The organism is Paraburkholderia sp. EG304, assembly GCF_046543485.1.
GTDB lineage: Bacteria > Pseudomonadota > Gammaproteobacteria > Burkholderiales > Burkholderiaceae > Paraburkholderia > Paraburkholderia youngii.
In genome coordinates, this window is record NZ_JBKGUA010000005.1 from 283,998 (window position 1) to 335,266 (window position 51,269).

The 51,269-nt window shown below is 63.9% G+C and carries 45 protein-coding genes, 1 tRNA gene and 1 riboswitch (1 of these 47 only partly in view); of the genes, 26 read left to right on the forward strand and 20 right to left on the reverse strand.

What is annotated here, in order from left to right:
• Positions 1 to 330, reverse strand: the 5' end (the start) of a protein-coding gene (tsaD, locus tag ACLFKU_RS08995; protein ID WP_410848818.1) for a tRNA (adenosine(37)-N6)-threonylcarbamoyltransferase complex transferase subunit TsaD. It extends 699 nt beyond the left edge of the window; 330 of the gene's 1,029 nt are visible here — the first part of the coding sequence; its start codon is at positions 328 to 330; the stop codon falls past the left edge of the window.
• A gap of 145 nt (positions 331 to 475) precedes the next feature.
• On the opposite strand from tsaD, the gene ACLFKU_RS09000 reads away from it, so the two are divergent.
• The 9 genes from ACLFKU_RS09000 (at position 476) to ACLFKU_RS09040 (ending at position 10,077) form a co-directional block, all read left to right on the forward strand.
• On the forward strand, positions 476 to 1,693 hold the full coding sequence (locus ACLFKU_RS09000) for an NAD(P)/FAD-dependent oxidoreductase (protein ID WP_410848819.1): 1,218 nt from the start codon (positions 476 to 478) through the stop codon (positions 1,691 to 1,693).
• A gap of 68 nt (positions 1,694 to 1,761) precedes the next feature.
• The gene (gene rpsU / locus ACLFKU_RS09005) at positions 1,762 to 1,974 is read left to right on the forward strand and encodes a 30S ribosomal protein S21 (protein ID WP_008919901.1); all 213 of its coding nucleotides are present in this window, start codon (positions 1,762 to 1,764) and stop codon (positions 1,972 to 1,974) included.
• A 233-nt stretch (positions 1,975 to 2,207) separates the two neighbouring features.
• On the forward strand, positions 2,208 to 2,654 hold the full coding sequence (locus ACLFKU_RS09010) for a GatB/YqeY domain-containing protein (protein ID WP_176378918.1): 447 nt from the start codon (positions 2,208 to 2,210) through the stop codon (positions 2,652 to 2,654).
• Positions 2,655 to 2,773: 119 nt separating this feature from the next.
• Positions 2,774 to 4,648 carry a DNA primase gene (dnaG, locus tag ACLFKU_RS09015; protein ID WP_410848820.1) on the forward strand — a complete coding sequence of 625 codons (1,875 nt, stop codon included), beginning with the start codon at positions 2,774 to 2,776 and terminating at the stop codon, positions 4,646 to 4,648.
• Between the two features lie 91 nt (positions 4,649 to 4,739).
• Positions 4,740 to 7,130, forward strand: a complete 2,391-nt coding sequence (gene rpoD / locus ACLFKU_RS09020) for an RNA polymerase sigma factor RpoD (RefSeq protein WP_368584108.1) — start codon at positions 4,740 to 4,742, stop codon at positions 7,128 to 7,130.
• A 152-nt stretch (positions 7,131 to 7,282) separates the two neighbouring features.
• A tRNA-Ile gene (locus ACLFKU_RS09025) sits at positions 7,283 to 7,370 on the forward strand.
• Positions 7,371 to 7,511: 141 nt separating this feature from the next.
• A complete protein-coding gene (locus ACLFKU_RS09030; protein WP_368584107.1) occupies positions 7,512 to 7,727 on the forward strand; it encodes a hypothetical protein in 216 nt (71 codons plus the stop codon).
• A gap of 138 nt (positions 7,728 to 7,865) precedes the next feature.
• Positions 7,866 to 8,036: a hypothetical protein gene (locus tag ACLFKU_RS09035; protein ID WP_368584106.1), complete on the forward strand. Its 171-nt coding sequence runs from the start codon at positions 7,866 to 7,868 to the stop codon at positions 8,034 to 8,036.
• Positions 8,037 to 8,934: 898 nt separating this feature from the next.
• The gene (locus ACLFKU_RS09040; RefSeq protein ID WP_410848821.1) at positions 8,935 to 10,077 is read left to right on the forward strand and encodes a porin; all 1,143 of its coding nucleotides are present in this window, start codon (positions 8,935 to 8,937) and stop codon (positions 10,075 to 10,077) included.
• A 150-nt stretch (positions 10,078 to 10,227) separates the two neighbouring features.
• On the opposite strand, the gene ACLFKU_RS09045 is transcribed toward ACLFKU_RS09040, so the two are convergent.
• The gene (locus ACLFKU_RS09045) at positions 10,228 to 11,358 is read right to left on the reverse strand and encodes a porin (RefSeq protein ID WP_410848850.1); all 1,131 of its coding nucleotides are present in this window, start codon (positions 11,356 to 11,358) and stop codon (positions 10,228 to 10,230) included.
• A 283-nt stretch (positions 11,359 to 11,641) separates the two neighbouring features.
• Between ACLFKU_RS09045 and ACLFKU_RS09050 the strand changes: the two genes are divergently transcribed.
• Entirely contained in the window at positions 11,642 to 11,998 is a 357-nt protein-coding gene (locus ACLFKU_RS09050; protein ID WP_410848822.1) for a transposase, read from the forward strand.
• Between the two features lie 18 nt (positions 11,999 to 12,016).
• Here the strand turns inward: ACLFKU_RS09050 and ACLFKU_RS09055 are convergent, their stop codons facing one another.
• Positions 12,017 to 12,757: a Crp/Fnr family transcriptional regulator gene (locus ACLFKU_RS09055; protein WP_368584102.1), complete on the reverse strand. Its 741-nt coding sequence runs from the start codon at positions 12,755 to 12,757 to the stop codon at positions 12,017 to 12,019.
• A 182-nt stretch (positions 12,758 to 12,939) separates the two neighbouring features.
• Here ACLFKU_RS09055 and ACLFKU_RS09060 point away from each other — a divergent pair, with 182 nt between their 5' ends.
• Positions 12,940 to 14,574 (forward strand): acyl-CoA synthetase, encoded by a 1,635-nt coding sequence (locus tag ACLFKU_RS09060; protein WP_410848823.1) that lies wholly within the window; start codon positions 12,940 to 12,942, stop codon positions 14,572 to 14,574.
• Between the two features lie 72 nt (positions 14,575 to 14,646).
• Here ACLFKU_RS09060 and ACLFKU_RS09065 read toward each other — a convergent pair whose 3' ends face one another.
• Positions 14,647 to 15,285, reverse strand: coding sequence for a LysE family translocator (locus ACLFKU_RS09065; RefSeq protein WP_410848824.1), 639 nt, complete (start codon positions 15,283 to 15,285; stop codon positions 14,647 to 14,649).
• 457 nt (positions 15,286 to 15,742) lie between these two features.
• Here ACLFKU_RS09065 and ACLFKU_RS09070 point away from each other — a divergent pair, with 457 nt between their 5' ends.
• The gene (locus tag ACLFKU_RS09070; RefSeq protein WP_410848825.1) at positions 15,743 to 16,009 is read left to right on the forward strand and encodes an H-NS family nucleoid-associated regulatory protein; all 267 of its coding nucleotides are present in this window, start codon (positions 15,743 to 15,745) and stop codon (positions 16,007 to 16,009) included.
• Positions 16,010 to 16,105: 96 nt separating this feature from the next.
• On the opposite strand, the gene pcaG is transcribed toward ACLFKU_RS09070, so the two are convergent.
• Both pcaG and pcaH read right to left on the reverse strand, forming a co-directional pair.
• Positions 16,106 to 16,693, reverse strand: coding sequence for a protocatechuate 3,4-dioxygenase subunit alpha (pcaG, locus tag ACLFKU_RS09075; protein WP_410848826.1), 588 nt, complete (start codon positions 16,691 to 16,693; stop codon positions 16,106 to 16,108).
• Between the two features lie 3 nt (positions 16,694 to 16,696).
• A complete protein-coding gene (gene pcaH, locus ACLFKU_RS09080) occupies positions 16,697 to 17,401 on the reverse strand; it encodes a protocatechuate 3,4-dioxygenase subunit beta (protein WP_368584097.1) in 705 nt (234 codons plus the stop codon).
• A 111-nt stretch (positions 17,402 to 17,512) separates the two neighbouring features.
• On the opposite strand from pcaH, the gene pcaQ reads away from it, so the two are divergent.
• Positions 17,513 to 18,535: a pca operon transcription factor PcaQ gene (gene pcaQ, locus ACLFKU_RS09085; protein WP_368584096.1), complete on the forward strand. Its 1,023-nt coding sequence runs from the start codon at positions 17,513 to 17,515 to the stop codon at positions 18,533 to 18,535.
• Positions 18,536 to 18,807: 272 nt separating this feature from the next.
• A complete protein-coding gene (locus ACLFKU_RS09090) occupies positions 18,808 to 19,935 on the forward strand; it encodes a 4-hydroxyphenylpyruvate dioxygenase family protein (protein ID WP_410848827.1) in 1,128 nt (375 codons plus the stop codon).
• A gap of 56 nt (positions 19,936 to 19,991) precedes the next feature.
• Here ACLFKU_RS09090 and ACLFKU_RS09095 read toward each other — a convergent pair whose 3' ends face one another.
• Positions 19,992 to 20,924: a LysR substrate-binding domain-containing protein gene (locus tag ACLFKU_RS09095; protein WP_410848828.1), complete on the reverse strand. Its 933-nt coding sequence runs from the start codon at positions 20,922 to 20,924 to the stop codon at positions 19,992 to 19,994.
• Between the two features lie 125 nt (positions 20,925 to 21,049).
• On the opposite strand from ACLFKU_RS09095, the gene ACLFKU_RS09100 reads away from it, so the two are divergent.
• Both ACLFKU_RS09100 and ACLFKU_RS09105 read left to right on the forward strand, forming a co-directional pair.
• On the forward strand, positions 21,050 to 22,087 hold the full coding sequence (locus ACLFKU_RS09100; protein WP_410848829.1) for a DUF1338 domain-containing protein: 1,038 nt from the start codon (positions 21,050 to 21,052) through the stop codon (positions 22,085 to 22,087).
• 45 nt (positions 22,088 to 22,132) lie between these two features.
• Positions 22,133 to 25,123 carry an FAD-binding and (Fe-S)-binding domain-containing protein gene (locus tag ACLFKU_RS09105; RefSeq protein WP_410848830.1) on the forward strand — a complete coding sequence of 997 codons (2,991 nt, stop codon included), beginning with the start codon at positions 22,133 to 22,135 and terminating at the stop codon, positions 25,121 to 25,123.
• A gap of 25 nt (positions 25,124 to 25,148) precedes the next feature.
• Here ACLFKU_RS09105 and ACLFKU_RS09110 read toward each other — a convergent pair whose 3' ends face one another.
• Positions 25,149 to 25,784, reverse strand: a complete 636-nt coding sequence (locus tag ACLFKU_RS09110; RefSeq protein WP_410848831.1) for a helix-turn-helix domain-containing protein — start codon at positions 25,782 to 25,784, stop codon at positions 25,149 to 25,151.
• Between the two features lie 182 nt (positions 25,785 to 25,966).
• Positions 25,967 to 26,788 carry an oxaloacetate decarboxylase gene (locus tag ACLFKU_RS09115; RefSeq protein ID WP_410848832.1) on the reverse strand — a complete coding sequence of 274 codons (822 nt, stop codon included), beginning with the start codon at positions 26,786 to 26,788 and terminating at the stop codon, positions 25,967 to 25,969.
• A 232-nt stretch (positions 26,789 to 27,020) separates the two neighbouring features.
• Between ACLFKU_RS09115 and ACLFKU_RS09120 the strand changes: the two genes are divergently transcribed.
• On the forward strand, positions 27,021 to 27,332 hold the full coding sequence (locus ACLFKU_RS09120; protein ID WP_410848833.1) for a hypothetical protein: 312 nt from the start codon (positions 27,021 to 27,023) through the stop codon (positions 27,330 to 27,332).
• Between the two features lie 187 nt (positions 27,333 to 27,519).
• Here the strand turns inward: ACLFKU_RS09120 and ACLFKU_RS09125 are convergent, their stop codons facing one another.
• The 3 genes from ACLFKU_RS09125 to ACLFKU_RS09135 form a co-directional block, all read right to left on the reverse strand.
• A complete protein-coding gene (locus ACLFKU_RS09125; RefSeq protein WP_368584089.1) occupies positions 27,520 to 27,831 on the reverse strand; it encodes a DUF4148 domain-containing protein in 312 nt (103 codons plus the stop codon).
• 191 nt (positions 27,832 to 28,022) lie between these two features.
• Complete coding sequence (locus ACLFKU_RS09130; protein WP_410848834.1) at positions 28,023 to 29,117, reverse strand: aldose epimerase family protein; 1,095 nt, start codon at positions 29,115 to 29,117, stop codon at positions 28,023 to 28,025.
• A 34-nt stretch (positions 29,118 to 29,151) separates the two neighbouring features.
• Complete coding sequence (locus ACLFKU_RS09135; protein WP_018433875.1) at positions 29,152 to 30,372, reverse strand: XylR family transcriptional regulator; 1,221 nt, start codon at positions 30,370 to 30,372, stop codon at positions 29,152 to 29,154.
• A 322-nt stretch (positions 30,373 to 30,694) separates the two neighbouring features.
• Here ACLFKU_RS09135 and xylA point away from each other — a divergent pair, with 322 nt between their 5' ends.
• The 6 genes from xylA (at position 30,695) to ACLFKU_RS09165 (ending at position 39,095) form a co-directional block, all read left to right on the forward strand.
• Positions 30,695 to 32,017: a xylose isomerase gene (xylA, locus tag ACLFKU_RS09140; protein ID WP_368584087.1), complete on the forward strand. Its 1,323-nt coding sequence runs from the start codon at positions 30,695 to 30,697 to the stop codon at positions 32,015 to 32,017.
• A 129-nt stretch (positions 32,018 to 32,146) separates the two neighbouring features.
• Positions 32,147 to 33,175, forward strand: a complete 1,029-nt coding sequence (gene xylF / locus ACLFKU_RS09145; RefSeq protein WP_013093030.1) for a D-xylose ABC transporter substrate-binding protein — start codon at positions 32,147 to 32,149, stop codon at positions 33,173 to 33,175.
• A gap of 95 nt (positions 33,176 to 33,270) precedes the next feature.
• On the forward strand, positions 33,271 to 34,830 hold the full coding sequence (xylG, locus tag ACLFKU_RS09150; protein ID WP_410848835.1) for a D-xylose ABC transporter ATP-binding protein: 1,560 nt from the start codon (positions 33,271 to 33,273) through the stop codon (positions 34,828 to 34,830).
• The gene (locus ACLFKU_RS09155) at positions 34,827 to 36,026 is read left to right on the forward strand and encodes a sugar ABC transporter permease (protein WP_410848836.1); all 1,200 of its coding nucleotides are present in this window, start codon (positions 34,827 to 34,829) and stop codon (positions 36,024 to 36,026) included. Before xylG ends, ACLFKU_RS09155 begins: the two co-directional genes overlap by 4 nt.
• Before the next feature lie 281 nt (positions 36,027 to 36,307).
• Positions 36,308 to 38,578 (forward strand): molybdopterin cofactor-binding domain-containing protein, encoded by a 2,271-nt coding sequence (locus tag ACLFKU_RS09160; protein ID WP_410848837.1) that lies wholly within the window; start codon positions 36,308 to 36,310, stop codon positions 38,576 to 38,578.
• Between the two features lie 55 nt (positions 38,579 to 38,633).
• Positions 38,634 to 39,095: a (2Fe-2S)-binding protein gene (locus ACLFKU_RS09165; RefSeq protein WP_410848838.1), complete on the forward strand. Its 462-nt coding sequence runs from the start codon at positions 38,634 to 38,636 to the stop codon at positions 39,093 to 39,095.
• A gap of 213 nt (positions 39,096 to 39,308) precedes the next feature.
• On the opposite strand, the gene ACLFKU_RS09170 is transcribed toward ACLFKU_RS09165, so the two are convergent.
• From ACLFKU_RS09170 to ACLFKU_RS09200, 7 genes are all read right to left on the reverse strand, one after another.
• The gene (locus ACLFKU_RS09170) at positions 39,309 to 40,877 is read right to left on the reverse strand and encodes an efflux transporter outer membrane subunit (RefSeq protein ID WP_410848839.1); all 1,569 of its coding nucleotides are present in this window, start codon (positions 40,875 to 40,877) and stop codon (positions 39,309 to 39,311) included.
• Positions 40,874 to 41,884, reverse strand: a complete 1,011-nt coding sequence (locus tag ACLFKU_RS09175) for an efflux RND transporter periplasmic adaptor subunit (RefSeq protein WP_368584081.1) — start codon at positions 41,882 to 41,884, stop codon at positions 40,874 to 40,876. The genes ACLFKU_RS09170 and ACLFKU_RS09175 overlap by 4 nt, the downstream gene beginning before the upstream one ends.
• The gene (locus tag ACLFKU_RS09180) at positions 41,881 to 42,090 is read right to left on the reverse strand and encodes a DUF1656 domain-containing protein (protein ID WP_410848840.1); all 210 of its coding nucleotides are present in this window, start codon (positions 42,088 to 42,090) and stop codon (positions 41,881 to 41,883) included. The genes ACLFKU_RS09175 and ACLFKU_RS09180 overlap by 4 nt, the downstream gene beginning before the upstream one ends.
• A gap of 69 nt (positions 42,091 to 42,159) precedes the next feature.
• Entirely contained in the window at positions 42,160 to 44,262 is a 2,103-nt protein-coding gene (locus ACLFKU_RS09185) for an FUSC family protein (RefSeq protein WP_368584080.1), read from the reverse strand.
• A 6-nt stretch (positions 44,263 to 44,268) separates the two neighbouring features.
• A complete protein-coding gene (locus ACLFKU_RS09190; protein WP_410848841.1) occupies positions 44,269 to 44,889 on the reverse strand; it encodes a MarR family winged helix-turn-helix transcriptional regulator in 621 nt (206 codons plus the stop codon).
• Between the two features lie 85 nt (positions 44,890 to 44,974).
• Positions 44,975 to 46,633, reverse strand: coding sequence for an ATP-binding protein (locus tag ACLFKU_RS09195; RefSeq protein WP_410848842.1), 1,659 nt, complete (start codon positions 46,631 to 46,633; stop codon positions 44,975 to 44,977).
• Between the two features lie 3 nt (positions 46,634 to 46,636).
• The gene (locus ACLFKU_RS09200; RefSeq protein ID WP_410848843.1) at positions 46,637 to 48,154 is read right to left on the reverse strand and encodes an ATPase domain-containing protein; all 1,518 of its coding nucleotides are present in this window, start codon (positions 48,152 to 48,154) and stop codon (positions 46,637 to 46,639) included.
• Positions 48,155 to 48,350: 196 nt separating this feature from the next.
• Between ACLFKU_RS09200 and ACLFKU_RS09205 the strand changes: the two genes are divergently transcribed.
• A complete protein-coding gene (locus ACLFKU_RS09205) occupies positions 48,351 to 48,791 on the forward strand; it encodes a hypothetical protein (RefSeq protein WP_368584076.1) in 441 nt (146 codons plus the stop codon).
• A 13-nt stretch (positions 48,792 to 48,804) separates the two neighbouring features.
• Here ACLFKU_RS09205 and ACLFKU_RS09210 read toward each other — a convergent pair whose 3' ends face one another.
• On the reverse strand, positions 48,805 to 49,425 hold the full coding sequence (locus tag ACLFKU_RS09210; protein ID WP_410848844.1) for a histidine phosphatase family protein: 621 nt from the start codon (positions 49,423 to 49,425) through the stop codon (positions 48,805 to 48,807).
• 77 nt (positions 49,426 to 49,502) lie between these two features.
• Positions 49,503 to 49,658: riboswitch (cobalamin riboswitch) on the forward strand.
• Between the two features lie 40 nt (positions 49,659 to 49,698).
• Between ACLFKU_RS09210 and ACLFKU_RS09215 the strand changes: the two genes are divergently transcribed.
• Positions 49,699 to 49,920 (forward strand): CbtB domain-containing protein, encoded by a 222-nt coding sequence (locus tag ACLFKU_RS09215; RefSeq protein WP_013093044.1) that lies wholly within the window; start codon positions 49,699 to 49,701, stop codon positions 49,918 to 49,920.
• Positions 49,921 to 49,931: 11 nt separating this feature from the next.
• Positions 49,932 to 50,672 (forward strand): CbtA family protein, encoded by a 741-nt coding sequence (locus ACLFKU_RS09220; RefSeq protein ID WP_368584073.1) that lies wholly within the window; start codon positions 49,932 to 49,934, stop codon positions 50,670 to 50,672.
• Positions 50,673 to 51,269 lie beyond the last annotated feature (597 nt).

Consider the following 51,269-nt stretch of genomic DNA (forward strand, 5'->3'; position numbering starts at 1 on the left):
GTGAATACCGACGGTCGGCTTGTTCCGCGCCATCGCCAGCGAATTGGCGACGCTCGCGCCGACCAGCAGCGCGCCTGCGAGCCCGGGCCCTTGTGTGTAGGCGATCGCGTCGATGTCGCCGCGCGCGACGCCAGCGCGCTCCATCACCTCTTCGAGCAGCGGCAGCGCGCGGCGGATATGGTCGCGCGATGCAAGCTCCGGCACGACGCCGCCGTACTCCCGATGCATCGCAATCTGTGAATGCAGCGCGTGCGCGAGCAGGCCGCGCTCCGTGTCGTAGAGCGCGAGACCGGTTTCGTCGCAGGAGCTTTCGATGCCGAGAACGAGCATGATGAATCGCTTGGGACGGGCGCGCGCGACGCGCGTCCGAAAGTAAAAGGTAAGCCTGAAAGTATACCAGCGCGCACAAGCGGCCGCTGGCGGCCGGCTGCGCACGGGCATGGGCGCGAGGGCCCGGCAGGTACAATGCGGCCCCATGGAATCCTTCGATATCGCGGTGATCGGCGCGGGCGCGGCCGGCATGATGTGCGCTGCAGTTGCCGGTCAACTTGGTCGGCGTGTGGCGCTGATCGACCACTCGCAGCGTCTCGCGGAAAAAATCCGCATTTCCGGCGGCGGCCGCTGCAACTTCACGAATCTGTATGCGGGGCCGGCCAATTATCTGTCGGCGAATCCGCATTTTTGCCGCTCGGCGCTTGCACGCTATACGCCGCGCGACTTCATGGCGCTGCTGAAGCAGCATCGCGTGACATGGCACGAGAAGCACAAGGGCCAACTGTTTTGCGATCAGTCGAGCGACGCGGTCATCGACGTGCTCAAAAACGAGTGCGACGCCGGTGGCGTTGCATGGCGCACGCCGCTGTCCGTCGAAGAAGTGCGCCAGGACGCAGAAGGGCGGTTCCTGCTTGGCACGACGGCGGGCACGATCGCCGCCCGTGCGCTCGTGATCGCTACGGGCGGTCTGTCGATCCCGAAGATCGGCGCGACCGATTTCGCATACCGAATCGCCAAGCAGTTCGGCCACAAGCTGATCGACACGCGCCCCGCGCTGGTACCGCTGACCTGCGCGCCCGCCGACTGGGAGCCGTTTGCGGCGCTGTCGGGCGTGTCGCTCGAAGTCCAGCTGTCGACCGGCAATAAGAAGACCGGCGCGGAGTTCACCGAAGATCTGCTGCTCACGCACCGCGGCCTGTCGGGTCCGGGGGTGCTGCAGATATCGAGCTACTGGCAGCCCGGCGAGCCGATTCACATCAATCTGCTGCCGGAGCGCGACGCCGCGGTCGCGCTGATCGACGCGAAAAACGGCACTAAGCGGCAGATTGGCAATCTGCTGTCGGAGTGGGTGCCGCAGCGGCTCGCGCACGTGTGGCTCGACACGCACCAGGTGGCCGCCGAGGCCCGCGTCGCCGATTTGCCGGACAAGTCGCTGCGCCGCATCGGTGAGGCGCTGTCGCGCTGGACGCTCACGCCGAACGGCACCGAGGGTTATCGCAAGGCCGAAGTGACGCGCGGCGGCGTCGATACGCGCGGTTTGTCATCGACGACGATGATGAGCGCGCGGGTGCCGGGCCTCTACTTCATCGGCGAGGCGCTCGACGTGACCGGCTGGCTCGGCGGCTACAACTTCCAGTGGGCGTGGGCGTCGGGTGTCGCGGCCGGAGAGGCGGCCGCCCAATATGCCCGGGGGGCTTGACGGCGCAATGGCTTTGTGAGAAAGCTCTGCTATACTCCTGAACCTTTACAAAGTTCCGTTATTGAAAAATGACGACTATCCGCGTAAAAGACAATGAGCCGTTCGAAGTCGCCATGCGCCGTTTCAAGCGCACCATGGAGAAAAACGGCTTACTGACGGAACTTCGCGCTCGCGAGTTTTACGAGAAACCCACAGCCGAACGCAAGCGCAAGAAAGCGGCGGCGGTGAAGCGTCATTTCAAGCGTCTGCGTGGCCAGATGCTGCCAAAAAAGCTCTACTGATTCTGGCGTTGCCCCGCTGTACGCGGCGCGGCAGCATCCCAGCCGATGGCGGCACCACAGTGCCATCACGGCAAACCCGGCCCATCGGGCCAGCCGGCAGGGTCGCATCCACTACGCATATTGCGCCAACCCGCTTGAGGAAGAAGTCCCAAGCGGGTTTTCGTGCTGATGCGGCGGTATCGCCGCCATCGACCGGCCGGTTTTTCAACTTTTCAACGCAATTCAGGTGAGTGATGAGTCTCAAGGACCGGATCAACGACGATATGAAAGCTGCCATGCGGGCGCGCGAGACCGAGCGTCTCGGTACGATCCGCCTGCTGCTCGCCGCGATCAAGCAGCGTGAAGTCGATGAGCGGGTCACGCTCGACGATGCCGGCATAACCGCCGTGGTCGACAAGATGATCAAGCAGCGCAAAGATTCGATCAGCCAGTTCGAGGCCGCCGGACGCACGGATCTCGCGGACAAGGAAAAGGCTGAGCTGGCCATTCTTTCCGCCTATATGCCCGAGCAGATGTCCGAAGCGGAAATCGTTGCCGAAGTGCAGGCGGCGGTCGCGCAGACTGGCGCTGCCGGCCCGCAGGACATGGGCAAGGTGATGGGCGTGCTGAAGCCGAAGCTGGCCGGCCGCGCCGACATGACCGCCGTCTCCGCGCAGGTCAAGGCCGCGCTCGCGAAGTAACCCTGTCGATTTGTCCGGGTCGCGCGCCCCTCCGGAAGGCGAGGCGCGGGGCTTGGCCGCGGTGTCGAGCCCGGACTCCGGGCTTGGATTTTGAAGCTTTCCAGGCAGCGTTATTTACTGTGATCCCACCGTCATTCCTGCAGGACCTGCTCAACCGCGTCGATATCGTCGACGTGGTCGGCCGGTATGTGCAGCTGAAAAAGGGCGGCGCGAACTTCATGGGGCTGTGCCCGTTTCACAACGAGAAGAGTCCCTCGTTTACGGTTAGTCCGACTAAGCAGTTTTATCACTGCTTCGGCTGCGGTGCGCATGGCACGGCCATCGGTTTCCTGATGGAACACGTGGGGGCGTCGTTTCCCGAAGCGGTCAACGAGCTCGCGCAATCGGTCGGTCTCACCATGCCGAACGAGCCTTCGCCCGGATATGGCGGTGGTGGCGGAGCTGGCGGCGGCTACGTGCCGGCGGCGTCGAAGGCTGTCACCACAGCGCTGTCCGATCTCATGCAGATCGCCTGTGACTACTACCGCAAGCAACTGCGCGGTGCGCCGGGCGCGATCCAGTATCTGAAAAAGCGCGGTCTGACCGGCGAAATCGCCGCGCGCTTCGGTCTCGGCTATGCGCCCGAAGGCTGGCAAAACCTCGAGGCGGCGTTCCCGAACTATCGCGACGACGCGCTGGTCGAAGCGGGCCTCGTGATCGTCAGCGAAAAGTCGGACGCGCAGGGTCAGAACCGCCGCTACGACCGCTTCCGCGAGCGGATCATGTTCCCGATCCGCAATGTCAAAGGGCAGGTGATCGGCTTCGGCGGCCGCGTGCTCGACGGCGGCGAGCCGAAATATTTGAATTCGCCCGAAACGCCGCTATTTAACAAGGGCAGCGAGCTGTACGGGCTGTTCGAGGCGCGTCTGGCGATTCGAGAGCAACATTACGTGCTGGTCGTCGAAGGTTATATGGACGTGGTTGCGCTGGCCCAATTGGGCTTCCAGAACGCGGTCGCGACCCTCGGCACCGCTTGCACACCGATTCATGTGCAGAAACTGATGCGCCAGACCGACACGGTCATTTTCAGTTTCGACGGCGACGCGGCCGGCCGGCGTGCAGCGCGCCGTGCGCTCGATGCGTGCCTGCCGCATGCCGCCGACAACCGCACGATCCGTTTCCTGTTCCTACCGAGCGAGCACGATCCCGACAGCTACGTGCGCGAGTTCGGAACCGAGGCTTTCGCCGAGCAGGTCGAACGGGCGATGCCGCTGTCGCAGTTCATGCTCAACGAGGTACTGACCGGCAAGGAGCTCGATCAGCCCGAGGGCAAAGCCCGCGCGCTGTTCGACGCGAAGCCGCTGCTGCAGGCGTTGCCGGCCAACGCGCTGCGAGCGCAGATCATGCATATGTTCGCCGACCGGCTCGATGTGCCGTTCAGCGAAGTCGCGGCGCTTTGCGAAGTCGATGCCCGGATTGCGGCTGCGGCGCGCGAGGCGCCGGCCCGCAAGGACCGCCGCAGCGTGACCGGAATCGAGGAAAAGACGCTGCGCAACCTAGTGATGTATCCGCGCACGGTCGCGATGCTCGACGAAGAGGCCGAAGAGGCGCTGCTCACCGTGACCCGGCACGGCGAACTGTTCGCGGAAGTGACGACGCACGCGCGCGCCCTCGGCGATTCGGCGGCGTTCCAGTTGTTGTCAGATCTCTTGCGAAATGGCGCGAACGCCCCAACTTTCGAGGAAATCTTTCGCAAAATTCTAGACTATGATGAAAACGTCCGGGATTTGCTGCTGAAAGACCCGCAGGACGCGGCCGTCATCGAGGAACGGCGCGAGCAGGAACGAATCGTCGGCGAGGAGTTGAAGGCCGCAATTTTGAAGATGCGATACGACGCTTATTGCGATCGTCTCGAACAGCTTTCGCGACAGTCACGACATACGCCGGAAGAGTTTGCCGAGTTTTCGGAGCTCAACCGGAAGCGGGCCGACATGAAGCGTCAACTCGGTCTGTAGCGGAGAGGGCAAAACCTCGGGTGCTATAATCAAAAGTTTCTAGCGGTTTGTTTTTTCAAGGGTTTTCCTAGCAAAGGCGAAAGGCGATGCGATGGCAAAGACGACAGGCGGAAATCAGACAACTGGCTCACGCGCTAAAGAGCGCACCGGAAAAGTTACCGAAGCCAGGCTGACTGCATCCGCCAAAAGGACGTCAGCTGTCAGCGTTGCACCAGCTGCCGGGAAGAAGTCGTCGACCACTGCGGCCGCGCAGGCCGCACCGGTTCGGGCGGCGAAAGCTGTAGCACCGCCGGCTGCCAAGCGGGCGGGTGTCAGAAGCGCAAGGGAAGCGGCTGCCGTTAAGGACGATGCGGCAGCGCGCGTGACTTCAGTATCCACGGTTCATCCGGCTGTTGTCCAACAGCCGGGGGTCGAGACTACAGCCGGTACGGCGAACTCCATGACGAAAAAGCTGAATGAAGTACCCGTCGATGACGATGCAACCCAGGCCGAAGAAACCGCTGCCGCCGCACCGGGCAAGGTGGAAAAGGTCAAGGCTCGCGACCGTCGTGCAAAGGAAAAAGCGCTGCTGAAGGATGCGTTCGCGTCGTCGCAGCCTGGCACGGTGGAGGAGCTCGAGGAGCGTCGCTCCAAGCTGCGCGCGCTGATCAAACTCGGCAAGGAGCGCGGCTTCCTCACGTACGCTGAAATCAACGATCACCTGCCGGACAACTTCACCGAGACCGAGGCGATCGAAGGCATCATCAGCACGTTCAACGACATGGGCGTCGCGGTCTACGAACAGGCCCCTGACGCTGAAACGCTGCTGCTCAACGACAACGCGCCCGCGGCTTCGTCGGACGATGAAGTCGAAGAGGAAGCCGAAGTCGCGCTGTCCACCGTCGACTCCGAATTTGGCCGCACCACCGATCCCGTGCGCATGTACATGCGCGAAATGGGCACGGTCGAGCTGCTTACGCGCGAAGGCGAAATCGAGATCGCCAAGCGCATCGAAGACGGCCTGAAGCACATGGTGATGGCCATCTCCGCGTGCCCGACCACGATCGCCGACATCCTCGCGATGGCCGAGCGCGTCGCCAATGACGAAGTGCGCATCGACGAACTCGTCGACGGTCTGATCGACGCCGACGCGGAAGACGCCGACGGCTTCTCCGCCCAGGAAGCGGAAGCGATCGAGAACGAAGACGAGGAAGCCGAGGAAGAGGACGAAGAGGACGAGGAAGAGGACGACGGCTCGGCGCAAGCCACCGCCAACGCCGCGCAACTCGAAGCGCTGCGGCGCGCGTCGCTCGAAAAATTCGCGTTGATCAGCGAATGGTTCGACAAGATGCGTCGCGCGTTCGAGAAGGAAGGCTACAAGTCCAAGTCGTACCTGAAGGCGCAGGAAACCATCCAGAACGAGCTGATGACGATCCGCTTCACCGCGCGTACCGTCGAGCGTCTGTGTGACACGTTGCGCGCGCAGGTCGATGAAGTGCGCCAGGTCGAGCGTCAGATCCTGCATACCGTAGTCGACAAGTGCGGCATGCCGCGCGCGGAATTCATCGCGCGTTTCCCGGGCAGCGAGACGGACCTCGAATGGGCCGACAAGATCGTAGCCGAGGGGCATGTATATAGCGCGATCCTCACGCGCAACATTCCGGCGATTCGCGAACAGCAGCAGCGTCTGCTCGATCTGCAGGCGCGCGTGGTGCTGCCGCTGAAGGACCTGAAGGAAACCAACCGTCAGATGGCGGCCGGCGAACTGAAGGCGCGTCAGGCGAAGCGCGAGATGACCGAGGCCAACCTGCGTCTCGTGATCTCGATCGCGAAGAAGTACACGAACCGCGGTCTGCAGTTCCTCGACCTGATTCAGGAAGGCAACATTGGCCTGATGAAGGCGGTGGACAAATTCGAATACCGTCGTGGCTACAAGTTCTCCACGTATGCGACGTGGTGGATTCGCCAGGCCATTACGCGTTCGATCGCCGACCAGGCGCGCACGATCCGGATTCCGGTTCACATGATCGAAACGATCAACAAGATGAACCGCATCTCGCGCCAGATTCTGCAGGAAACCGGTCTCGAGCCGGACCCGGCAACGCTGGCCGAGAAGATGGAAATGCCGGAAGACAAGATCCGCAAGATCATGAAGATCGCGAAGGAGCCGATCTCGATGGAAACGCCGATCGGCGACGACGACGATTCGCATCTGGGCGACTTCATCGAAGATACGAACACGGTCGCCCCGGCGGATGCGGCGTTGCACGCGAGCATGCGCGACGTCGTGAAGGATGTGCTCGACTCGCTCACGCCGCGCGAAGCGAAGGTGTTGCGCATGCGTTTCGGTATCGAGATGAGCACCGATCACACGCTCGAAGAAGTCGGTAAGCAGTTCGACGTGACGCGTGAGCGGATTCGTCAGATCGAGGCGAAGGCGCTGCGCAAGCTGCGTCATCCGAGCCGTTCGGACAAGCTGAAGTCGTTCCTCGAAGGCAATTGACGTCGACGGCCGCGGCTCGCCGCAAATGATGCGATTAAAGGGGCCTCCCGGTCGTTTCGCGGAAGCGAAGCGGTTGCGGAGGCCCCTTTTTCGTGTAGTATGTCGGCCAATCGACGAAACGGGCCCGGCCTTCACGACCGGGTCTTTTTCTTGGGCTGGACGCCGTGTTGGTTGCAGGCAGTGGACTCATAATCCACCTCCGAAAGGACATCGTGGGTTCGAACCCCACCCGGCCCACCAAAGTATTGAAGAAAGGGTTCCGAATTCCGGAACCCTTTTTTGTTTTTGGGCGGCCTTCGGCTGCCTGTGTTTCGCGACACTCATTGGCATGTCGCTTGCTCCGACTCGGCTTCCACGCCCTATCCAATAACGAGAACGATCATGCGAACCGACCACAGCGCAGCCGAGTTAATCCCGCCCCAACCCCTGCCAGCCGCGTCGCCCGCGTCGCTCGATGACGCCAACGAAGACCCGCCGCAGCCATCAGTGCGAGCACTGACGCGGGTCGCATTCTGCTTCGCGTGGCTATTCGGGCTGGAGCCGTTCCTCACGGCTTCGTCGGATGAGGTGGGGGATTCGCGCTTCGAACGTCACTGAGGCGTCGGGCGTTGCAATTTCGGTTTCGAGCCAGCGCAACTTCTACAGGCGCCGCCGCCGGCGAACTTGCCAGCGATCGCAGGAATAGCCGTTGCGCATCCAACGTAGGGAGAAGTTCCCGTCCACGTGGAGGCCGTCATGCAAACCGACCCAACCATCGATCCCGTCGCGCCTCCGAATCAGCCGCTCGAAGAATCCGACGGCCAGCCGCGTCCATTGCCCGACACGCCGCCCGATACCGACCCGCTCGCTCCGGGTTCCTCGCCCGAGGACGAGGAGGCGCTCGAGCGCGCTCCCCGCAAGCCATAAGCGCTGATCGCGCGTAATCAGGGAAACTCCGTGTAAATGCGGGTGCCGACCGGCCGTTAATTGAATGTGGAAGGCCTGTTGATGCACGCCGTCCGCTTTCAGCGCGGGTCTTGTCACGCGGCGGCCGGCGCCGCAATTCACCTCCGGGCAATGCCCGTGCTGAAGGCTTTTTCGAGTGGTCGCGAGTGCATCTTTAGAGACGTGACAGAGGGGGCTTGCTAAAGCGTGAAATCAGAAGACCGCCGCAATGGCGGTGTCTCAATAGTGAATGCTGAGTCGACGCGATAGGCTAAGACCGTTGTGCTGCCAGGGAGTGGCAGCAACTGTTTACGTTGGCCAATAAAGACCAGGTGAATAGGCGGTCTTGTCGATTCGACGAGTTAATCGTTCTCGCTCGAAACGATTAATTGCCACATGAGCCAGGAAGACTGCATTAACCCCATTAAGTTCCCTTGAGCTCAACGTAAATTTAAAACAACGCGGAAAACCGTCATTCGAGCCATTCGATTACCACAAATATCGACTGCTTTTTCGTCGATTTGCTCCGACCCGATTACGTCACGCGTATTAAAACACTGTTGCAAACGCACAACTTCGAATATTGGCGCGTTGCAAATTCGTTTTGACTGGGGCTGCCGATCCGGCACTTAGATCTTGCGATAAACGTTGGAAAAACAAGAAGTTATCCCCATCGACTCCAACATTGTTGCGAAATTCGAAAAATCCTGTTGCGTGAATTGTCGGCGTCGATACCAGGGTGTCCCCCTACACTCACGCTTCGCTTCAAGGGTGCCCGGTCGATCCGAACGGGTCGGCCAAGCGGGCGGCGGCGGATGCGATGCATCGGCTGCTGAGGCAGGTCCTGCTCCCCGTATAAATTTTTCGAATTGGAGTTCCCATGAAAAAGAGTCTCATCGTCGTTGCGGCTGCCGCATCGTTCGCTTCGGTCGCTCACGCACAAAGCAGCGTGACCCTGTACGGTCTGATCGACGCAGGTCTGACCTACACCAGCAACGTTGCTGGCAGCTCCAAGTGGGCAGCAAACAGCGGCGGCATCGACCAGAGCCGCTTCGGCCTGCGTGGCTCGGAAGATCTGGGCGGCGGTCTGAAGGCAATCTTCACGTTGGAAAGCGGCTTCAACATCAACAACGGCCAGTTCGCTAACAACAAGGGCATGTTCAACCGTCAGGCCTTCGTCGGTCTGTCGAGCGCGCAATTCGGTACGGTCACGCTGGGTCGCCAGTACGACGCGGCGCAGGACTACCTCGCACCGCTGACCGCAACGGGCAGCTGGGGCGGCACGTACTTCGCGCACCCGTTCAACAACGACAACCTGAACACCAACGGTGGTCTGTCGGTCAACAACTCGATCAAGTACTCGAGCGCTAACTACGCTGGCTTCACGTTCGGCGGCACGTACGGCTTCTCGAACCAGGCTGGTGGCTTCGCCAACAACCGTCAGTACAGCTTGGGCGCTGCTTACCAGTGGCAAGGCCTGCACCTCGGTGCTGCCTACGCTCAGCAAAACAACCCGGCTGCTAACACCAGCGGCGCATCGGACGGCGTTCTGGCGAACACCTCGGGCGTCCTGACGGGCAACTTCCGTCAGCGTCAATTCGGCGCAGGCGCTTCGTACGGCTTCGGCCCGGCGCTGGTCGGCGTGGCCTGGACGCAATCGCGCGTCGACAACCTGGTTGGTGCAGCAGCTGGTCAGCGTCAAGGCCACACCAACAACTACGAAATCAACGGCAAGTACAACGTGACCCCGGCGATGGCTCTCGGCGTTGCGTACACGTTCACCGACGCACGCGGCTACGGCATCAACGCCGACGGTAACGACATGAAGACGCGTTACCACCAGATCGGCCTGCAGGCTGACTACTCGCTGTCGCGTCGCACCGACGTCTACGCTCAGGCTGTGTACCAGCACGCAATGGGCGACGGCGGCGTGGCTTCGATCTACAGCGGCGACAACACGGTTCCGACCTCGTCGTCGAAGAACCAGACGGCTGCTACGGTCGGTCTGCGTCACCGCTTCTAAGCTTCAGCAGAAGCTGCCTGTAGTACAGAAAGGTGCCGTTCGCGGCACCTTTTTTTATGCGTGCGGCAAACCGGTAAGCCGGTTTCCGTATGCGAGCCAAAAAAACGGGCGTCCTTGGGGACGCCCGTTTTGCCATGACGACCCGGAGACTCAAAAAATCGTCCGCAGACCGAGCGCAACGCCGGTCTGGTTGTTGCGGCCCGGCAGTTCGACCGAGGCCGCGCCCGACACCTTGTCGAAATCGACGGTGCCGTACACCTCGGTGCGCTTTGACAGCGCGTACTCGGCCAATCCGACGAACGTGTAGCGATAGCCGCTGCCGACCTGACCATTGCCGATCGCCGCGTTCGACATGTGGTCGTAGTACGCGGCGCCCGTCAGCGTCAGCGCGCGCGTGGCCTGCCACGTGACGCCGGCGAACGGTCCATTGTCGATGCGGCCCGAGCCCTTGACGATATCGACGCCCGGTACGAGCGTCTGCTGCGCGAGCGCACTGTCGACGAAGCCGGTGTCGTCCTTCGAATGCAGATAGCCGACGTACAGCTTCGTCGCGCTGAACGCGTAAACCGCGTTCGCGTTGAAGATGGTCTGCTTGTGATTGCTGTTGTCGCTGTTCTGCTGCAGGCCGGCCGCGACCGACAACGGACCCGCCACGTACGACAGCGTGAAGCCGTACATGTTGCCCGCGCCGAGATGGCCCGGCACCTGGCCCGAGAAGCCGCCCTCGCCGGTCGATTGCGAGTTCGTACCGAACGAGTACATCGCGGCCACCGTCAGACCTTTGAACGTGCCCGTGTATTTGACCGCGTTATCCGCGTACAGCCCCGCGCCGAGCGCGCCAGGCAGCCACGAGTTCTCGTTGTAGTTGCCGACCGTGAGCGGGTCGTAGGTGTCGCCGAGCAGGTCGAACAGCGGCGTCTTCTGGCGACCGAGCGTCAGCGTGCCGTACTGACTGCTGACGCCGACGTATGCGTTGCGATTGAAAATGCGCTGGCTATCCGAGGCCGAGCCGTTCTGCAGGTTGATACCGCTTTCCAGATCGAAGATCGCCTTCAGGCCGCCGCCGAGATCTTCCGAGCCGCGCAGACCCCAGCGGCTGTTGGTGATCGCGCCGTTGGTCATGTACAGACGGTCGTCGTTTTTGGCGTTGGAGTTCGTCAGATAGCGCACGCTGACGTCGGCGACGCCGTACAGCGTGATCGAGCTTTGTGCCGAAGCCTGTTCGGACGTCACGGCAAGCGCGGCGCCGCCGACGAGCGCGGCAGCCTTGATAAAGCGGATGTGTCTCAAGGGATTTCCTGCGTGTGGAGAGAGATTTTCTAGTTCGGCCGCGGCGCGCGCCGAGGGGCGGCGGCGCCGGGCGCGCCGATCATAGACCACGATCCGCGTTGGGCCATCAGGGCTTTGACGCAATAACCTATTGCCATTTTTGACGATTGCGTCGGCTCGGATCACAAAAGTTGACTTTCTCCCAGGCAAGCTTCGAGTAGTCTCGAACGAGTTGATGTATCGACACTACTTTTGGAGCGACGCCAGCACGCGCCTGACGCGTGCGCTTTCACGCATGAATCGTCCATCTTCCGAATCCATCGGGACCACGCCGGTCGTTCAGGAATTGACCGACGAGCAATGGCAACAGGTCGCGCCGCTATTGCCCGAAACCCTGCATGACGGCGTCCCGCGGCGTGGTCGTCCGCCGATCGATATTCGCCACGTGCTCAATAGCGTGATGTGGGTGCTGCACACGCGTGCGCCGTGGAGCGCGATGCCCGGGCACTACGTGCCGTACCAGACCGCGCATCGCTACTATCTGCGCTGGAAGAGATCGGGCGTGTTGAGCGCGATCATGCTCGCGCTGTTCAAGACAGATGCCGCAATCCAAACGCGCGCGACACGCAAGGGCGGCGTGCGCGCCGGGTAGCCCGCGCCGGCCGCGCCGCTAGATCTGCTCCCGTCCGTACGCACCTAGCCGCTCGAGATCGAGCACCTCGATCTGGTTATACGACAGACGCAAAATCCGCAGCTTCTCGAGGTTCTGCAGCGCCTGATTGATGCGCTGCCGCGACACCCCCGCGAGCAGACCGACCTCTTCCTGCGAAATCGCCAATGTGCGGCCCGTGTCCGGATACAGATCCGGGTTGAACAGCTGCGCGAGCGATTGCGCGACGCGAGCGTCCACGTCGAGCAGCCGGCTGTTCTGGATCGACGCGATGAATTCCCCCATCCGGTTGTTCAATTGGCGGATCACGAAACCCGTGAACGGCAGGCTCGCTTCGAGCAGCGCATGGAAGGTCGCGGACGGCACGAACATCACCAGCGACGGCTGGATCGCGGCCACGTCGTACTTGCGCAACTCGCGCTTGATCACGCTGCCTTCGCCGAACCAGCCGCCCGGCGGCACGCCCGACAGCGTGCAGCTGCGGCCCGACGCATTGTAGATAGCGAGCTTGATTAGCCCCGAGTGCACGCCGATCCAATAGTCGGACGGTTGCTGGCGACGCGCGATCCACGCGCCGCCTTCAAAGTGCTCGGCGTGCGCGCTGGCGAGCACCATCGCCTGATGCTCGGCGGCGAGCGCGCGAAACCATGCGCAGGTGGAGAACAGCCGCGCAAGGTCGGCGAGCGCGACGCGTTGCGGCGGGCGGGAGTCGGCGCGGTCGGTGAGAGGAGCGTCGGTCATCGGCGATAAGCGGCTTGGGAGCGGTTCCGGCTGAGCCAGGTCAAGGCGGGACGTCAGTGGCGCCACTCTGTCATTTGAATGACAGACAGTTCATGACGACAATTGCTAGGCTAGGCGCTGGTTATTCATAGAAAACGATCACAACCATCGGCGGCGCGGCTCGCGCCTCAGGAGACGAAGCAATGACACAGCACATGTTCGACGAAGGCCTCGGGCGGCGCGAGGCCAATTATGTCCCGTTGACGCCGATCGATTTCCTCGTGCGCGCAGCGCAAGTGTATGGCGAGCGGCTCGCGATCGTCCACGGGGAGACCCGCCGGAACTGGCGCGAGACCTATGAGCGCGCGCGGCGGCTCGCGAGCGCGCTGCACGGGGCCGGCATCGGCCGCGGCGATACGGTCGCCGCGCTGCTGCCGAACATCCCGGCGATGGTGGAGGCGCACTTCGGCGTGCCCATGGCCGGCGCCGTGCTGAATACGCTGAACACGCGGCTCGACGTCGCGACGCTGCTGTTCATGCTGCGCCACGGGGAGGCGAAGGCACTGATCGTCGATACGGAATATGGCGAGTTCGCGCATCGCGCTGCGCTCGAATTCCCGGAACTGCGCGTGATCAGCGTGGCCGATGCGCAGCCCGCCGACGCCGCGCAGTTCATCCGCGCGACCGACTACGAGCAGTTGCTGCAAACCGGCGACCCGTCCTACGAGTGGACTCCGCCCACCGACGAATGGGACGCGATCGCGCTGAACTACACGTCGGGCACGACCGGTGACCCGAAGGGCGTCGTCTACCATCACCGTGGCGCGTATCTGAACGCGCTGAGCAATATTCTCGAATGGGATATGCCGAAGCATGCGGTCTATCTGTGGACGCTGCCGATGTTTCACTGCAACGGCTGGTGCTTTCCGTGGACCGTGGCCGCGCGCGCGGGCGTCAACGTCTGTCTGCGCAAGTTCGACGCGAAGACGGTGTTCGAGCTGATTCGCCGCGAGCGCATCACGCACTACTGCGGAGCGCCGATCGTACAGAGTTCGCTCGCGAACGCGCCGGCCGAATGGCGCGAGGGCATTACGCATCGCGTGTCGACGATGGTCGCGGGTGCCGCGCCGCCGCCCGCAGTGATCGCGAAGATGAAGCAGATCGGCTTCGATCTGACGCACGTGTACGGGCTGACCGAAACCTACGGGCCGGCGGCCGTCTGCGCGAAGCAACAGGAGTGGGACGCGCTCGACGAGCAAATCAGCGCCGACCTGACCGCACGCCAGGGCGTGCGGTATCACCTGCAGGCGGCGGTCGCGGTGCTCGATGCGGACACGCTCGCGCCGGTGCCGGACGACGGCGAAACGATCGGCGAGATCATGTTTCGCGGCAACATCTGCATGAAGGGCTATCTGAAGAACGAGCGCGCGACCGAAGCCGCTTTTAAAGGCGGCTGGTTCCACACCGGCGATCTCGGCGTGCGCACGGCCGACGGCTATATCCGCATCCGCGACCGCAGCAAGGACATCATCATTTCGGGCGGCGAGAACATTTCGAGCATCGAGGTCGAGGACACGCTGTACCGGCATCCGGCGGTGTCGGTGGCGGCGGTGGTCGCGATGGCCGATCCGAAGTGGGGCGAGGTGCCGTGCGCGTTCGTCGAGTTGAAGGAAGGCGCGCAGGCGACCGAGGAGGAAATCATCGCGCACTGCCGGCTGTTCCTGGCCGGCTACAAGTTGCCGAAGGCGGTGCGCTTTGGCGAGTTGCCGAAAACCTCGACGGGGAAGATCCAGAAGTTCGAGTTGCGCGCGCGGATCAAGGCGGAGGGGAAGGCGTAACGCGTCGCGACTACCGCTGTCTCACGGCGGCGCGCACCGAGTCACGTCGGCGCGCGCCGTTTCAAGCTGAGGTCAAATCCCCACCTTGTGCGCGTTCAGAATCAGCCGCAGGCCCAGCGCGGTGACCGCGCTCGCGGCGATGCGGTCGATCCACGCCTTCCAGCGCAGATAGATTTCGCGCGGACGTTGGCTCGAAAAGCACAGAGCGACGATCGTGTACCAGCCCGCTTCGATCGCGAAGATCGCCGGCGGCAGCGCGAAATAGCACCACACCGGCGGATGCTGCGGTAGCAGCGCGGCGAAGATACTGCCGTAATAGACGGCCGTTTTCGGATTGCTGAGCTGCGTGCTCAAGCCGATCCAGAACGACTTGCGCGGATTGACGCCATTGCGGGTTTGCGTTTCGCTGAACGCGAGCGGCTTCGCGGCGCCGCGCCAGATTTTCGACGCCAGATAAACGAGGTAGACGCCGCCGGCCACTTTCAGCCCGACGTAGAGCCATTCGACCGTCGCGAGCAGCGTATAGAGCCCAAGCAGCGCGATGCCGCTAAAAAACACACCACCGATGCCCATGCCGAGCGCCGTGGCGAGACCGTCGCCGCGCGACAGACCGATCGCATTGCGCGCGACGATGACGAAGCTGGGCCCCGGACTCATCGCGCCCAATAGCAGCGCGGCGAGGATCGTGAGGATGGCGGTCGAGGCGGGCATGGTCGTGTCTCCTGATGTCGGGCCGATGCCAGATGTTCTGGCGAATCCCGAGTTTCGCATTGTCCGCCAATCGGATGGTGGAAGCCACGATTACCGAAAACTCGGAAGTACCGCAATCAGTACAATTAGAAAAACTTCTTTGCTGCGGCCAAAATACATCGAATGCTAGAATCGCTTTCGATAATGTTCCCTCGCCACGACGAGGCGACGCACGAAGCGAAACACGGGCGCAATTCGAGCCCCCTTCGATTCTTCGAGTAGCCGATTCGCTTGATCCCAGCGCTTTAATCCAGACTCTGACAGGCATCAGTTGCAAATGCGGGTTTTTACGCATTTGCAGGGATCGCGTGAATTCGTCGAATTGCATTCGTTCAAATTGAATTAAGCACGAGCCTCGCGTTGCTATGCGAGTTGCCAGTTTGTCTAATGCCAGCAAGAGCTGCGACACCAATACGTTATGAAACAACGAGAAGGACAACAACGACTGTTCGAACGCGACGAGAACCTGCGCGAGCGCATGATCGCGTGGATCCGCCGACGCATGGACGACCACAGCATCACCCTCGAAGCACTGGCCGAATCGCTCGAAGCCGATGCGAACGCCGTGGCCGCGGTGCAGTATCGCGACGCGTTCGGCAACACGTGGGACGGTCACGGCGATAAACCGGCGTGGCTCGCGCGCGCGATTCACGCCGGACAGAGCATCGATCACTTCCGCTGCTGAGCGCGCGCAGCCGCACCGCGAAACGCCCGCGCGAAAAAAAGCCCGCGCGAGGCGGGCTTAATCGTTACTGCTCGGAGTTTCGCGACAGACCGCGCATCACAGGTCGAAAAACACGGTTTCCTTGTCGCCCTGCATGTGGATGTCGAAGCGATACACGTTGGCCGTCCCGGCAACGCGGCGCGCAATCAGCGTGCCACGGCGCTCGGCCGGCACCGACACCAGCACGGCGTCCTGCTCGTTCGCCTGCGCTTCGTCCTCGAAATAGATGCGCGTGAACGTGTGCAGCAGCATGCCGCGCATCGTCAGGATCACGTCGATGTGCGGCGCTTCGTCGGGGTTCGCGCGGCCCGGCTTCACCGTCTCGACGATAAAGCGCTTATGCGGGTCCGTACCGGTGCCGACGCGCGCAAAGCCGTGAAAACCGGTCTTCAGGATCTCGTCGCGCGATTCCGGATAGTGGCCGTTCGAGTCGACTTGCGACATTTCGATCATCGCGTCGCCGACTACCTTGCCGTCGCCGTCGAACACCTGACCGACGATCGTGATGTGCTCGCCGGCCGCTTCCATCTCGGCCAGAACGTTGGTGAACAGGCTCTTGTAGTCGAAGTCGTATTGCTGCGGGACAAGACCGTAGGCGAAGTACGGACCAACGGTTTGCGAAGGCGTTTGCTTGAGAGTCGTCATGGCTTAGCGCTCCATCGGGGTTTCGTTCGGGCCGCGCAGCACGATGTCGAAATCGTAGCCGAGCGCATAGGCCTCTTGCGTAGTGTCGAGCGAGAACTTCGAGATCATGCGCTCACGGGCGCTCTCCGGCGTGCCCTGGTAGATCGGGTCGAACGCGAGCAGCGGATCGCCGGGGAAGTACATCTGCGTGACGAGACGCGAGCCGAAGTGGTCGCCGAACAGCGAGAAGTGGATGTGCTGCGGACGCCATGCGTTCGGATGGTTGCCCCACGGATACGCGCCCGGCTTGATGGTCAGGAAGCGATAACGGCCTTCGTTGTCAGTGATGCAGCGGCCCGCGCCGAGGAAGTTCGGATCGAGCGGCGCGTCGTGCTGGTCGGCTTTGTGCACATAGCGGCCGGCGGCGTTCGCCTGCCAGATTTCCACGAGCGTGTTGCGCACCGGACGGCCGCCTTCGTCGAGCACGCGGCCCGTCACGATGATGCGCTCGCCGAGCGGTTCGCCATTGCGCACCGCGTTGCGGGTCAGGTCGTTGTCGAGCGCGTCGAGGTCGTCGGTGCCGTAGACCGGCACGCGCTGGTCGCGCAGACGTTCTTTCAGCGGAATCAGCGGACGGGTCGGGCCGCGCTTGACCGACGAACCGTACGGCGGATAGATGTACTCGGGATGGGACGCGAAATCTCGCGGGGAAAGAATTGAATCTTCCATGAAGTGTCTCCGTTGGAGGAATCGGGGGATGCGGCGTTATGACTCGCACTTTATACAAAGCAGGCGGTTATGAAAAATGACGTTTTTGCCCGTTTCGTATAACCTTTCGTTATGCAACGCAGTCTCGCGGATAGCCGCGTCAAATTTCGTCATCTCCAGTGCTTTCTGGCCGTCGCGCAGTTCGGCAGCGTCCAGCGGGCGGCGGACAGTCTGTCGATCACGCAGCCGGCGGTATCGAAGACGGTCGCCGAGCTGGAAACCATTCTCGGCGTGAAGCTGTTCGAGCGCGGCCGTCACGGCGCGGTGCCGACGCGCGAGGGGCAGCTTTTCATGCCGCACGCAAGCGCCTGCGTGAGCGCGCTGCGCCAGGGCGTCGATCTGCTCGCGCGCGACGAGGGCGCGGCCGCCGCGACGCTCGAAGTCGGCGTGCTGCCCACCGTCGCCGCGGCGCTGATACCGCCCGTGCTGAAACAGTTCTCGACGCAGTGGCCGCGCGTGATCGTGCGCCTCGCGACCGGCGCAAATCCGGAATTGCTCGAACGCCTGAAAGCGGGCTCGATCGAATTCGCGATCGGCCGCCTCGCGGACCCCGAGCGGATGGTCGGCCTGAGCTTCGAGCAGCTGTTTACCGAGCCGCTGATCGCGGTCGTGCGCGCCGGGCATCCGCTCGCGCAGGGAACGGCCTTGCCGGCCACGTCGCTGGACGATTTTCCGATCGTGCTGCCGCCGTTCGGCACGCTGATCCGCCAGTCGACCGAAAGCCTGCTGAGCGCGTGGGGCGTGGCGCCGTTGTCGGGGTTCGTCGAGGTGTTGTCGGTATCGACGGGGCGTGCGCTGACGCTCGAAAACGGCGCGGTGTGGTTCGTGCCGCAAAGCGCGGTCGAATACGAACTCGCGCACGGCATGCTGGTGCGCTTGCCGTTGCCGTTTGCGGGCACCGGCGAGCCGGTGGGGCTGATCCGTCGCTCGGATACGCAGCCGTCGGCGGTGGGGCGCGCGTTCATCGAGGCGGTGCGCGAGGTCGCGCGGGGCAGAATGGCGGCAGTGTCGGGCAAGGATGCGGGCAAAAACACCGCTAAAACCGGCGGCAAAACGGTGCGCAAAAGCGGTCCGGGCGACGCGCCGCTCGAGTGATTCGGCGGCCTGCCGCACGTATGTCCCCGCGCGCCCATCGGCATGCCGGTCGATGGATGAACCATCCAGTACAAAATGACGGTTGCGAATGCCCAGGGACCCGGTGTAAAAACACGGTGCGAAAGCCGCCGCAGCCCGTTTTTTTCGCGGCACACCGCGTGCAAGCCACGAGCGGGCGAGCGTCACGCAGACCACGCGAACGGCCGGAACGGTTCGCGCTGAATCCCGGAACGACCGGCCGCCGCATCGAAAGACCGTACAAGGAGATTGCCATGCCCAGCGACTTGCCCACTCCCGAGGCCGCGCAGCACGCCGTAATGGCGCCGGAGCACAATCCGCTCGGCACGGCCGGCCTCGAATTCGTCGAGTTCGCCGCCCGCGATCCGCAAGCGCTCGGCGAGACCTTCAAGCGGCTCGGCTTCAAGGCGATTGCGCGTCATATCAGCAAGGACGTGACGCTGTACCGTCAGGGCGAGATGAATTTCCTGATCAACGCGGAGCCCGATTCGTTCGCGGCGCGCTACGCGGAGGAATACGGGGTCGGCATCTGCGCGATCGGGATTCGGGTCGCCAACGCGCAGCGCGCGTTCGAACGCGCGGTGGAACTCGGCGCGTGGGAGTTCGAGGGCGAACGTCTCGGGGCCGGCGAACTGCTGATTCCGGCGATTCAAGGCATCGGCGATTCGCACATCTATTTCGTCGATCGCTGGCGCGGGCGCGGCGGCCAGCGCGGCGGCCTCGGCGACATCTCGATCTTCGACATCGACTTTCGCCCCATCGAAATCGACACGGCCGAGGCCGATCTGAGTCACGCGGGCAGCGGCCTGATCGCGGTCGACCATTTGACGCAAACCGTGGGCGAAGGCCGCATGCAGGAGTGGATCGACTTCTATCGCGACCTGCTGAATTTCCGCGAGATTCACGAGTTGCACGCGAATTGGCACGTGTCGGCGGAATCGCGCGTGATGGTGTCGCCGTGCGGCGCGATCCGCATACCGCTGTACGAGGAAGGCACGCGCCGGACCAACCTGATGCACGAGTATCTGCCCGATCATCCGGGCGAAGGCGTGCAGCACATCGCGCTCGCTACCGACGACATCTTCGCGTGCGTCGAGCGTCTGCTCGCGAACGGCGTCGAATTCGTCGAGCCGCCGCCGCGCTACTACGAGCAGCTCGATGCGCGCTTGCCGGGCCACGGGCTCGATGTCGAGCGGCTGCGGCGCACGCACGTGCTCGTGGATGGCGAGATCGGCGCGGACGGCGTGCCGCTGCTGTTTTTCCAGACCTTCGTGCGCCGTCGCGCTGGCGAGATCTTCTTCGAGATCGTGCAACGCCAGGGACATCATGGCTTCGGCGAAGGCAACCTGGCTGCATTGGCGCAGGCGCGCGCCGGCAACTGAGTTTCACACGGTCGCATGTGTGATTGATCCAATCACGCATGCGACCGGTGTTTTCCTCACGCCCCCTCGGGCCGCTCCGCCAACTCCGGATAAATCGCACCGTACGCGGCCGCTTCGCGCAGCAGCCACTCGCGGAAATTCGCGAGCGGTTTGCCGTGGCTCAACTCCGTTGGGTACACGAGGTAATACGCGGCGTCGGCGACGGCGGGTCCGTCGAACGGAATCACGAGACCGAACTGCTGCAACTGCGTGTCGACGAAAAAGCGCGGCACCAGCGCAATGCCGAGTCCGGCCGCGGCTGCGCTGATCAGCATCGTGTGCAGTTCATAGCGCACGCCTTGCATCGTGCGGTTGTCGTCGACGCCGAAATTCGCGAACCAGGTTGCCCAGCCATCGGGTCGCGTCGTCGAATGCAGCAGCGGATAGTTGAGCAGTTCGGCGACATTGCGGATCGGCCGCTTCAGCAGACTCGCCGCGCAGACCGGCACGACTTCCTCGCTGAACAGAAAATCGGCCGATGTACCCGGCCACGTCGGCTTGCCGTAGTGAATCGCCGCTTCGAAATGCGTGTCGGCGAAAGGGAACGTCGCGGTACGCACGCCCATGTTCACGCGCACATCCGGGTATCGTTCATTGAATGTGGCCATGCGCGGAATCAGCCATTGCGATGCGAACGTCGGCAATACCGCGAGTTCCAGATAACCGCCGCCGCTGCCGTGCGCGATGATCGACAACGTGTCGCGATCGAGGTGTTCGAGCGAGCGTCGCACCTGCGCGCTGTAGACGTTGCCCGCGCGTGTCAGCACCACGCGTTGCTTGACGCGCACGAACAGCCGCACGCCGAGGTTGCTTTCGAGCGTATTGATCTGTCGCGACACCGCGCTTTCGGTGAGGAACAGCTCGCGCGCCGCATGCGTGAAGCTCTCGTGCCGCGCCGCGGCTTCGAACGCGAGCAGCGCGCCCATGTTGGGAATCTTGAACTTTCGCACCTTAATTCCAAAAACGCATCAAGTGGCGATTTTATCTCGCTTTACGGGGGCGGAGCGGATTTTGAATAATCTCGCCCGTCATGAGCGCTTCTGGGGGCGCTCAGCGTATAGCGTGGAGAAGCCGGATGCGAAACTCGAAGAATGCGAACGTCGAACAACTGCTAGTGGAACTGCTGGGCGCGGAGAAAACCGCGCGCCTGTTTGCGACGCTGAATCACCCGCATGTGCTGAACGAGTGGGAAAGCGGCAGCGTCACGCGTGCGGAACTCGCGCAGGCGATGAACATGGCGCTGTTCGACGATCTGCTCGCGCGCTCGGAGAACGGCCGCCGCTATACGGAGGAAACCGTCGCCGGCGGCGGCAGCGTGTACTTCGATCATGGCGCGCTGCGCACCGTGCGCTGGCCCCACAGCGGCGCGCTGCCGCCCGGCGAGGCCGCGTTCGCGCGCATCCTGCGGCCGCTCGGCTTTCGGATCAACGGCCGTTATGCGCTCGATCGGCTCGGCATGACCGGCCGCGCGTGGGCGCATGACGACGCGCCCGACGAGATCGCGCAGTTCTTCGTCAGTGAACTGCACCCGGAACGTTTTTCCGCGGCGTTCCAGCAGGCGGTGACGAACGTGATCGGTGCATCGCGCGATCCGTTGACGCCGCGCGCTAATGGCCTGTTGTGGGAACTCGAACGCGACGGCGTGCTGCCGATCGATGCGGCGCAAGAGTTGCTACCGGTAATAGTCGGTGCGTTCGCGCGTCAGCACGAGGTGCCACGCGAAGCCGACTACGAAGTATTGTTGAAGGAATCGGCGGAGATGGCGTGGATCGCGACCGAAGGTAACGCGTTCAATCACGCGACCGACCGCGTCGCGGATGTATTCAAGCTGTCGGACGAAGAGAAGGCGAAGGGCCGGCCGATGAAGCCGGAAGTCGAGCATTCGCGTTCCGGGCGCGTTTTCCAGACCGCGTATCGCGCGGATCTCGTGCAGCGCGAGTTTCGCGCGGCCGACGGCAGTGTCGTCATGCGCGACGTGCCGGGCTCATTCTACGAATTCATCACGCGCAAGCGCAGTTTCGATCAGGACACGCGCCGCTGGGAAACGGACCTGCGTTTCGACGCGGGCAACGCGCAGGGCATCTTCCGGATGACCGCAAGCCAGGCGGCCTGAGCGCATACGACGGCGCGAGCGCCGGCATCGCAGACGAGGAGCGCAGTGGGGACGTCATTGTCATTGGATGAAGAGCGCGGGGTCGGCGAGCGCGGCGCTTCGAATGAACCGCATGTCGCCAGGCCTTTCGCGGGCAGCGCCGCGGTATTGCACGCGCTCGAAAGCGACCTGCGCCAGCATGTGCGCGGCGAAGTGCGCTTCGATCAGGGTTCCAAAGCACTGTATGCGTCGGATGCGTCGAACTATCGGCAAGTCCCGCTCGGTGTGGTGGTGCCGGCCGATCTCGACGATCTGCTCGCGACACTCGCCGCATGCCGTCGCAACGACGTGCCGTTCCTCGCGCGCGGCGGCGGCACGTCGCAGAACGGCCAGTGCGTGAACGTCGCGGTCGTCGCCGATGCGAGCAAGTATCTGAACCGCGTCGTCTCGATCGATCCGCTGGCGCGCGTCGCGATCGTCGAGCCGGGCGTCGTGTGCGACTCGTTGCGCGATGCCGCCGAACAGCACGGTCTCACGTTCGCGCCCGATCCCGCCACGCATAGCCGCTGCACGCTAGGCGGCATGATTGCGAACAACTCGTGTGGCGCGCATTCGGTGATGGCCGGCAAGACCGTCGAGAACATCGAGGCGCTCGAAATCGCCACCTTCGACGGCGCGCGTTTCTGGGTCGGCCCGACCTCCGAAGAAGAACTCGAACGCATCATCGCGGCGGGTGGTCGTCAAGGCGAAATCTATGCGGCGCTCAAGCAACTGCGCGACACCTACGCGGAACGGATTCGCGCGAAGTTCCCGCGGATCAAGCGGCGCGTGTCGGGCTTCAATCTCGATCAACTGCTGCCGGAAAACGGCTTCAACGTCGCGCGTGCGCTGGTTGGCAGCGAAGGCACCTGCGCGGTCACGTTGCAGGCCAAAGTGAGGCTCGTGAAGAGTCCGGCGAGGCGCGTGATCGTCGTGGTCGGCTTTACCGACATTTATACGGCGGCGGACGCCGTGCCGCATTTCATGCGCTGCGGGCCGATCGCAGTCGAGGGACTCGACCGCGCGATCATTCGCGGCTTGCAGGCGCGCGGTCTGAAGAAGGATGAGATCGCACTGCTGCCCGAAGGCGATGCGTGGGTCGTGCTCGAATTCGGCGCGGATACGCAGCATGAAGTACTGCAGCAGGCGCGCGACGCCGCCGCGTATTTTCAGTCGGGCGCGGCGGGTCCGGATATCTCGACGGTGCTCGTCGAAGATCGCGCATTGCAGGCGAACGTGTGGTCGATTCGTGAGACCGGCGCGTCGGCGGTTGCGTTATCGGTGGATCGCGACAAGCCCGATCCGGTGGTCGGGTGGGAAGACGCCGCGGTCGATCCGCTGCGGCTCGGCGATTATCTGCGCGCGTTTCAGGCGCTCGTCGATCGCTATGGCTACGAGACGAGCCTGTACGGCCATTTCGGCGACGGCTGCGTGCACGCGCGCATCACGTTCGATCTGCGCAGCGCGGAAGGTATCGCGACGTGGCGCGGGTTCTTGCGCGAAGCGGCGGAACTGGTGGTCGAATTCGGCGGCTCGCTGTCGGGCGAACACGGCGACGGCCAGGCGAAGGCCGAGTTTCTGCCGATCATGTACGGCCCTGAACTGATGCAGGCAATGGAGCAATTCAAGGCGATCTGGGACCCGGCGAATCGTTTGAATCCGGGCAAGGTCGTGCATGCATACCGCGCCGACGAAAACCTGCGCACGGGTCCCGCGTACAAGCCGGTAACGCTGCATACGAAGCTCGCGTTCGCGAGCCAGGAAGGCGACGGCTTTCAGCGTGCGATCGAACGCTGCATCGGCATGGGCAAATGCCGCTCGCTCGAAGGCGGCACGATGTGTCCGAGCTATCGCGGCACGCATGAGGAAAAGTACTCGACGCGCGGGCGCGCGCATCTGTTCTGGGAAATGCTGCAAGGCGACGTGATCGCCGATGGCTGGAACAGCCGCGAAGTGAAAGATGCGCTCGATACCTGCCTCGCATGCAAGGGCTGCAAATCCGATTGCCCGACGCATACGGACATGGCGTCGTACAAGGCGGAGTTCCTTTCTCACTACTATGAGAACAATCGGCGGCCGCGTCAGGCGCTGTTCATGGGGCGGATCGGCGAATGGGCGCCGTGGGCCGCGCGTTTTTCCCGCGTGACCAATTTTCTGACGACGGCGCCCGGTTTGTCCGCGCTCGGCAAATGGATGGCGGGTGTGCCGCAGACCCGTGCGTTGCCGCGCTTCGCCGCCGCGACTTATAGACGGAGCGCATCGTCGCAAGCATCCGCGATTGATGCGCGCGGCGGCGACGCAAAGAAAGTGATCCTGTGGGTCGACACGTTCAACGACCATTTCACGCCCGAGATCGCGCGGGCCGCAGCTGATGTGCTCGCGCAACTCGGCTGGCACGTGGTGCTGCCGAAGAAGCGTCTGTGCTGCGGGCGTCCGCTATACGACTTCGGTCTGCTCGAACGCGCGCGCGAACTGCTTACGCATATCGTCGACGATCTCGCGGACGACATCGCCGCCGGCGTGCCGCTGGTCGGTCTGGAGCCTGGCTGTCTATCGGTGTTCAAGGACGAGTTGCTGAAACAACTCCCCGATCATGCGTTGGCGAAGAAGCTGTCCGCCCAAACGTATCTGTTCGCCGATTTCGTCGCGCGTCAGCCGTTCGAGTGGCCGACGCTCGCGGCCAACGTGATCGTGCATGGCCATTGTCATCAGAAGGCGCTATTCGGCATGCAGGGCGATGCGGCGCTGCTGAACAAGCTCGGCGTCAGATGGAAGCTGCTCGATACCGGTTGCTGCGGGATGGCGGGATCGTTCGGCTTCAATGTCGAGCATCACGCGTTGTCGGAAAAGATCGGCGAGGACAAGCTATTTCCGGCGGTGCGCGACGCGATGGCGGCCAACGCGGAAACGATCGTGCTGACCAACGGCTTCAGTTGTCGCGAGCAGATCGAGCACGGTACGGGGCGACACGCACTGCATATTGCGCAACTCGCGCAACGCGCGCTGGCGGCGCGCTGAGTACACGCGCGCCGTGCAGGGCGCGCTATTTCTTCGCTGAATCGTTCGCGGCAGGCGGTGTATGCGGAAGGTCCGCATTGGTCGCCATCCACAACACTTCGGCGTCTTCCTCGCTGGTCGACACCGCCGCGTGACCCGTGCGGCTGTCGAAGTAGAGGCTGTCGCCCGCGTTCAGATGCGTCGGCGCGTACAGCTCCGAATAGAGGCACACGCTGCCGCTGATCACGTAGAGAAACTCCTCGCCTTCGTGGCGGCCCCAGTCGTCGAAAGCGTCGAGCGTGTGCGCCGAGATGCGGATGCGAAACGGCAGCATCGCCTTGTGCGCGAGATCGGTAGCGAGCAACTCCATCTGATAGCCGCGATACGCGTGGCGCTGGCCTTCGTTTTTGCGCGTCAGCGCGCGCCGGCCGCTCGCGCTGACTTTCGGCGTCGAGCCGAACAGTTCGCCGATTTCGATCTTCAGGCCCAGCACGATTTTCTGCAGCACGTCGAAAGTGGGGGACATCAGGCCGTTTTCGATTTTCGACAGTGTCGAGCGCGAGACGCCGCACAGGCGGCTCGCGGTTTCGAGCGTCAGATCCTGCGCCTGACGGGCGGCGCGCACGCGCCGGCCGAGATCGGTGGACGCGGTGTCGGCGGATTTGCTGAGATGGGTGTCCATGAGGCTTGCTGCGGGTCGGGTATGCGCTAAATCGGAGCGAACAATGTTTCCGATCATAACATTTGGCGTGATCGGTGCCGTTGGGCGCCGATTCAGGCGTTCGCGCGCTTTTCTCATCGGAAACGCCGCCGCTTTCCAATCACGTCGACGCGGCGCGCGAACACCTGTGCGCACGCCGTTTTTCACGCGTTGCGATTGAAAAGCTCATTGAGCTGCTTGCCCGCCACCGCGCCGGTGAAGTCGAAGCGGCCATCGGCCAGCGCCTGAGCGGCCTGCATGAAGCCACCCCACGCCGCGCGAGCGAGGCCGCCGCCGACGCTGATCCGCCGCACGCCGAGCGCGGCCACGTCCTGCAACGTCAGCGTCGAGGTCGAGCCGATCAGCAGATTGACGGGCTTCGGCGCGACGGCCGCGACCACTGCTTCGATCTGCTCGGGCGTCTGGATGCCGGGCGCATACAGGCAGTCGGCGCCCGCCGCCGCATAGGCCTTCAGCCGCGCGATCGCATCGTCGAGATCGGGCTTGCCGGCGACGAAGTTTTCCGCGCGGCCCACCAGCAGCGTATCGCCGCCGTTCTGATCGATCGCACGGCGCGCCGCGCTGAGCCGTTGCACCGCGACGTCGACCGGAAACAGCGGCGCGGCGGGGTTGCCGGACGAGTCCTCGATCGACAGACCCGCGACGCCCGTTGCCACCGCGAGCGCCACGCTCTCGGCGACTTCGTCCGGATCGCGGCCGAAGCCGTTTTCGAAGTCGGCGTTGACCGGCAGATCGGTCGCATCGACGATCGCCCGCAGGTGGGCGAGGATCGTTTCGCGCGGCAAGGTGTTGTCCGCGTGTCCGGTCGACCACGCAAAACCAGAACTGGTGGTGGCGAGCGCCTTGAAGCCGAGCGTATGCAGATAACGGGCGCTGCCCGCGTCCCACGGATTGGGCAGCACGAAACAGCCAGACGAGTGCAGCGCGCGGAAAGCGGCGCGTTTTTCAGCGGCGGTGCGGGGCATCGCGGGTCTCCTTGGAGTGAGGGAGCGCGGCTCCCTCGTTGAGGGGAAAACGTCGGTTCAACTGATGCGTGGGCAAATCGGCATTCACCAGGGGAAAGTCTATGTCCGTATCGAAAGCGCGGCTGATGAAATTGGCGGCGACTTTCACAGGTGGTGCGAATAATTCAAAATGCCGACAGGCGAACAAGCCGGCTCAGAAATGCGAAGGACACTTTCATCAAGGAGGCGCGACATGAACATCGCCACGCAGATGCGGTCGATCCCTGCCCTGTTGTTCCTCACACTCGTTGGCTGCGCCGCGGGCGGCGGGAACGGCGGTGCGCAAACCCATCTGAGTGCGACGCAATGCCAGGACCTGACCGACCTCAGGAACAAGGCGCCGGCCACGCATCAGCGGAGCATGAGCGAACTGACAGCTCTGCAGCAGGCAGGCTACCACCCTGAACGACGCTTTGATCCCGACTATCCGGCGAGTCTCGAACGCGCGCAGCGTCAGGTGAACATCTGGTATCAGACGGAATGCCCGCAGGCACGGTCAGGCTGAATCCGCGGCGGCGTCGGAATTAGCGGTACGTTGTTAGAGCCGCACATAAGTAGAAAAGCGAGCGCATGCGTTGAAAACATGCGCTCGCTTCATATCGGTCAGAAACGGCGAAAACCGCAAAGACTGGAAAGCCGCTAACTCACGAGTCTTTCCTCGCTGCGGATATTCGCAACACGTTCGCGACTCGTTATTGACCGTCCGGATTAACTACCATCGGATGATGGCCTGATTGCGACGATCCGCCCATCGGCGACCCGTAACCCGAGGTATCGGCTTGTCCCTTCCCGTTCATCGCGGCGACGCGTGCCTCGGCCGCCTGAATGTCCGCGGGATACTGCGCATCGAGCGAGATGGCCGGGTTATAGCCATTCTGTTCGAGTTGCTGCAGTTCCGCTTTGACTTCGGCTCGCGTGATCGGCTGTTCCGATTGTGCGAACGACGCGACCGGCGCGGCAGCGATCACGGCCGTAAGCGCAACTGCTTGAATAAGCGATTTCATGATGTTTCCCTCCGTAGTTGTCTATCGGGCGCCGCAGGGATGCCGGCGCCATAAAAACAGTCTAGAAGGGTGCGTACTTCGGGAAAACCACTAGTCGACTAATTCAGTATTGCAGAGAACGGCTAGTCGGCGAGCTGTAATCTCGCCGTCGCGGTGTTCGTAAAACACTGGAAAAGCGCCCGTGAATCTGGTCACACACCTTCGCGCACATCGACGCGATAAGTCGTGATTTGCCGGTAAGTATCGCCGGGTCGCACGATCACTTCGTCCAGGCCGCTCATATTGACCTCGTTCGGAAAACCGCCCGCCTCGAGGCACAAGCCGGCGTGCCGTTGATAGCGAACGCCGCCGCGTCCCGGGTTGCCGTTCAACGCGTTGCCCGTGTAAAACTGCAAGCCCCGCTGATCGGTCGCGACGGTCAGTTCGCGTCCGCTCCCGGGATCGTATGCGCAGGCGACTTCGCGCAGCGGCGGCGCGTGGCCGTGGTCGCCGTTTATCGCGTCTGTCGGCGCCTCGCGCAGCACGTAGCAATGATCGAAGCCGCCAGCGCGCGCGAGTTGCGAGTGCGGCCAGTCGAGCCGGCCGCCAATCGGCGCGCTCTGCCGGAAGTCGAATGCGTTGCCCGCGACGTCGGCGAGCTTGCACGGAATCATCGTCGCGTCGACTTCGAAAAAGCGCTCGGCGTCGATCGACAGCACGTGGCCGCGAATGTCGGTGCCCGCGCGCCCGGTCAGGTTGAAGTACGGATGGCTGGTCAGATTGAGTGGCGTAGGCGCGTCGGTGATCGCTTCGTAGCCGATCGTCAGCGTGCCGTCGTCGTCGAGCGAATAGCGCACCTGCACCGTCACGTTGCCCGGAAAACCGGCGTCGCCTTCGGGTGACTCCAGGCGCATCAGCAGCGCGCCGTCGTCCTCGGCCACGTCCCACAACGCACGATGAAAACCGACCGTGCCGCCATGCAGCAGGTTCGGGCCTTCGTTGCGATCCAGCGTGTACTCGATGCCGTCGAGCGCAAAGCGCGCGCCCGCAATCCGGTTCGCCCAGCGGCCGATCAGTCCGCCCATGTAAGTCGAGGCCGCCACGTATTCGGCGGGCGTGTCGTGGCCGAGCAGAATATCGCCGAGACGTCCGGCGCGATCCGGCGCGTGCCACGAAACCAGCGTCGCGCCGAGGTCGCTGATGGCGACTTTCATGCCATGTGCATTACGCAGCGTATAGAGCCGGACTCGATCGCCGCCCTGCAGCGTGCCCCATGGTTCGGAAGAGAGTTGTGCGATGCTGATCATGTGGTCGGTGCGAAGAAAAAATAGAAAAGCATGCTCAGCCAGTGGTTTTCGTCTTCGGGCCTACGCGCTCCTGGTATTCGCGCGGCGTGCAGCCGAGTTCGCGGCGAAAAACCGCGTACATGTATTGCAGCGACGTGAAGCCGCAACGAATCGCGACCTCCGCGCTCGACGCATCGCGTTTCGCGAGCAGCGACTTCGCGACGTCGAGCTTGTGGCGCAGGATCTCCTGATGCACGGTGCATTGCCGCTCGCGCCGGAAATACTCTTCGAGCGACGAACGCGACACGCCCACATAGTCGGCCACCTGCTCGGTGCGGATGCCCTGGCACGCGTACTGGCGAATGAAATGGCGCGCCCGCATCACGTACGGACTCGCGAGCGGCTGATGCCGCGTCGATTCGAGCACGTTGATGCCGACCGGCGGCACCAGAATGCGGCGCCCGGGAAAGCGCGCGCCGTGCAGCATCTGATGCAGGATGTGCGCGGCGGTACGGCCCATTTCCTCGGTCCCCTGTATCACCGACGACAGCGGAATGCGCGTCAGCGTGCGTGTGAGCGGATCGTTGTCGATGCCGATGATCGCGACTTCCTCGGGCACCGGAATGCCCGCGATCAGACATGCCTGGAGCAAATGCCGTGCACGCGCGTCGGTCACCGCGATGATGCCGACCGGCTTCGGCAGTTGCCGCAGCCATGTGGTCAGCTGTTCGATGGCCTGATTCCAGGAGGGCGCGCTCGTCGACAGACCGCGATAGATCTCGCTATCGATCTGCGCCGCGCTGCGTCCGTCCGCGCTGCGCAGATGCGCGAAGGCGAGTTCGCGCTGTTGCGCCCAACGGTTTTCCTGCGCCTGCGGCAGGCTGTACAGCGCGAAGTTTTCGAGGCCCGCGCCGATCAGATGCGTGTACGCGAGCGACACGAGCTTGCTGTTGTCGGTCGCGATATAGGGTAAATCCGAGGGGTACTGCGTCGGATCTTCATATGACGAACCGACCGCGACCACCGGCAGCGGACAGTCGCGCAGGGCTTCGCCAACGGCGGGATCGTCGAAGTCCGCGATGATGCCGTCGCCGTCGAAGCGCTGGATACCGGCGAGCCGGCAGCGGAAGTCCTCTTCCAGGAAGAGATCCCACGCGACGCGCGTCGACAGCAGGTAGTTGCCGATGCCGGTGATGATCTCGCGATCGTAGACCTTGTTCGCGTTGAACAGCAGCGCGATCCGATGGGTTGTCTGAGGTGCTTGTGGACGGGTCATGGCGGTGTGCGGCGTGCGGACGATGGACCACGCGCCTGTGTCTCCATTGTGTCGGGTGCCTGGGGGCAATCCCGTTTTTAAGCGTCTGGCTATTCTAGGCGTCGAATCGCGCGCCGGCAGTAAACAAACGCGCGGGCGGTAAGAAACATCAAGCGCGCTGCGAAATTTCGCAATTGCCGGCACATCGTGCAAGCGGCAGCATTGCGTCACCTCGTCGGCCTGCACGGCCAAGTCGCGCGGGTCGCAGTGAAGAATGCAAAGAAAACCTTTCATGGGACCCGAGTAGTCGCCTTGCGGCAACTCGGGCCGACCGGAGACGCCGATGTCCTACTTCGAACACATTCCCGAGATTCGATACGAAGGCCCGCAATCGGACAACCCACTCGCGTACCGTCACTACGACAAAACCAGGAAGGTACTCGGTAAAACGCTCGAGGAGCATTTGCGTATCGCCGTGTGCTATTGGCATACGTTCGTATGGCCCGGCGTCGATATCTTCGGTCAGGGCACGTTCCGGCGGCCGTGGCAGCAACCCGGCGACGCAATGGAGCGGGCGCTTCAGAAAGCCGACGCCGCGTTCGAATTCTTCTCGAAGCTCGGCACGCCGTACTACACGTTCCACGATACCGACGTCGCGCCCGAAGGCGCGAGCGTCAAGGAATACAGCGAAAACTTCCTGCGCGTATCCGACTACATCGCGCGCAAGCAGCAGGATACCGGTATCAAATTGCTGTGGGGCACCGCGAATCTGTTTTCGCATCCGCGTTACGCGGCCGGCGCCGCGACCAACCCGAATCCGGAGGTGTTCGCCTTTGCGGCGACCCAGGTGCGTCATGCGCTCGACGCGACGCTGCGCCTCGGCGGCGAGAACTACGTGCTGTGGGGCGGACGGGAAGGCTACGACACGCTGCTGAACACCGACCTCGTGCGCGAGCGTGAGCAGTTCGCGCGCTTCCTGCACATGGTGGTCGAGCATAAGCACCAGATCGGTTTCAAGGGCACGCTGCTGATCGAGCCGAAGCCGCAGGAGCCGACCAAGCACCAATACGACTACGACGTCGCGACCGTGCACGGCTTCCTGTTGCAGCACGGTCTCGACAAGGAGATCCGCGTCAACATCGAGGCCAATCACGCGACGCTCGCGGGCCACTCGTTCCATCACGAGATTGCGACCGCGTTTGCGCTCGGCATCTTCGGCAGCGTCGATGCGAATCGCGGCGATCCGCAAAATGGCTGGGATACCGATCAATTCCCGAACAGCGTCGAGGAACTGACGCTGGCCTTCTACGAGATTCTGCGCCACGGCGGCTTCACGACCGGCGGCATGAACTTCGATGCGAAAGTGCGGCGCCAGAGTGTCGATCCTGAAGACCTGTTTTATGGCCACATCGGCGCGATCGATAACCTCGCGCTCGGTCTCGAACGCGCGGCGGTGCTGGTCGAAAACGAGCGCCTCGAGCAGTTCAAGCGGCAACGCTACGCGGGCTGGGATGGCGAGTTCGGCCGCAAGATCCTGTCCGGCGAGTATTCGCTGGCGACGCTCGCGGACGACACACTGGCGCGCGATCTGAATCCGCGGCATGTGAGCGGGCAGCAGGAACAGATGGAAAACATCGTAAATCAGGCGATTTATAGCGGACGTTGAATAAAGATCGCGCGGCCACGCGGACCGCGCGCACCAGCAAGCTGTGGGTTGTCGCTTGTCCGAGTCTGCGGCTCGCAGCGCAGACCGATACGTCCGGTATTCCGGCGATCACTAACGAAGGAGACAAAAATGAAGTTCGCAATGCGTCGTAACGTACTGAGCTCGCTGCTGTGCGGCGCGGTACTCGCCAGCCTGTCGCTCGCCGCGCCGCTCGCGCATGCCAGCAAGGATCATCCGGAAATCGGCTTCTGCATCGACGATCTGCGTGTCGAGCGCTGGTCGCGCGATCGCGACTATTTCGTCGCCGCAGCGGAAAAGCTCGGCGCGAAGGTGTCGGTGCAGTCGGCCGATGCGAGCGAAGAGCGTCAGATCTCGCAGATCGAAAACCTGATCTCGCGCGGCGTCGACGTAATCGTGATCGTGCCGTTCAATTCGAAGACGCTCGGCAACGTGGTGGCCGAAGCACGCAAAGCGGGCATCAAGGTCGTGTCGTATGACCGCCTGATCCTCGACGCCGATATCGACGCATACATCTCGTTCGACAACGAGAAAGTCGGCGAAATGCAGGCGCAGGGCGTCTACGACGTGCGGCCGAAGGGCAACTACTTCCTGCTCGGCGGCGCACCGACCGACAACAACGCGAAGATGCTGCGCCAGGGCCAGCTGAAGGTGCTGCAACCGGCGATCGACAAGGGCGACATCAAGGTCGTCGGCCAGCAGTGGGTGCCGGAGTGGAGCGCATCGACCGCGCTGCGCATCATGGAAGACGCGCTGACCGCGAACAACAACAAGATCGACGCAGTCGTCGCTTCGAACGACGGCACCGCTGGCGGCGCGATCCAGGCACTCGCGGCGCAAGGCCTCGCGGGCAAGGTACCCATCTCGGGCCAGGATGCCGACCTCGCAGCGGTGAAACGTGTGGCGGCCGGCACGCAGACGATGACGGTCTACAAGCCGCTGAAGCTGATCGCGGGCGAAGCGGCCAAGCTGTCGGTCGCGCTGGCGAAGGGTGACAAGCCGGGGTTCAACGCGCAGTACGACAACGGCAAGAAGAAGGTCGATACGGTGCTGCTGCAGCCGACCAAGCTGACGAAGGCGAACCTCGACACCGTCGTGAAGGACGGCTTCTACACGCAACAGCAACTCGCGAGCAAATAACACTGAGACGGGTTTGATGTGAAAGCCACGCTCCCGGGCCGTCGCGCCCGGGAGCGTGCTCGAACATCGGCCCAACTTGCAGCGAGGCATAGCGAATGACGCAACCTCTTCTGACGATGCGCGGCATCGTCAAAGCTTTTTCCGGCGTAAAGGCGCTCGACGGCATCGATCTGACCGTATCGCCGGGCGAATGCGTGGGCCTGTGCGGTGAAAACGGCGCGGGCAAATCGACGCTGATGAAGGTGCTATCCGGCGTGTATCCGCACGGAACCTGGGATGGCGAAATCACCTGGGAAGGCGAAACGCTGAAGGCCGCGAGCGTACGCGACACCGAACGCGCGGGCATCATCATCATCCACCAGGAACTGATGCTCGTGCCGGAGCTGTCGGTCGCGGAAAACATCTTTCTCGGCAACGAAATCACGCTGCCGGGCGGCCGCATGAATTACGCGGCGATGTATCAGCGCGCGGACGAACTGCTGCGCGAACTCGGCATCAGCGGCATCAACGCTGCGCAGCCCGTGATGAACTACGGCGGCGGCCATCAGCAGCTGATCGAAATCGCGAAGGCGCTGAACAAGCGCGCGAAGCTGCTGATTCTCGACGAACCGTCGTCGTCGCTGACCGCCTCGGAAATCGCGATCCTGCTCGACATCGTGCGCGATCTGAAACGGCGCAGCATTGCCTGCGTGTACATCTCGCACAAGCTCGACGAAGTCGCGGCAGTCTGCGACACGATCAGCGTGATTCGCGACGGCCGCCATGTCGCCACGGAGCCGATGCGTTCGCTGACGACCGAGCGGATCATCTCGCTGATGGTCGGCCGCGAGATCAAGAACCTGTTTCCGCGCGAGCCGCATCCGATTGGCGACGTGATCTTCGAAGCCCGCAACGTTACGTGTTTCGACGTGACGAATCCGCGCCGCAAGCGCGTGGACGACGTGTCGTTCTCGTTGCGACGCGGTGAGATTCTCGGCGTCGCCGGGCTCGTCGGCGCGGGCCGCACCGAGCTGATGCAGGCGATCTTCGGCGCGTATGCGGGGATCAGCGAGGCGCACGTCGTGCTCGACGGCAAGCCGCTGAAAATCCGCGCGCCGATCGACGCGATTCGCGCCGGCATCGCGATGGTGCCGGAGGACCGCAAACGCCACGGCATCGTGCCGGGCATGAGCGTCGGCCATAACATCACGCTTGCGGTATTGCAGCGCTTCGCGTCGGGCGGACGCATCGATTCCGCGGCCGAACTCGACACGATTCATACGGAAATGAAGCGGCTTTCGGTGCGCGCCGCGAATCCGATGCTATCGATTGCAAGTCTGTCGGGCGGCAATCAGCAGAAGGCCGTGCTCACGCGCATGCTGCTGACCAACCCGACCGTGCTGATCCTCGACGAACCGACACGCGGCGTCGACGTCGGCGCCAAGTACGAGATCTACAAGCTGATCTTCCAGCTGGCGCAGCGCGGCATGTCGATCGTGATGGTGTCGTCCGAATTGCCGGAAGTGCTCGGCATCAGCGACCGTGTGCTGGTGATCGGCGAGGGCGAGTTGCGCGGCGACTTCGTCAACGACGGTCTCACGCAGGAAGACATTCTCGGCGCCGCGATCCGCCCCGTGCATCTATCTACGAACCCAACCGCAGCGAGTGCCGCATGACTCCCGACGTAACTTCCCAACGCACCGACAACGCCGCGCCGCGAGGCGCATTCGGCGGCACGCAACGGCTGCAGCAACTGTTCGCGCGCTACAAGATTCTCGCGCTGCTGATCGCCGTCGCCGTGATCTGGATTTTCTTTTCGGCGCTCACCCACGGCGCGTTCGTCACGCCGCGTAATCTGTCGAATCTGCTGCGGCAGATGTCGATTACCGGCATGCTGGCGTGCGGCATGGTGTTCGTGATCATCGCCGGTGAGATCGATCTGTCGGTCGGTTCGCTGCTCGGTTTGCTCGGCGGCGTCGCTGCGATTTTCGACGTGAACCGGCACTGGCCGATCGGCGTGACGATTCCGGTCGTGCTGCTAATCGGCATCGTGGTCGGCTTGTTCAACGGCTGGTGGTCGACGTATCGGCGCGTGCCGTCGTTTATCGTCGGGCTCGGCGGCATGCTCGCGTATCGCGGCATTCTGCTCGGCATTACCGGCGGCTCGACGATCGCGCCGGTGTCGGACAGCTTCGTGTTCGTCGGCCAGGGCTATCTGCCGCGCATTGCCGGGGACACGCTCGCCGTCGTGCTGTTCGTGCTGCTGGCCTTCCTGACGATCCGCCAACGCGCCAACCGGCAGCGTTATCAGCTGCGCGTCGTGCCGTTCTGGCAGGACGTCGCGAAGGTGGTCGGCGCGGGCGCGATTCTCGCCGGCTTCGTCGCGATGCTCGACAACTACGGCGGCATTCCGGTGCCGGTGTTGCTGCTGCTCGCGCTGCTCGGCATCTTCACGTGGATCGCGACGCAGACCGTGTTCGGACGCCGCATCTACGCGGTCGGCTCGAACCTCGAAGCGACGCGCCTGTCGGGTGTCAACACCGACCGCGTGAAGCTTGCGATTTTCGCGCTGATGGGGCTGATGTGCGCGTTCGCCGGCATCGTCAACACGGCGCGGCTCGCCGCCGGTTCGCCGTCGGCCGGCTCGATGGGCGAGCTCGATGCGATCGCCGCGTGCTTCATCGGCGGCACGTCGATGCGCGGCGGTTCCGGCACCGTGTACGGCGCGCTGATCGGCGCGCTCGTGATGGCGAGCCTCGACAACGGCATGTCGATGCTCGACGTCGACGCGTACTGGCAGATGATCGTGAAGGGCGGCATCCTCGTGCTGGCCGTGTGGATCGACGTGGTGTCGGGTTCGAACCGCCGTTGATCCGGTCGCAAGATCGCCTGATCGAAGCAGGCGCAAGGTTCGCGGTGTGCCAGCGGTTTTAATCTCGCTCGCACACCGCGGCCCGCGCGATAGCAGTTAATGAAACACCCCACGACTTTCCCCCGCCGCTTTCCGTCCCCGCCTTTCCACGCCGCACGGCCGCTCCAGGTTCACGCGAGCATTTAAGTATCACGCACGCCGATTCGTCTTATTACTATTCGCAGTCAAAGACGGGTGCATCGGCGCTGTCGCCGTTTTCCTACCATCGAGCCAGCCATGCCATGTTGACGCGCAGAACCTTTCTGCTTGGCGGCGCCAGTGCGTTGGGCGGGCTGCTGGTCGGCTGGGGCGTGCTGCCGCCGCGCCAGCGCCTGATGACGTCGACGCCGCTGCCGACGCAAGGCACCCAGGTCGCGCTGAACGGCTGGGTCAAGATCGACACCGACAACCGCGTGACGATCATCGTGCCGAAGGCAGAGATGGGGCAGGGCATCCATACGGGGCTTGCGATGCTGCTCGCCGAGGAGCTCGACGCCGACTGGTCGCAGGTGCACGTCGAAGAGGCGCCGATCGACCGGATCTACAACGCGGTGCAGAGCATCGTCGACGATCTGCCGTTTCGCCCGGACGACGACAGCTATATCCGGCGCGGCACCGTGTGGATTACGAGCAAGGCGGTGCGTGAGGTGGGCACGATGATGACGGGCGGCTCGTCGAGCATGAACGATCTCTGGACGCCGATGCGCGAGGCCGGCGCGTCGGCGCGCGCGATGCTGATCGGGGCGGCGGCCGACCGCTGGAACGTGCCGGTCCACGAATGTCGCGCGGAAAAGGGCTACGTGCTTCATCCGTGGGGGCATAAGGCGACGTTCGGCGAATTGTCGTCGGTGGCCGCGGGCCAGCCGCTGCCGCGCAGCGTCGTCCTGAAGCAGCCCGCCGACTTCAAGCTGATCGGCCAGCCCGTGCGGCGCATCGAAGCCGCGTCGAAAATCGACGGCGCGGCGCGCTTCGGCATCGACGTGCTGCCGAACGGGTTGGTTTATGCGAGCGTCGTGATGTGCCCGACGCTCGGCGGTACGGTCGCGCATTTCGATGCGACGCCCGCGCAAAAGATGCCGGGCTTCATCAAGGCGCTCGCCGTGCGGCCGTATGCGGGCGGCACCGGCGGCGTCGCCGTGATCGCGGACAACGCGTTTCACGCGATGAACGCGGTCGAGGCGATCAACGTGACCTGGCATCACGGCGAGGCCGCGAAGCTGTCGAGCAAGGAGGTGGATCGCCACCTCGTCGACGCGCTCGACCATACGGACGGCCACGTGTATTACGCCATCGGCAACGTCGACAACGCGATGAGTCGCGCGGCGCGCAAGATCGAAGCGGTCTATCACGCGCCCTACCTCGCGCATGGCGCGGTCGAGCCGCTGAACTGCACCGTGCAGGTCGCCGACGGCGCGGCGACCGTCTGGGTGTCGACACAAATGCCGCGGCTCGCGCGGCACCATGCGGCGAAAGTGCTCGACCTCGACGTCGATCTCGTCGATGTGCAGACGCAGTTGTTGGGCGGCGCGTTCGGCCGGCGCCTCGAACTCGATTTCGTCGCGCAGGCCGCCGCGATCGCGCGCGAGGCCGATGGCCGTCCGGTGCAAACCATCTGGTCGCGCCAGCAGGATTTCACGCACGACTTCTACCGGCCCGCGTGTGCGGCACGGCTGCAGGCCGGCTTCGACGAGCACGGCAAGCTGGTCGCGTGGCAAGCGAAGTCGGCGGGCCAGGCGATCGTGCCGGATGCGCTCGCGCGCTACTACGGCGTGCCGCACATGCCGATCGACAAGACCACCTGCGAAGGCGCGTTCGATCAACCGTACGAGTGGCCGGCCGCGCGCGTGTCGCACAAGATCGTCGAATTGCCGGTGCCGATCGGCTTCTGGCGCTCGGTCGGCCACTCGCATCAGGCCTTCTTCACCGAGAGCTTCACCGACGAAGCCGCCGTCGCGGCGGGCCAGGACCCGATCGCGTTTCGCGCGATGCTGCTCGCCGAGCATCCGCGTCATCTGGCGGTTCTGAAGCGTGTCGAGAAGTTGTCCGACTGGGGACGTCCGCTCAAACCCGCCGCCGATGGCGCGCGCCGCGCGCGTGGCGTCGCGTTGCACGAGGCATTCGGCAGCGTCGTCGCGCAGGTCGCGGAGGTGTCGGTCGGGGCGAACCGGCAGATTCGCGTGCATCGCGTGGTGTGCGTGATCGATTGCGGTTTACCGGTGAACCCGAACCTGATCCGTCAGCAGATGGAAGGCGGCATCGTGTTTGGGCTGTCGAGCGCGTTGCAGAACGAGATCACGATCGTCAACGGCCAGGTGCAGCAGAAGAACTTCGTGGAGTTTCCGGTCGTGCGAATGAATGTGTGCCCGGCGATCGAAGTCGACATCATGCCGAGTCAGCTGCATCCGCAAGGTGCCGGCGAACCGGGCGTGCCGCCGATCGCGCCGGCGGTGGGCAATGCGGTGTTCGCGCTGACGGGGCAGCGTTTGCGGACGCTGCCGTTGCGGCTTGCATGACGGACGGCGGACAGGCAACAGCTTGCGATGCAGCGTGGCGACTCAGGAGGCAGGCATGGCGGTACTGAACATCAACGGACGCAGGGTGCTGGTCAATGCCGACCCGGACATGCCGCTGCTATGGGTACTGCGTTGCGATCTCGGCATGACCGGCACCAAGTTCGGCTGCGGCGTCGGCATCTGCGGCGCGTGCACGGTCAATCTCGATGATGCCGCGTGCCTCGCTTGCCAGACGCCGATGTCGAGCCTGCATACGCAGAAGATCACGACGATCGAGGGTTTGCAGGGGCCCGAGGCGCAGGCGCTGAAGGCCGCGTGGCTCGAACTCGATGTGGTGCAGTGCGGTTATTGCCAAAGCGCGCAATTGATGGCGGCTTGCGCGTTGCTGAAGCACAAACCCGATCCGACCGATGCCGACATCGACGAGGCGATGACGCCGGTGGTATGCCGTTGCGGCACGTATCCGCGGGTGCGGGCGGCGATACATCAGGCGGCGGCGAAGGCGCGCAAGAGCTGAGCGCTCTTCCGGACCGCCGCCCGCCCAACTCAACGCGCGAACATTTCGACCACCGTAACCACCGCGGTGAAGACACCGATGCATCCGCCCAACGTGACTACACCCTGCATGAATGGCGACATACGAGACCCCGTAGTTGAAGTGGTGTCACGTATTTAACCGAAAGAGAAAGCAAAAAGAAAGCTTGTCAAAAATAAATCGTAAGACGGCCGATCAAGGCGCTTTCACAGTCGCGGCGCTCGACGCTCCCGGCTTCGCGCTCGGCTTGCCCGCTACGGGTGTTGCCTTCAACTGCGGGCGCGTTTCTCCCGGCGTGCTTTGCCCGCCGACCTCCCATCCGCCGCCCAGCGACAGGAACAGATTGACCTGATCGACCGCCACCTGGCCTTCCGCCGCCGCGAGCTGCGACTTTGCGGCCGTCAGTGTGCGCGTCGCGTCGAGATCGGCGAGGAACGACTCGCGGCCGGCGCGATACAGCCGATGCGTTTCATCCGCCGATTGCGCAGCCGACTTCAGCGCCGCGCGCAGCGCTTCGGCGCGTGCGTAATCGGACGAATAGGTTGCGAGGTTAGTCTCGGTTTCGCGCAGCGCGCCCAGCACCACGCCGTCGAACTTGGCGAGCGCGACCTGGCTCGACGCTTCCGCTTCGCGGACCCGCTGCCGCGCGCCATTGGCCGGGAAGTTCCAGCTGATCAGCGGACCGAAGCCCCAACGCGCCGTCGGCTGGGTGGGAATGTCTTCCAGAATGCCGGTGAAGCCCGCCGACGCGCCGATGCTGATGCTCGGATAGAGCGCGCCGGTCGCGACACCGATGCGCGCCGTCGACGCCGCGAGCTGACGCTCGGCTTCGTGTACATCCGGGCGCCGCCGCAGCAGCCCGGCGCCGTCGCCGATTGGAATCGGCTGGTGGATTTGCGGCAGCCGGTCGCACGCGAGCACGGCCGGCGGCAATTGCGACGGTGACTGCGCCAGCAGCATTGCGAGCCGGTATTGCGCGATCTTGCGGCGCGCGGTGTAGCGTGGAATGTCGGCCGTCAGGGTCTCGACCTGGGTCTGGCCGCTCGTGACCGCGGTCTGGTTGCCGCGGCCCGCGTCGCGCAGACGGCGCGACAGATCCACGCGCTGCTTCTGCAACGCGAGCGATTGCTGCGCGATGTGCAGTTCCTCCGTCGCCGAGCATTGTTCGACGTACGAGCGCACCACGTCCGCGACGACGGTGATGCGAGCGAGGTCGGCCGCGGCTTCCACGGCCTCGGTGTCCGCCGCCGCCGCTTCGACACCGCGGCGCAGCTTGCCGAACAGATCGATTTCGTACGAGACGTTGATGCCCATGTCACCCAGATTGGCGACCGGCAGTTTCTCGAACAGCAGGAATTGCTCGGCCGATTCCTGCGCGCGCTGGATCGCCACCGACGCGTTGCCGGAAAAGCCACCCTGCGCCTGCGCCACGCCCAGCGCCTCGCGCGAGCGCGCGAGATTCGCGGCCGCGACGCGCAGGTCGGTATTCGATTTCAACGCCTGTTCGACCAGACCGTTCAGCACCGGATCGTCGTACAGCTTCCACCAGACGGTCGGCGTGTTGAGGTTCGACGTCAGCGCGGGATCGGCGCCCTCGATCGCTCCAGTTGCGAGCGGCGCATTGACGAGCGCCTGTTTCGGCAGCGTGTAGTTCGGCCCGACGTTGATGCAGGCGTTCAGCGCGACGGTGAGCGGCAATAACGGCAGCAATGGCAGCAGCGGCAAGCGCGGCGCCAGCGAGGACAAGGTACGCACGAACTTCATTGCGACGCGCCCGACGGTGCGGTGGCCGTTGCCCCGGCCGACCCGGAGCCCACCGACGAACCCGGCGCCACCGGCGCGGCCGAAGCGGCGAGCGTGCCAGATGCGCCGCCCGTGCCCGACACGGCTCGGGTTCTGACCGGCGACAGATCACGCACCGACACCGTCGCGGTACGCCCCGCGATCAGGCGAAAATCAGCGGGCACTTCATCGAGCGCGACGCGCACCGGAATGCGCTGCGCGAGCCGCACCCAGCTGAACGCCGGGTTCACGTTCGGCAGCAGATTGGCGCTTTGCGTGCGGTCGCGGTCTTCGATACCGGCGACGATGCTCTGCACGTGCCCGCGCAGCGGCTTCGGCTCGCCCATCACGATGATGTCGACCGGCTGGCCGATGTCGATGCCGCGCAGCTTGGTCTCCTCGAAGTAGCCGTCGACGCGGAACGAATGCATGTCGACCACCGCGACCACCGCGCGGCCCGCCGCGACGAATTCGCCGGCGCGCGGCGCGCGGTCGTTCAGATAGCCGTCGACCGGGCTTTTGATCGTCGAACGTTCGAGGTTCAGCTTCGCGGTGTCGATCGCGACGTTCGCATCGGCAAGCGCGGCTTCGCCAGCGTCGACGCGCGAGCGGCTTTCTTCGAGCACTTCGGCGGCGACGAGATTGCCGAGCTGGCGGTTGCGCGCGTATTCGCGGCGCGCCTGATCGAGCGTCGCGCGACGCTGCTGCGCGGTTGCCTCGGCCTGACGCAAGGCGAGCGTGTAGCGCGCCTGGTCGATCCTGAACAGCACCTGGCCCTGCTTGACCTGCTGGTTGTCCATGACCTCGACCGACGAAATCAGTCCCGACACGTCGGGGGCGACCTGGATCACGTCGGCGCGTACGTGGCCGTCGCGGGTCCACGGCGCGAACAGGTAGTAGTTGACGAGTTTCCACAGCACGAATGCCGCGACCACCACGACGATCAGGGTCAGCAGGATCTGACCGACGGAGAACCAGGTTTTTTTCACGTTATTAGTCTGTGCGAAACGACGACGACAAGGCCCAGCACCAGCACATAAATGCCGAGATCGAAGACGGAGCGATGCCAGACGAAGCGGTAAAAGCTGGCGTAATCGAGCACGGTGCGGATGCCGAGGTTGATCAGATACGCGATCAACATCAGAACCAGCACGGACGGTACGAACACGCCGAAGATATCGATTTCACCGATCATCGCGGGAACTGGGAAAAGGGGGGACGGGGCGCGCCAGCGGGTACGAACGGTGGCGCAAGAATGGGTACATCACGCGGCGGCCTCCGGTTCGGTCGGCGTTGGTTTCGTGAGGGTCGCCGGAAACAGCGAAAGACGCAAGCCGACCAGCGCGTGCAGCGCATCGCGCAACTGGCGCGCGGAGGTTGGCGAGGTCTCGGTCGGCGCCGCGGCGTTGGCCAGCCCCTGCGCGGTGACACGCGCGACGGCCACGTCGATCAACGACATCAGGCTGTCCGGTACCGGCTCGCGGTGGCGTCGCGCGACGCAGCTTTCGTAGTATGCACGCACTCCATCCAGCACATGCTCGATCGCGCCGGCCGCTTCGCCGCCGAGCTTGCGGGTGAGGCGGCGCAAATCGAGCGCGTTGAATGCGATGCGCAGATCGCGGAAGCTCTCGATCGACGGATGGCGTTGGTCGTCGGTGGCAGCAAGGCGCGGGATCAATTGCATCAGCCGGTCGAGCATGCGCGCCGCGAGGTTGCGCGGATCTTCGATCGGCCGCGTCGATGCGGTCAGCGCGACGTCGGCCCAGCTCGAGCGCAACAGGCGCGCCGCGGCGAGCTCGGCGCCGAACGGGCGCGTCACGCGGGTCCACAGGTATGCATAGAGCAGGCCGGAGAGGCCCGCGAGGTTGGCGTTCAGGAACGTCAGGAAGTTCGCGTCGTAAGCGTCCTGAATGCTGATGAAGGTGGCCGTGTTCACCGCGACCAGCACCGTCACCATGTTGAACTGCGGGCGCGGAATCAGCGTGCCGACCAGAATGAACGGCGCGGCGAACAGGATCACCAGCATCGCGAAGTCGTGTACCTGCGGCAGCACGACGAACAGATAGAGGCCCGCGGCCACGACGGCGACGCCAGTCGCGACGAAGAAGCGGAACATGAACGGCGCGGGTTCGTCGAGCGCGGCGAAGAAGCAGCAGGCGACCGCCGCCAGCGTGACCGCGCTCGCGCCGTCGTTCCAGCCCGAGCCGATCCACAGCGCGCACGCGAGCACCACGGCCGCGCCCGCCGACAGGGTCGCGAACAGCATCATGCCGCGATCGTAGAAGCGCTCGGTGCCGCCGAGCCGCCAGTGACGGAAATGCGGCCGCCACGAACCTTCCTCGCGGGTGATGATGATGCGCAGCGAGCGGCAGTCCTGCCACACGTCGATCACTTGCCCCAGCCGCCACAGCGCATTCGACAGCAGCGCGCCGTCCCAATGCGCGAGCGCGGCGGCGGGCGGGCGCATTGCGGCGATGCGCGCGCGCAGCGCGTTGGCGGTTTCGTCCGCGTGATAGCCCTCGCTCGGCTCGGGCAGCGGTTGGTTGAACCACTTGATGACGTCGTCGATCAGCGTCTGCAGCCCTTCGGGCCAATGTTGCGGGCCGTTGTTGTAGAGCGCGAGCAGCGGATCGGCGAGCGACGACATGATAGGCAGCAGCAACTGCATGCGGCCGCGCAGTTCATGCGCGCGCGCGAGCACGTCGGGCCGCGTGTGGTCGTAGGCGAGCTGGCTCAGCAGCAGTTCGAGACCGTTGATCGTGCTCGCGAGCCGTTGCCGCGCGCCGGAAATCGCCGAGCTTGCGATGCGGCCCGATAGCGTTTCGGTCGCGTAGAACGCGGCGTCGCGAAACCATGCGTCGGTGCGCTCGATGATCGTCGGCGCCAGTCGGCTCGGAAACACCGCGCTGCCGACGATGCTCGCGCAGACGATGCCGAGAATGATCTCCTCGGTCCGGCTCACGGCGAGATCGAACACGCCGGTCGGATTCGTCACCGATGGCAGCGCGATGATCGGCATCGTATAGGCGGCCAGCATGAACACGTAGCTGCGCGCGGTGCGGTCCGCTACCGCGAGGTACAGCATCGTGCAGGTCCACGCTGCGACGATCACGCTGAACAGGTACGGCGATTCGACGAACGGCGGCACCAGCAGGACCGCGCCAGACGCGCCGAGCGCAGTGCCCAGCGCACGATAGATCGCCTTCGAGCGGGTCGCGCCGACGAACGGGTTCGACACGATATAGACGGTGGCCATCGCCCAGTACGGACGCGGCAGTTCGAACGCGAGGCCGATGTAGAGCGCGAGCATGGCCGCGGCGAACGTCTTGATTGAGAACAGCCAGTCGCGGAGAGTGGGATAGACCATGAGCCGTTACGCGGAATCGGCGTTGTGCGGCGCGCTGGCTCGCGCCCCGCGCCTGGTGGACTTGCGCGCCTTCACGGTGCCGCGGGATTTGCCGGCCGTTTTGGCCGCGCTTTTGCCGCTCGTCCGTTTGACCTTGCCGGCAAGCGGCTCGCCTTTGGCCGGCTCGGGCTCGCCGCCGCCCGGTTCGGCGCGTGCGGCGGCATCGGTCGTGAATGCGTCGAGCACGCGCAGCGCGGCTTCGAGATCGTCGCGCGATACGCCTTTGAGCGCCTGCGCGCGCAGCGTGACCAGCTCCTCTTCCATCTTCGCGGTGACGGCGCGGCCTTCGTCGGTCAGGACGACGGTCTTCGCGCGGCGGTCTTCGGGGTCTTCGTCACGGCGCATCAGGCCGGCCGCGCACAGCTGGTCGAGCAGCCGCACGAGCGATGGCCCCTCGATGCCGATGTGATCGGCGAGCGTGACCTGACGCACCGCCGAGCCGAGCCGGCTTGCGGTCAGAAGCGGTGTCGCGCACGCTTCGGAGACGTTGAAGGCCGCGAGCACACCGTGACTCGTGCGCCGCCACTTTCTGGCGGCGACGACCAGCGTGCTGCTGACGGTGCGGCGCAAGGCATCGAGATTCGACATGGCCGGTATTGTATTTCCAAAATATTCGTTAGCAAACTATTGATTTTGGAAATCGTGGCCGAACCGGAGGAGTCTGCGGCGCGAATCACGCAACCAGCCCGATCCGCACCGTGCGCGCCAGGTCGTCGAGCTGGAACGGCTTGCGCAGGATCGTGCAATGCTTGACTGCGAGATCGGAGATGTTGACGTCCGCATAACCGGTCGCGAGGATCACCGGCAGATCGGCACGAAGCTTGCGCGCCGCGGCGATCACGTCGATGCCGTTCATGCCCGGCATCGCGAAGTCGACCATCAGCAGATCGGGATGATCGTCGACGAGGCGGTCAAGGCCGGCCTGGCCGTCGGCGGCCTCGGTCACCGTATAGCCGAGCATGCGCAATGATTCAACGAGCATCGCGCGCACCTCGTTGTCGTCCTCGACGACGAGCACGTGCTTGTCGCCGGCCGCGTTCGCTTCCGCGTCGGACTCCGCTTCGTTGTGCGCGACCACCCGCTCGCGCATCGGCAGCCAGATCTGCACCGTGGTGCCGCTGCCTTCTTCGCTGAAGATGCGCGCAGTGCCGCCCGCCTGCCTCGCGATGCCATACACCTGGCTCAGGCCGAGCCCCGTGCCCTTGCCGACAGGCTTGGTCGTGAAGAACGGATCGAACACGCGCGACACGACGTCGGGCGGAATGCCTTCTCCGGTATCAGTGACTTCGATCACGACGTAGCGGCCTTGCTTCAGCGTCTGGTCGGGCGCATCGCGCTGGGTCACGCGAATGTCGAGGCGGCCGCCATCCGGCATCGCGTCGCGCGCGTTGATCGCGAGATTGAGCACCGCGAGCTCGAGCTGATTCGCGTCGGCGCGGGTCCACATTTCATTGCGCTCGAAGTCGTTGCCGTAGCGGATGCTCGATCCGAGCGACACCGCGATGATGTCGCGCATGCCTTGCAGCAGCGCGACCACGTCGATCGCTTTCAGATTCGGGTTGCTGTTGCGGGAGAAGGTCAGCAGCTGGCCGGTCAGTTTCGCGCCGCGCTCGGTCGCGCGCTTGACGGTGGCGGCCATGCCGCGCAGGCGTTCGTCGCCGCTCACGCGCGCGATCAGTTCCGCGTTCACCATGATCACGTTGAGCAGATTGTTGAAGTCGTGCGCGATGCCGCCGGTCAGCTGGCCGAGCGCCTCCATCTTCTGCGATTGCACGAGCACGGCCTGCACCTTCGCGCGTTCGTGGATCTCGGCCATCAGCCGGTCGTTGGCCGACGCGAGTTCGTGCGTGCGCGCGGCGATGCGGCTTTCCAGCGAATCGTTCAGCTGCTCCAGCGCGTCCTGTGCCTCGATGCGCTCGGCAAGCAGCCGTCGCGATTCATATTGCCGCCCGCGGGCCCGCAACGACGACGCGACCGCGCGCCGCAAGGTTTCCGAATTGAGCGGACGCTCGAGCACGACGACGTTGCCGAGCCGTTCGAGCACTTCGAGCCCGCGCGTGGAGCGATGGCCGATGCTGCGCGCGGCGAGCAGGATGAACGGGAAGTCGGACCATGCGGGCTGCCGTTCGAGCCAAGCAAAGAGGCCCGAGCCGTGGCCGTTCGCGAGCGCTTCCTCGGTGAGCAGCGCGGTGCCGGCTCCGGCGTCGAGCTCGCTGGTGAGCGCGTCGGCGTCGTCGCAGGTCACGCACGCGCGTGCGTCGTTGTGCAACACAGCGGCGATCACTTCGGCGTCGCGGCCGAACGGTGCGAGGATGAGGACACGCTGCTCCATCGCTTACTGTCCCGATGTATCGATCAGATTGTTCGCCGCGCCGAGCATCGCGGTGCCGCCGCGATACGAGGGCAGGCCCGACAACACGCCCTCGAAATCACGCAGCGCTTCGCCGATCTCGACGCCTGCGGTGCCGAGGCGGAACTGGCGGATCGTGCGTTCATGATCGTTCGCGCGGCTCTTGACGGCGGTTACCGCGGTCAGCACTTCGCCGTGATGCTCGAAGTAGCGGAACAGCACGACCACGTCGCTCAGATAACTGATGTCGACCTCGGTCTGCACCTCGCCGATGATGCCGTGCTGCCCGAGCACGAGCATCGTGACCACGCCCTGCTGATTCAGATAGCCGAGTAGCTCATGCATGTGCAGCAGCAGGAAGCGCTCGCCGGGTATCGCCTGCAGATAGGCGTTCAGGCTGTCGACCGCGACATAGCACACACCTTCGTTTTCGACCGCGTTGCGCACGTCGCTCGACAGCTCGCCCGGCGAGATTTCCGCGGGATCGATCTGGCGCAAAGTCAGCAGACCGCTGTCGACATGCGGTGCGAGGTCCATGCCGAGCGACGCGCAGCGCGTGACCAGGGTGCTGAGCGTTTCGTCGAACACGTAGTACGCGCAGCGCTCGCCGCGTTCGAGCGCGGCAAGCAGGCACGACACGACGGTGGTGGTTTTGCCGACCCCCGACGGGCCGATGATCAGCGAATTGGTGCCTGGAACGAGGCCGCCGCCGAGCAGCGCGTCGAGGCCGGGCGTGCCGGTGCTCATCGGGCTCGTGCCGAATTCGCGGTGATGCTCGGCGGCGACCAGGCGCGGATAGACGCGCAGACCGCCGGTGTTCAGCGTGAAGTCGTGATAGCCCTCGCGGAACTTGATGCCGCGCATCTTCGCGATGCGCAGACGGCGGCGGTTGCCGCCGTAATCGTGGGAAATGTTGTCAAGGCTGATCACGCCGTGCACGATGCTGTGAAGCTGAATGCCGGAGGCGCTGGCCGACGTGTCGTCGAGCAGCAGCACCGTGCATGCGCGTGTCGAGAAATGGTGCTTGAGCGCGAGAATTTGCCGGCGGTAGCGCAACGGGTTCTCCGCCAGCAGCCGCAGTTCGGACAGGCTGTCGAGCACGACGCGCGCGGGTTTCAGTTCGTCGACGTGTTCGATCACGTTGCGCACGCTTTCGCCGAGTTCGACTTCGGCCGGGTGCAGCACGCTCTGTTCGTATTGTGGTTCGAGCCCTTCTTCGGGCAGCTGTTCGAGTATCTTGAAGCGGCTCAGATCCCAGCCGTGGCTCGCGCCGATCGCGAGCAGTTCGGCACGGGTTTCGGACAGCGTGACGTAAAGACCGGTCTGCCCTTCGTCGAGGCCCTTGAGTAAGAATTGCAACGCCAGGGTGGTTTTACCCGTGCCTGGCTCACCCTCTACGAGGTACATGCGGTTCGGCGTGAGACCACCGCCGAGGATGTCGTCGATTCCTGCGATGCCCGACGATAAGCGGGCGGGGGTGGGGGCGGCGGTGGTGGTCGACATGATGGTTGCAATGACGTCGGCAGTGGCTTTGATCGGAAGCGGCGTGATGTTGCGGCCGGTATGGCGCCACGCAATTTGTGTGCCGTCCTGCGCGGCCTGCGTGCCGGGGGCTCGCGCGAATGGGCATGAAGCGTGCTGTTGAAGGTGGCTCGCTGCGAGCTTTTTTCAGCAGCACTCTGGAAGCTTCACGCACAACATGAAAGCCTATCGACCCTCCGCTATCGCGCTTACCGCGGCATCGCTCGTTGCGCTGCTGCCGGCCGGCGCATCCGCCGACGATAGCCCCAGACCTTGCGGCGCGCTCAAACGGATCGTCGCCGCGGCGCCCGACGGCTTCACCTCGCTGACGCCCGACGACGGCAAAGGCGTCGCGCAACCCTATGGCGACGACGCGCAATGTTCGGCCGCGCATCGTAGTTTCCAGTGCACGTGGACGCCGCATCAGGCGACGGGCTCGAACGCGGATGCATTGGAAGCGGTCGCGGCCGACATCGCGTCGTGCCTGCCCGATGCAACCCACGATCAGAATTCGCCGGGACGTCAGCACTTTTATCTCGGCGCGAAGAATCGACGCACCGAAATCACGCTGACGCCCGAGGGGTCGAACCGGTTGCGGCTCGTGGTGTCGGGCAGGTAAGCGGCGGTTCCGTTCAGGCGGTGGCGGCCGGCCACCATGACCAGCCGCGTCGCGAGTGGCGTAATTCGACGACCGACAGCGGCGCGATCTCGATGTGACAGAACACGGTTGGCGACGCGCCGAGGGCATGCACGATTGCCGCTCGCAGAAGCGTTGCGTGAGTGATCGCGATGATGGTCCGACCGTGCGCAGAGGCCGCGAAGCCTGCTTCGTTGACCGCGTTGCATGAGTGTGCGTCTGCCTGTTGCGCGTCGAGCCACTCTCCGACCCGCCGCATGAGTCGATCGAACGATTCACCGCCGGGCGGCGCAGCGTCGGGCTCGCGTGTCCAGGCCGCGAGTTCGCGGGGGGCTTCGTCGGCAATATCCGCGAGGCGCTGGCCGCGCCATTTGCCGTAGTCGATATCCGCCAATGCGTCGGCAGGCGTGGCGCTCAGACCGAGCGCGGCGGACGTTTGGCGCGCGCTTGCGGCGGGACTGGTGAACACGGCGGCGTCGGCGGGAAGCGCGAGACGGGCGCGCGCCGCTTCGGCTTCGGCGCGGCCGCGCGCGTCGAGCGGATCGTCGGCGGGGAAGCGGCCCGCGCGCTGTGCGGCCGTTGCCGCATGGCTCACCAGTAACAGTCGCGTATCCATTCTTTGCGTTGGCGCCTCATTCGCACTTGCCTGCATGGCTTCATCGGCTCGCGGCGGGCGTTGCGCGTTGCGAGGTAGCCTTCGTCGTCGCGGAAGCCGCAGTTTAGCGCGTAGAATACCGACACTGCGAAGCACGGAAGCCGGTGAGAGCCCGGCGCGGTCGCGCCACTGTAATCGGCCTTGCAATCCACAAGAGCCGAAAGCCAGACCTGAGCTTCGCATCATTCTTCCGCAATCGACTATCGGGGCGCGTTACCCCAGGAGATGTCCATCATGACCGAAGCTGTTTTCGATCGCGCCGCGCAACCGGCGGCCCAGCCTACTCCCATTCCTTTGCGCGAACTGCTGCCGTGGGTCGTGTTCGGCGGCTTGCTGCTGTTGCTCGCGCTTTACTTCGTTGGTGCGGAACAGGGCGCGACATCGCTCGTGCCCGGCATGTACGTGCATGAGTTCGTGCACGACGGCCGCCATCTGCTTGGCTTTCCCTGCCACTAACGGAGTTCGACATGGTAGGTAAATTGTTGGTGCGCGGGATGCTCGCGGGCATCGTCGCGGGCTTGCTCACGTTCGCGTTCGCGCGAATCGTCGGCGAACCACAGGTCGAGCAGGCCATTTCGCTCGAAGAAAAAGCGGCCACCGCGCGCGGCGAGGCGCCCGAGCCCGAAATCGTGAGCCGTGAGACGCAGGCTGGCCTCGGCCTGCTGACTGGCGTGGTCACGTATGGTGCGGCATTCGGCGGTCTGTTCTCGCTGGTGTTTGCTTATTCATATGGACGCACGGGTACCTCGAGCGTGCGCGCGCTGTCCGCGTGGCTCGCGCTTGGCGCGTTCATTGCCCTCGTGGTCGTGCCGAATATCAAGTATCCGGCCAATCCGCCGTCGGTCGGTGATCCGGACACGATCGGCACGCGCACGGGCCTGTTCTTTCTGATGATCGCGATTTCGCTCACGACGATGGTGTTTTCGCTGAAGGTGCGGCGCCGCGCGGCGGCGAAGCTGGGTGCATGGAACGGCTCGATCGTCGCGGGACTCGTATTCGTCGTGATCATCGCGGCCGTACAACTGTCGATGCCGGTCATCAATGAAGTACCGGCCACGTTCCCGGCCGTGCTGCTGTGGAAGTTCCGCGTCGCGGCGATCGGCATGCAGGTGGTCATGTGGACGACGATCGGGTTGTTGTTCGGCGCGATGGTCGAGCGCAGTGCTTTTATGCGAACGAATGCGCGGGTGACGATGAAGTCCGCCTGAATGGGACCGTGACGCGTGGCCGCGCAAGCGGCCACGCTTCGCGCGCAATGCGCGAGAATGATTTTGGATCAAGTACTTGGCGTGGTTGTGGAGCGGTTATCCACAGCCTTGCGAACATTTTCTGTGGAAAAGCTGCTTAACGGCTTTTCGCAACTCCACTCGACGCGGCTCCCAGTGAATCCAATTGGACGCCTAACTAATTCCATCTTGTGCGTGGCGCTGCTTAATTTTTGAGCTCTTCAACTTTTTAAAATAATTTGTGAGAAGGGTATTGACGTGTTGTCGACCGCTCTCCATAATCTCGTTTCTCTGCTGCAGACGCAGCGACGCAAACGAAGCGGTGCCGGGTAGTGGTGGTTCAGGCGCGGCGGGTTGGGCGGATCGATCTTTAAAAACTAACAGCCGATAAGTGTGGGCGCTTGATGCGGAATGCGGCGGCGGATTCTTCTGGATCTGCTGCAAGGCAAAAAGTATCAGAAAGCCTCACACAGTATTAGAGGAAGGTTTATCTGTCGAAAGACGGATTGATCATCGTCAGTACGTTGAGTGAGCGACCGGTTTCTGACGAAACCGAAAACAGTAACAGGTTTGAACTGA

What these genes read in the sequence shown, in the direction of transcription:
- ACLFKU_RS09040 (WP_410848821.1), top strand. Translation starts at nt 8,935, where the DNA reads ATGAAAAAGAGTCTCATCGTCGTTGCGGCTGCCGCATCGTTCGCTTCG.
- ACLFKU_RS09110 (WP_410848831.1), bottom strand. Translation starts at nt 25,784, where the DNA reads ATGGACACCCATCTCAGCAAATCCGCCGACACCGCGTCCACCGATCTC.
- ACLFKU_RS09090 (WP_410848827.1), top strand. Translation starts at nt 18,808, where the DNA reads ATGCCCAGCGACTTGCCCACTCCCGAGGCCGCGCAGCACGCCGTAATG.
- ACLFKU_RS09100 (WP_410848829.1), top strand. Translation starts at nt 21,050, where the DNA reads ATGCGAAACTCGAAGAATGCGAACGTCGAACAACTGCTAGTGGAACTG.
- ACLFKU_RS09030 (WP_368584107.1), top strand. Translation starts at nt 7,512, where the DNA reads ATGCGAACCGACCACAGCGCAGCCGAGTTAATCCCGCCCCAACCCCTG.
- ACLFKU_RS09010 (WP_176378918.1), top strand. Translation starts at nt 2,208, where the DNA reads ATGAGTCTCAAGGACCGGATCAACGACGATATGAAAGCTGCCATGCGG.
- ACLFKU_RS09195 (WP_410848842.1), bottom strand. Translation starts at nt 46,633, where the DNA reads ATGGAGCAGCGTGTCCTCATCCTCGCACCGTTCGGCCGCGACGCCGAA.
- ACLFKU_RS09070 (WP_410848825.1), top strand. Translation starts at nt 15,743, where the DNA reads ATGAAACAACGAGAAGGACAACAACGACTGTTCGAACGCGACGAGAAC.
- rpsU (WP_008919901.1), top strand. Translation starts at nt 1,762, where the DNA reads ATGACGACTATCCGCGTAAAAGACAATGAGCCGTTCGAAGTCGCCATG.
- ACLFKU_RS09160 (WP_410848837.1), top strand. Translation starts at nt 36,308, where the DNA reads ATGTTGACGCGCAGAACCTTTCTGCTTGGCGGCGCCAGTGCGTTGGGC.
- ACLFKU_RS09155 (WP_410848836.1), top strand. Translation starts at nt 34,827, where the DNA reads ATGACTCCCGACGTAACTTCCCAACGCACCGACAACGCCGCGCCGCGA.
- ACLFKU_RS09180 (WP_410848840.1), bottom strand. Translation starts at nt 42,090, where the DNA reads ATGATCGGTGAAATCGATATCTTCGGCGTGTTCGTACCGTCCGTGCTG.
- ACLFKU_RS09165 (WP_410848838.1), top strand. Translation starts at nt 38,634, where the DNA reads ATGGCGGTACTGAACATCAACGGACGCAGGGTGCTGGTCAATGCCGAC.
- ACLFKU_RS09205 (WP_368584076.1), top strand. Translation starts at nt 48,351, where the DNA reads ATGAAAGCCTATCGACCCTCCGCTATCGCGCTTACCGCGGCATCGCTC.
- pcaQ (WP_368584096.1), top strand. Translation starts at nt 17,513, where the DNA reads ATGCAACGCAGTCTCGCGGATAGCCGCGTCAAATTTCGTCATCTCCAG.
- rpoD (WP_368584108.1), top strand. Translation starts at nt 4,740, where the DNA reads ATGGCAAAGACGACAGGCGGAAATCAGACAACTGGCTCACGCGCTAAA.
- ACLFKU_RS09060 (WP_410848823.1), top strand. Translation starts at nt 12,940, where the DNA reads ATGACACAGCACATGTTCGACGAAGGCCTCGGGCGGCGCGAGGCCAAT.
- xylA (WP_368584087.1), top strand. Translation starts at nt 30,695, where the DNA reads ATGTCCTACTTCGAACACATTCCCGAGATTCGATACGAAGGCCCGCAA.
- ACLFKU_RS09210 (WP_410848844.1), bottom strand. Translation starts at nt 49,425, where the DNA reads ATGGATACGCGACTGTTACTGGTGAGCCATGCGGCAACGGCCGCACAG.
- ACLFKU_RS09185 (WP_368584080.1), bottom strand. Translation starts at nt 44,262, where the DNA reads ATGGTCTATCCCACTCTCCGCGACTGGCTGTTCTCAATCAAGACGTTC.
- ACLFKU_RS09055 (WP_368584102.1), bottom strand. Translation starts at nt 12,757, where the DNA reads ATGACCGACGCTCCTCTCACCGACCGCGCCGACTCCCGCCCGCCGCAA.
- ACLFKU_RS09115 (WP_410848832.1), bottom strand. Translation starts at nt 26,788, where the DNA reads ATGCCCCGCACCGCCGCTGAAAAACGCGCCGCTTTCCGCGCGCTGCAC.
- ACLFKU_RS09050 (WP_410848822.1), top strand. Translation starts at nt 11,642, where the DNA reads ATGAATCGTCCATCTTCCGAATCCATCGGGACCACGCCGGTCGTTCAG.
- ACLFKU_RS09065 (WP_410848824.1), bottom strand. Translation starts at nt 15,285, where the DNA reads ATGCCCGCCTCGACCGCCATCCTCACGATCCTCGCCGCGCTGCTATTG.
- ACLFKU_RS09215 (WP_013093044.1), top strand. Translation starts at nt 49,699, where the DNA reads ATGACCGAAGCTGTTTTCGATCGCGCCGCGCAACCGGCGGCCCAGCCT.
- ACLFKU_RS09125 (WP_368584089.1), bottom strand. Translation starts at nt 27,831, where the DNA reads ATGAAATCGCTTATTCAAGCAGTTGCGCTTACGGCCGTGATCGCTGCC.
- ACLFKU_RS09135 (WP_018433875.1), bottom strand. Translation starts at nt 30,372, where the DNA reads ATGACCCGTCCACAAGCACCTCAGACAACCCATCGGATCGCGCTGCTG.
- ACLFKU_RS09190 (WP_410848841.1), bottom strand. Translation starts at nt 44,889, where the DNA reads ATGTCGAATCTCGATGCCTTGCGCCGCACCGTCAGCAGCACGCTGGTC.
- ACLFKU_RS09200 (WP_410848843.1), bottom strand. Translation starts at nt 48,154, where the DNA reads ATGTCGACCACCACCGCCGCCCCCACCCCCGCCCGCTTATCGTCGGGC.
- pcaH (WP_368584097.1), bottom strand. Translation starts at nt 17,401, where the DNA reads ATGGAAGATTCAATTCTTTCCCCGCGAGATTTCGCGTCCCATCCCGAG.
- ACLFKU_RS09035 (WP_368584106.1), top strand. Translation starts at nt 7,866, where the DNA reads ATGCAAACCGACCCAACCATCGATCCCGTCGCGCCTCCGAATCAGCCG.
- pcaG (WP_410848826.1), bottom strand. Translation starts at nt 16,693, where the DNA reads ATGACGACTCTCAAGCAAACGCCTTCGCAAACCGTTGGTCCGTACTTC.
- xylG (WP_410848835.1), top strand. Translation starts at nt 33,271, where the DNA reads ATGACGCAACCTCTTCTGACGATGCGCGGCATCGTCAAAGCTTTTTCC.
- ACLFKU_RS09120 (WP_410848833.1), top strand. Translation starts at nt 27,021, where the DNA reads ATGAACATCGCCACGCAGATGCGGTCGATCCCTGCCCTGTTGTTCCTC.
- ACLFKU_RS09170 (WP_410848839.1), bottom strand. Translation starts at nt 40,877, where the DNA reads ATGAAGTTCGTGCGTACCTTGTCCTCGCTGGCGCCGCGCTTGCCGCTG.
- xylF (WP_013093030.1), top strand. Translation starts at nt 32,147, where the DNA reads ATGAAGTTCGCAATGCGTCGTAACGTACTGAGCTCGCTGCTGTGCGGC.
- ACLFKU_RS09220 (WP_368584073.1), top strand. Translation starts at nt 49,932, where the DNA reads ATGGTAGGTAAATTGTTGGTGCGCGGGATGCTCGCGGGCATCGTCGCG.
- ACLFKU_RS09000 (WP_410848819.1), top strand. Translation starts at nt 476, where the DNA reads ATGGAATCCTTCGATATCGCGGTGATCGGCGCGGGCGCGGCCGGCATG.
- ACLFKU_RS09130 (WP_410848834.1), bottom strand. Translation starts at nt 29,117, where the DNA reads ATGATCAGCATCGCACAACTCTCTTCCGAACCATGGGGCACGCTGCAG.